The sequence below is a fragment of the Pseudomonas sp. AC252 genome (assembly GCF_979258105.1).
In genome coordinates this window covers 3,146,567-3,204,237 of record NZ_OZ409837.1, presented here as the reverse complement: position 1 = coordinate 3,204,237, position 57,671 = coordinate 3,146,567, and the positions used below count along the sequence as shown (strand labels likewise).

Annotated in this window: 47 protein-coding genes and 2 pseudogenes (2 of these 49 running past the window's edge); 17 read left to right on the top strand and 32 right to left on the bottom strand. The window is 60.0% G+C overall.

Annotation, left to right across the window (positions count from 1 at the left end):
* Positions 1–259, bottom strand: partial view of an S-formylglutathione hydrolase gene (gene fghA / locus ACZZZ4_RS14495; protein WP_415763515.1) — the beginning only. The gene continues 587 nt to the left of window position 1, outside the view; only the first 259 of its 846 coding nucleotides appear in the window; it begins with the start codon at positions 257–259; the stop codon falls past the left edge of the window.
* Between the two features lie 96 nt (positions 260–355).
* Positions 356–1,468: an S-(hydroxymethyl)glutathione dehydrogenase/class III alcohol dehydrogenase gene (locus ACZZZ4_RS14490; RefSeq protein WP_110600129.1), complete on the bottom strand. Its 1,113-nt coding sequence runs from the start codon at positions 1,466–1,468 to the stop codon at positions 356–358.
* A 116-nt stretch (positions 1,469–1,584) separates the two neighbouring features.
* On the opposite strand from ACZZZ4_RS14490, the gene ACZZZ4_RS14485 reads away from it, so the two are divergent.
* The gene (locus ACZZZ4_RS14485) at positions 1,585–2,481 is read left to right on the top strand and encodes a LysR substrate-binding domain-containing protein (RefSeq protein ID WP_463548083.1); all 897 of its coding nucleotides are present in this window, start codon (positions 1,585–1,587) and stop codon (positions 2,479–2,481) included.
* Between the two features lie 143 nt (positions 2,482–2,624).
* Here ACZZZ4_RS14485 and ispD read toward each other — a convergent pair whose 3' ends face one another.
* The 23 genes from ispD to rpsB form a co-directional block, all read right to left on the bottom strand.
* Positions 2,625–3,332 (bottom strand): 2-C-methyl-D-erythritol 4-phosphate cytidylyltransferase, encoded by a 708-nt coding sequence (ispD, locus tag ACZZZ4_RS14480; RefSeq protein WP_463548082.1) that lies wholly within the window; start codon positions 3,330–3,332, stop codon positions 2,625–2,627.
* Positions 3,329–3,607 (bottom strand): cell division protein FtsB, encoded by a 279-nt coding sequence (ftsB, locus tag ACZZZ4_RS14475; RefSeq protein WP_016771460.1) that lies wholly within the window; start codon positions 3,605–3,607, stop codon positions 3,329–3,331. The genes ispD and ftsB overlap by 4 nt, the downstream gene beginning before the upstream one ends.
* 169 nt (positions 3,608–3,776) lie before the next feature.
* Positions 3,777–5,066 (bottom strand): phosphopyruvate hydratase, encoded by a 1,290-nt coding sequence (gene eno, locus ACZZZ4_RS14470; RefSeq protein ID WP_463548081.1) that lies wholly within the window; start codon positions 5,064–5,066, stop codon positions 3,777–3,779.
* Positions 5,067–5,221: 155 nt separating this feature from the next.
* Entirely contained in the window at positions 5,222–6,067 is an 846-nt protein-coding gene (gene kdsA, locus ACZZZ4_RS14465; protein WP_007954807.1) for a 3-deoxy-8-phosphooctulonate synthase, read from the bottom strand.
* Positions 6,068–6,071: 4 nt separating this feature from the next.
* The gene (locus tag ACZZZ4_RS14460) at positions 6,072–7,703 is read right to left on the bottom strand and encodes a CTP synthase (RefSeq protein WP_129998772.1); all 1,632 of its coding nucleotides are present in this window, start codon (positions 7,701–7,703) and stop codon (positions 6,072–6,074) included.
* Positions 7,704–7,977: 274 nt separating this feature from the next.
* Positions 7,978–9,306 carry a tRNA lysidine(34) synthetase TilS gene (tilS, locus tag ACZZZ4_RS14455; protein ID WP_463548080.1) on the bottom strand — a complete coding sequence of 443 codons (1,329 nt, stop codon included), beginning with the start codon at positions 9,304–9,306 and terminating at the stop codon, positions 7,978–7,980.
* Between the two features lie 148 nt (positions 9,307–9,454).
* Complete coding sequence (locus tag ACZZZ4_RS14450; RefSeq protein ID WP_277760787.1) at positions 9,455–10,402, bottom strand: acetyl-CoA carboxylase carboxyltransferase subunit alpha; 948 nt, start codon at positions 10,400–10,402, stop codon at positions 9,455–9,457.
* A gap of 140 nt (positions 10,403–10,542) precedes the next feature.
* The gene (gene dnaE / locus ACZZZ4_RS14445) at positions 10,543–14,064 is read right to left on the bottom strand and encodes a DNA polymerase III subunit alpha (RefSeq protein ID WP_039762478.1); all 3,522 of its coding nucleotides are present in this window, start codon (positions 14,062–14,064) and stop codon (positions 10,543–10,545) included.
* 76 nt (positions 14,065–14,140) lie between these two features.
* Positions 14,141–14,767 carry a ribonuclease HII gene (gene rnhB, locus ACZZZ4_RS14440; protein ID WP_016771466.1) on the bottom strand — a complete coding sequence of 209 codons (627 nt, stop codon included), beginning with the start codon at positions 14,765–14,767 and terminating at the stop codon, positions 14,141–14,143.
* Positions 14,768–14,778: 11 nt separating this feature from the next.
* Positions 14,779–15,909 (bottom strand): lipid-A-disaccharide synthase, encoded by a 1,131-nt coding sequence (gene lpxB / locus ACZZZ4_RS14435; RefSeq protein WP_463548079.1) that lies wholly within the window; start codon positions 15,907–15,909, stop codon positions 14,779–14,781.
* Between the two features lie 2 nt (positions 15,910–15,911).
* Positions 15,912–16,688 carry an acyl-ACP--UDP-N-acetylglucosamine O-acyltransferase gene (lpxA, locus tag ACZZZ4_RS14430; RefSeq protein WP_039762472.1) on the bottom strand — a complete coding sequence of 259 codons (777 nt, stop codon included), beginning with the start codon at positions 16,686–16,688 and terminating at the stop codon, positions 15,912–15,914.
* Positions 16,685–17,125 (bottom strand): 3-hydroxyacyl-ACP dehydratase FabZ, encoded by a 441-nt coding sequence (fabZ, locus tag ACZZZ4_RS14425; protein WP_016771469.1) that lies wholly within the window; start codon positions 17,123–17,125, stop codon positions 16,685–16,687. Before fabZ ends, lpxA begins: the two co-directional genes overlap by 4 nt.
* A 105-nt stretch (positions 17,126–17,230) precedes the next feature.
* Positions 17,231–18,286 carry a UDP-3-O-(3-hydroxymyristoyl)glucosamine N-acyltransferase gene (lpxD, locus tag ACZZZ4_RS14420; protein WP_129998768.1) on the bottom strand — a complete coding sequence of 352 codons (1,056 nt, stop codon included), beginning with the start codon at positions 18,284–18,286 and terminating at the stop codon, positions 17,231–17,233.
* 3 nt (positions 18,287–18,289) lie between these two features.
* Positions 18,290–18,793, bottom strand: coding sequence for an OmpH/Skp family outer membrane protein (locus ACZZZ4_RS14415; protein WP_003222140.1), 504 nt, complete (start codon positions 18,791–18,793; stop codon positions 18,290–18,292).
* 45 nt (positions 18,794–18,838) lie between these two features.
* Complete coding sequence (gene bamA, locus ACZZZ4_RS14410; RefSeq protein WP_310406740.1) at positions 18,839–21,229, bottom strand: outer membrane protein assembly factor BamA; 2,391 nt, start codon at positions 21,227–21,229, stop codon at positions 18,839–18,841.
* Positions 21,230–21,303: 74 nt separating this feature from the next.
* Positions 21,304–22,656: a sigma E protease regulator RseP gene (rseP, locus tag ACZZZ4_RS14405; RefSeq protein WP_463548078.1), complete on the bottom strand. Its 1,353-nt coding sequence runs from the start codon at positions 22,654–22,656 to the stop codon at positions 21,304–21,306.
* A 55-nt stretch (positions 22,657–22,711) separates the two neighbouring features.
* Entirely contained in the window at positions 22,712–23,902 is a 1,191-nt protein-coding gene (gene ispC / locus ACZZZ4_RS14400) for a 1-deoxy-D-xylulose-5-phosphate reductoisomerase (RefSeq protein WP_039762466.1), read from the bottom strand.
* Entirely contained in the window at positions 23,899–24,705 is an 807-nt protein-coding gene (locus tag ACZZZ4_RS14395) for a phosphatidate cytidylyltransferase (protein ID WP_039762465.1), read from the bottom strand. The genes ispC and ACZZZ4_RS14395 overlap by 4 nt, the downstream gene beginning before the upstream one ends.
* A complete protein-coding gene (gene uppS / locus ACZZZ4_RS14390) occupies positions 24,705–25,460 on the bottom strand; it encodes a polyprenyl diphosphate synthase (RefSeq protein ID WP_463548077.1) in 756 nt (251 codons plus the stop codon). The genes ACZZZ4_RS14395 and uppS overlap by 1 nt, the downstream gene beginning before the upstream one ends.
* Before the next feature lie 14 nt (positions 25,461–25,474).
* Positions 25,475–26,032 (bottom strand): ribosome recycling factor, encoded by a 558-nt coding sequence (gene frr / locus ACZZZ4_RS14385; protein WP_007954771.1) that lies wholly within the window; start codon positions 26,030–26,032, stop codon positions 25,475–25,477.
* Positions 26,029–26,772 carry a UMP kinase gene (gene pyrH / locus ACZZZ4_RS14380; protein WP_003222124.1) on the bottom strand — a complete coding sequence of 248 codons (744 nt, stop codon included), beginning with the start codon at positions 26,770–26,772 and terminating at the stop codon, positions 26,029–26,031. Before pyrH ends, frr begins: the two co-directional genes overlap by 4 nt.
* A gap of 210 nt (positions 26,773–26,982) precedes the next feature.
* Positions 26,983–27,846: a translation elongation factor Ts gene (gene tsf / locus ACZZZ4_RS14375; RefSeq protein ID WP_016771476.1), complete on the bottom strand. Its 864-nt coding sequence runs from the start codon at positions 27,844–27,846 to the stop codon at positions 26,983–26,985.
* Positions 27,847–28,036: 190 nt separating this feature from the next.
* Positions 28,037–28,774, bottom strand: coding sequence for a 30S ribosomal protein S2 (gene rpsB / locus ACZZZ4_RS14370; protein WP_003222119.1), 738 nt, complete (start codon positions 28,772–28,774; stop codon positions 28,037–28,039).
* Positions 28,775–29,147: 373 nt separating this feature from the next.
* Between rpsB and map the strand changes: the two genes are divergently transcribed.
* The 3 genes from map to dapC all read left to right on the top strand — a co-directional run bounded on the left by map (position 29,148) and on the right by dapC (position 34,094).
* Positions 29,148–29,930, top strand: a complete 783-nt coding sequence (map, locus tag ACZZZ4_RS14365; RefSeq protein ID WP_463548076.1) for a type I methionyl aminopeptidase — start codon at positions 29,148–29,150, stop codon at positions 29,928–29,930.
* Between the two features lie 40 nt (positions 29,931–29,970).
* Positions 29,971–32,673 carry a [protein-PII] uridylyltransferase gene (locus ACZZZ4_RS14360; RefSeq protein ID WP_016771478.1) on the top strand — a complete coding sequence of 901 codons (2,703 nt, stop codon included), beginning with the start codon at positions 29,971–29,973 and terminating at the stop codon, positions 32,671–32,673.
* A gap of 221 nt (positions 32,674–32,894) precedes the next feature.
* A complete protein-coding gene (gene dapC / locus ACZZZ4_RS14355) occupies positions 32,895–34,094 on the top strand; it encodes a succinyldiaminopimelate transaminase (protein ID WP_129998762.1) in 1,200 nt (399 codons plus the stop codon).
* A gap of 44 nt (positions 34,095–34,138) precedes the next feature.
* Here dapC and ACZZZ4_RS14350 read toward each other — a convergent pair whose 3' ends face one another.
* Positions 34,139–35,770, bottom strand: coding sequence for a Na+/H+ antiporter (locus ACZZZ4_RS14350; protein ID WP_415763520.1), 1,632 nt, complete (start codon positions 35,768–35,770; stop codon positions 34,139–34,141).
* Between the two features lie 292 nt (positions 35,771–36,062).
* On the opposite strand from ACZZZ4_RS14350, the gene ACZZZ4_RS14345 reads away from it, so the two are divergent.
* The 4 genes from ACZZZ4_RS14345 to ACZZZ4_RS14330 all read left to right on the top strand — a co-directional run bounded on the left by ACZZZ4_RS14345 (position 36,063) and on the right by ACZZZ4_RS14330 (position 39,244).
* Positions 36,063–36,425 (top strand): ArsC family reductase, encoded by a 363-nt coding sequence (locus ACZZZ4_RS14345; RefSeq protein WP_130911686.1) that lies wholly within the window; start codon positions 36,063–36,065, stop codon positions 36,423–36,425.
* Between the two features lie 31 nt (positions 36,426–36,456).
* On the top strand, positions 36,457–37,491 hold the full coding sequence (gene dapD, locus ACZZZ4_RS14340) for a 2,3,4,5-tetrahydropyridine-2,6-dicarboxylate N-succinyltransferase (protein ID WP_039762452.1): 1,035 nt from the start codon (positions 36,457–36,459) through the stop codon (positions 37,489–37,491).
* A gap of 185 nt (positions 37,492–37,676) precedes the next feature.
* On the top strand, positions 37,677–38,843 hold the full coding sequence (locus ACZZZ4_RS14335) for an aminotransferase class V-fold PLP-dependent enzyme (RefSeq protein WP_463549278.1): 1,167 nt from the start codon (positions 37,677–37,679) through the stop codon (positions 38,841–38,843).
* Positions 38,840–39,244, top strand: a complete 405-nt coding sequence (locus ACZZZ4_RS14330) for a SufE family protein (protein WP_463548075.1) — start codon at positions 38,840–38,842, stop codon at positions 39,242–39,244. Before ACZZZ4_RS14335 ends, ACZZZ4_RS14330 begins: the two co-directional genes overlap by 4 nt.
* Positions 39,245–39,334: 90 nt before the next feature.
* Here the strand turns inward: ACZZZ4_RS14330 and tcdA are convergent, their stop codons facing one another.
* Positions 39,335–40,153: a tRNA cyclic N6-threonylcarbamoyladenosine(37) synthase TcdA gene (gene tcdA, locus ACZZZ4_RS14325; protein WP_039762445.1), complete on the bottom strand. Its 819-nt coding sequence runs from the start codon at positions 40,151–40,153 to the stop codon at positions 39,335–39,337.
* Positions 40,154–40,367: 214 nt separating this feature from the next.
* Here tcdA and ACZZZ4_RS14320 point away from each other — a divergent pair.
* From ACZZZ4_RS14320 to ACZZZ4_RS14305, 4 genes and pseudogenes are all read left to right on the top strand, one after another.
* A pseudogene (locus ACZZZ4_RS14320) lies at positions 40,368–42,958 on the top strand (glycosyltransferase).
* 211 nt (positions 42,959–43,169) lie between these two features.
* Positions 43,170–44,321, top strand: coding sequence for a succinyl-diaminopimelate desuccinylase (dapE, locus tag ACZZZ4_RS14315; RefSeq protein WP_463548074.1), 1,152 nt, complete (start codon positions 43,170–43,172; stop codon positions 44,319–44,321).
* Positions 44,321–45,130, top strand: coding sequence for a putative RNA methyltransferase (locus ACZZZ4_RS14310; RefSeq protein WP_463548073.1), 810 nt, complete (start codon positions 44,321–44,323; stop codon positions 45,128–45,130). The genes dapE and ACZZZ4_RS14310 overlap by 1 nt, the downstream gene beginning before the upstream one ends.
* A 75-nt stretch (positions 45,131–45,205) precedes the next feature.
* Positions 45,206–45,583, top strand: coding sequence for a hypothetical protein (locus ACZZZ4_RS14305; RefSeq protein ID WP_264364592.1), 378 nt, complete (start codon positions 45,206–45,208; stop codon positions 45,581–45,583).
* A 62-nt stretch (positions 45,584–45,645) separates the two neighbouring features.
* Here ACZZZ4_RS14305 and ACZZZ4_RS14300 read toward each other — a convergent pair whose 3' ends face one another.
* A complete protein-coding gene (locus tag ACZZZ4_RS14300) occupies positions 45,646–45,855 on the bottom strand; it encodes a cold-shock protein (RefSeq protein ID WP_007908870.1) in 210 nt (69 codons plus the stop codon).
* A gap of 237 nt (positions 45,856–46,092) precedes the next feature.
* Here ACZZZ4_RS14300 and plsB point away from each other — a divergent pair, with 237 nt between their 5' ends.
* The 3 genes from plsB to ACZZZ4_RS14285 all read left to right on the top strand — a co-directional run bounded on the left by plsB (position 46,093) and on the right by ACZZZ4_RS14285 (position 49,829).
* Entirely contained in the window at positions 46,093–48,594 is a 2,502-nt protein-coding gene (plsB, locus tag ACZZZ4_RS14295) for a glycerol-3-phosphate 1-O-acyltransferase PlsB (protein WP_039762436.1), read from the top strand.
* A 119-nt stretch (positions 48,595–48,713) separates the two neighbouring features.
* The gene (locus ACZZZ4_RS14290; RefSeq protein ID WP_463548072.1) at positions 48,714–49,112 is read left to right on the top strand and encodes a YbaY family lipoprotein; all 399 of its coding nucleotides are present in this window, start codon (positions 48,714–48,716) and stop codon (positions 49,110–49,112) included.
* A 27-nt stretch (positions 49,113–49,139) separates the two neighbouring features.
* Complete coding sequence (locus ACZZZ4_RS14285; protein WP_463548071.1) at positions 49,140–49,829, top strand: DUF4197 domain-containing protein; 690 nt, start codon at positions 49,140–49,142, stop codon at positions 49,827–49,829.
* On the opposite strand, the gene ACZZZ4_RS14280 is transcribed toward ACZZZ4_RS14285, so the two are convergent.
* The 3 genes and pseudogenes from ACZZZ4_RS14280 to ACZZZ4_RS14270 form a co-directional block, all read right to left on the bottom strand.
* Positions 49,826–50,959, bottom strand: coding sequence for a Fic family protein (locus tag ACZZZ4_RS14280; RefSeq protein ID WP_463548070.1), 1,134 nt, complete (start codon positions 50,957–50,959; stop codon positions 49,826–49,828). The genes ACZZZ4_RS14285 and ACZZZ4_RS14280 overlap by 4 nt on opposite strands.
* A 698-nt stretch (positions 50,960–51,657) precedes the next feature.
* Positions 51,658–54,724 (bottom strand): annotated as a pseudogene (locus ACZZZ4_RS14275) (efflux RND transporter permease subunit).
* A gap of 6 nt (positions 54,725–54,730) precedes the next feature.
* Positions 54,731–55,831 carry an efflux RND transporter periplasmic adaptor subunit gene (locus ACZZZ4_RS14270; RefSeq protein WP_463548069.1) on the bottom strand — a complete coding sequence of 367 codons (1,101 nt, stop codon included), beginning with the start codon at positions 55,829–55,831 and terminating at the stop codon, positions 54,731–54,733.
* Between the two features lie 94 nt (positions 55,832–55,925).
* Here ACZZZ4_RS14270 and ACZZZ4_RS14265 point away from each other — a divergent pair, with 94 nt between their 5' ends.
* Entirely contained in the window at positions 55,926–56,579 is a 654-nt protein-coding gene (locus ACZZZ4_RS14265) for a TetR/AcrR family transcriptional regulator (protein WP_324174977.1), read from the top strand.
* A 102-nt stretch (positions 56,580–56,681) separates the two neighbouring features.
* Here ACZZZ4_RS14265 and ACZZZ4_RS14260 read toward each other — a convergent pair whose 3' ends face one another.
* Complete coding sequence (locus ACZZZ4_RS14260; RefSeq protein WP_463548068.1) at positions 56,682–57,464, bottom strand: class I SAM-dependent methyltransferase; 783 nt, start codon at positions 57,462–57,464, stop codon at positions 56,682–56,684.
* 92 nt (positions 57,465–57,556) lie between these two features.
* Between ACZZZ4_RS14260 and ACZZZ4_RS14255 the strand changes: the two genes are divergently transcribed.
* A protein-coding gene (locus ACZZZ4_RS14255; RefSeq protein ID WP_415763532.1) for an energy transducer TonB crosses the window boundary here: on the top strand, positions 57,557–57,671 show its beginning. 506 nt of this gene lie beyond the right edge of the window; only the first 115 of its 621 coding nucleotides appear in the window; it begins with the start codon at positions 57,557–57,559; the stop codon falls past the right edge of the window.

Sequence of the window (57,671 nt, the reverse complement as noted above, 5' to 3'; positions counted from 1 at the left end):
GCGGGCTGGTATCCGGGGCGACAATAATCAGACCGAGCTCGGCAGCCATGCGCATCGCACCGGCCTTCTGCATGAAATTCTCATCGGTGCAGGTCAGCCCCGACAGCCAGTACAACACCGGCAGCTTGCCGCCCTGCTCCGCTTGCGGCGGCAGGTACACGGCAAAGACCATGTCGCAATCAAGCACTTCGGAACGATGGCGATAGCGCTTGTGCCAGCCACCGAAACTCTTCTGACAGGAAATGTTTTCCAGATTCAAGGGATTCTCCCTAGCTGTAAGCTGCAAGCCGCAAGCTTCAAGAAAAAGCACGAACACCTTTACTTGCAGTTTGAAGCTTGCAGCTCGGGGCTGCTGTTAGAAATGTATGACGGTGCGGATGCTCTTGCCTTCGTGCATCAGGTCGAACGCCTTGTTGATATCTTCCAGGCCCATGGTGTGGGTGATGAAGGTATCCAGCGGAATTTCGCCGCTCTGGGCCATGTCGACGTAGCTCGGCAATTCAGTACGGCCACGCACGCCGCCGAACGCCGAACCACGCCAGACGCGACCGGTAACCAACTGGAACGGACGGGTGGCGATTTCCTGACCGGCACCGGCAACGCCGATGATGACCGACTCGCCCCAGCCTTTGTGGCAGCACTCAAGCGCGGCGCGCATGAGTTGCACGTTGCCAATGCACTCGAAGGAGAAGTCGACGCCGCCGTCGGTCATGTCGACGATCACTTCCTGAATCGGACGATCGTAGTCTTTCGGGTTCACGCAATCAGTGGCACCCAGTTGTTTGGCGATTTCGAACTTGGCCGGGTTGATGTCGATGGCGATGATGCGCGCAGCCTTGGCTTTCACCGCGCCGATCACGGCCGACAAGCCAATACCACCGAGACCGAAGATGGCCACGGTGTCACCTGGCTTGACCTTGGCGGTGTTGAGCACGGCGCCGATACCGGTAGTCACTCCGCAACCGAGCAGGCAGACCTTTTCCAGCGGCGCGTCCTTGGAGATCTTCGCTACGGAAATTTCCGGCAGCACGGTGTACTCCGAGAACGTCGATGTGCCCATGTAGTGGAAAATCGTTTCGCCCTTGTAGGAAAAGCGCGAAGTGCCGTCCGGCATCAGGCCCTTGCCTTGGGTGGCGCGAATCGCCTGGCAGAGGTTGGTCTTGCCCGACTTGCAGAATTTGCACTGGCCGCATTCCGGGGTGTACAGCGGAATGACATGATCACCGACGGCAACCGAGGTCACGCCCTCACCGATCGCTTCAACGATGGCCCCGCCTTCGTGGCCGAGGATCGACGGGAAGATGCCTTCCGGGTCTGCGCCGGACAAGGTGTAGGCATCGGTATGGCACACCCCGGAAGCGACCACGCGCAGCAACACTTCACCAGCCTTCGGCATGGCGACATCGACTTCTACGATTTCCAGCGGCTTCTTGGCCTCGAAGGCAACGGCGGCGCGCGACTTGATCATGCTGACTCTCCAATGAATCCAATAAATAAAAAAGCAGACAGACAGTGTAGTTCAGCGCGCCCTGAGGAATAATCCGAGCCAAAGCAAAACATTATTGCCATACGGGGATAATCCAAGTGTCGGAAAACCGCTGGGAAGGCATCGACGAGTTCGTTGCCGTCGCCGAATGCAACCAATTCACCGCCGCTGCCGAGCGTCTTGGGATCTCGTCCTCGCACATCAGTCGACAAATCGTACGACTCGAAGAGCGTTTGCAGACGCGCCTGCTCTATCGCAGCACCCGGCGGGTGACGCTGACCGAAGCCGGGCAGACGTTTTTGCAACATTGCCAACGTTTGCAGGATGGTCGCGAAGAAGCCTTGCGCGCGGTGGGCGATCTGACCAGCGAACCGAAAGGCATGCTGCGCATGACCTGTGCGGTGGCCTATGGCGAACGGTTTATCGTGCCGCTGGTGACGCGGTTCATGGGACTGTACCCGCAGCTGCGCATTGATATAGAGCTGAGCAATCGCCAGCTGGATCTGGTGCATGAAGGGCTGGACCTGGCGATCCGTCTGGGTCGGCTACAGGATTCGCGCTTGGTCGCGACACGTCTGGCGCCCCGCAGAATGTATCTGTGCGCGTCGCCTTCCTACCTGGAACGGTACGGGCGCCCACACAGCTTGTCGGAATTGAGTCGGCACAATTGCCTGATTGGCAGTTCGGATATCTGGCAACTGGAACAGAACGGGCGGGAGTTTTCCCAGCGGGTGCAAGGAAACTGGCGCTGCAACAGTGGGCAGGCGGTGCTGGATGCGGCGCTTCAGGGTGTCGGATTGTGTCAGTTGCCGGATTATTACGTGCTTGAGCATTTGCACAGTGGCGCGCTGATTTCCTTGCTGGAGGCGCATCAGCCGCCGAATACGGCGGTGTGGGCGCTGTATCCGCAGCAGCGGCATTTGTCGCCGAAGGTGCGCAAGTTGGTGGATTTTCTTAAAGAAGGGTTGGCGGAGCGGGCGGAGTATCGAAGCTGAGTGATGGGTTGTTCGTGCGGCCGCCTTCGCGAGCAAGCTCGCTCCCACAGTGGACGTGCAGTGACTGCAAATCTGGTGTCAGGCGCAAATCAAATGTGGGAGCGAGCTTGCTCGCGAAGGCGGCGCAATGGACGCCACAGCAATCAGCGGCGGTTAGCCCACCGCTGGCGCAACCATTCCAGATCTTCCGGTCGGGTCACCTTGAGGTTATCCGCGCGCCCTTCGATCAGACGCGGCGCCAGACCGGCCCATTCCATCGCCGAAGCTTCATCGGTGATCACGGCATCCGCAACCAGGCTGTCGGCCAACGCCTGATGCAACGCGCCGAGGCGGAACATCTGCGGCGTGTAAGCCTGCCAGATCACGCTGCGATCCACGGTTTCGACCACACGCCCGTTCTTATCAACGCGTTTGAGCGTGTCGCGAGCGGGCACCGCCAACAGACCACCGACCGGGTCATCCGCCAGTTCGGCAAGCAACTTGTCGAGATCGTCGCGACTGAGATTCGGCCGGGCCGCATCGTGCACCAGCACCCAATCGTCATCGTCGGCACCTTGCGCATGCAGATGCAGCAAGGCATTGAGCACCGAAGCGGAACGCTCCGCGCCGCCATCAACCCGCTGAATGCGCGGATCGTTGACGCATGCCAGATTCGGCCAATATGGATCATCGACAGCAAGACTGACCACCAGCCCCTTGAGGCTCGGGTGATCGAGGAAACAGCCGAGGCTGTGTTCGAGAATTGTGCGCCCGCCCAGTTGCAGATATTGCTTGGGACGGTCCGCGGCCATTCGGGCACCGACGCCCGCGGCAGGAATCACGGCCCAGAAGGCCGGCAGGGAATCGATCATTGGGCCAACTGGTAAAGGGTTTCGCCGTCCTTGACCATGCCCAATTCGTGACGAGCCCGCTCTTCAACGGTCTCCATGCCTTTCTTCAGCTCGCTGACTTCAGCGTCCATCACCCGGTTGCGCTCCAGCAGGCCTTCGTTTTCGGCATGTTGCTCGGCGATCTGCTGTTTCAGCTCGGCGACCTGCGCCAGACTGCCATTGCCCACCCACAGGCGGTACTGCAGACCGGCCAGTAGCAAGAGCAAAACAAGAAACAACCAGTAAGGACTGCGCATCGAATATCAGGTATCCAGTGAAAAAAGACAGCCACGCATCATGTTGCAGCATCTGATAGCACGAAGCCTGGAAAGATCCAGGCTTGTGCTTAAGGCATCAGATTAGTGGCAAATCCATCGCTGTCACGACTTTTCCGACACAATCCGGTGTCCTTTGATCAGGTTGCGCTTAACCGCGGAACTCGGCACGGCCGTTGTACTTGGCCTTGCCGTTCAACTGCTCTTCGATACGCAGCAGTTGGTTGTACTTGGAAACGCGGTCGGAGCGGCACAGCGAACCGGTTTTGATCTGGCCAGCCGAGGTGCCCACAGCCAGGTCGGCAATGGTCGAATCTTCGGTTTCGCCGGAGCGGTGCGAGATCACGGCAGTGTAGCCCGCAGCCTTGGCCATCTGGATGGCTTCCAGGGTTTCGGTCAGGGTGCCGATCTGGTTGAACTTGATCAGGATCGAGTTGGCGATCTTTTTATCGATACCTTCTTTCAGGATCTTGGTGTTGGTCACGAACAGGTCGTCGCCCACCAGCTGAGTCTTCTCGCCGATCTTGTCGGTGAGGACTTTCCAGCCAGCCCAGTCGGACTCGTCCAGACCGTCTTCGATGGAGATGATCGGGTAACGCTCGGTCAGGCCTTTGAGGTAGTCGGCGAAACCTTCAGCAGTGAACACCTGGCCTTCGCCGGACAGGTTGTACTTGCCGTCTTCGTAGAACTCGCTCGCCGCGCAGTCCAGCGCCAGGGTGACGTCGGTGCCCAGCTTGTAACCGGCGTTGGCAACAGCCTCGGAGATCACTTTCAGCGCGTCTTCGTTGGACGCCAGGTTCGGTGCGAAACCGCCTTCGTCGCCAACGGCGGTGCTCAGGCCACGGGCCTTCAGCACGGCTTTCAGGTGATGGAAAATCTCGGTGCCCATGCGCAGACCATCCGAGAAAGACTTGGCGCCAACTGGCTGGACCATGAATTCCTGGATGTCGACGTTGTTATCGGCGTGCTCGCCACCGTTGATGATGTTCATCATCGGTACCGGCATCGAGTACACGCCCGGGGTGCCGTTGAGGTTGGCGATGTGCGCGTACAGGGGCAGGTCCTGATCCTGCGCAGCCGCCTTGGCCGCAGCCAGGGACACCGCGAGGATGGCGTTGGCGCCCAGGGTCGCTTTGTTTTCGGTACCGTCGAGCTTGATCATCGCCTGATCCAGCGCTTTCTGGTCGCTCGGGTCGGTGCCCAGCAGCAGATCGCGGATCGGACCGTTGATGTTGGCTACCGCCTTGAGCACGCCCTTGCCCAGGTAACGGCTCTTGTCGCCATCACGCAGCTCGAGCGCTTCACGCGAGCCAGTGGATGCACCGGACGGCGCGCAGGCGCTGCCGATGATGCCGTTGTCGAGAAGCACGTCCGCTTCCACGGTGGGATTGCCACGGGAGTCGAGAACTTCACGACCTTTGATGTCGACGATTTTTGCCATTGTTGTAAACACTCCAAAGTTGACGAAAACGACGCAGCTAGAGGAAATCTTTATCGTCGGCAAGCGAAGTACAGCGGGCAGACTTGCAGACGACAACGCTCACGCCCGAGGGCATGAGCGACAAATCGTGCGGTACTTTACCGGAGAATCGAGCGTTACGCGGTTTCTACCGTCGGAAAACTCTTCACCAGTTCGTCCAGAGCTTTGAGCTGGGCCAGGAATGGCTCCAGTTTGTCCAGACGCAAGGCGCAAGGGCCGTCGCATTTGGCGTTGTCCGGATCCGGATGCGCTTCGAGGAACAGACCCGCCAGCGACTGGCTCATGCCCGCCTTGGCCAGATCGGTGACCTGCGCGCGGCGACCGCCAGCGGAGTCGGAACGACCACCGGGCATTTGCAGCGAGTGGGTCACGTCGAAGAACACCGGGTATTCGAACTGCTTCATGATGCCGAAGCCGAGCATGTCGACCACGAGGTTGTTGTAGCCGAAGCTCGAACCGCGCTCGCAGAGGATCAGTTGATCGTTACCCGCTTCGACGCATTTGTTCAGGATGTGTTTCATTTCCTGAGGCGCGAGGAACTGGGCTTTCTTGATGTTGATCACGGCGTTGGTCTTGGCCATCGCCACGACCAGATCGGTCTGGCGCGACAGGAAGGCCGGCAACTGAATGATGTCGCAGACTTCAGCGACGACCGCGGCCTGATCCGGCTCGTGGACGTCGGTGATGATCGGCACGCCAAAGGCTTGCTTGATGTCCTGGAAGATGCGCATGCCCTCTTCCAGGCCGGGGCCGCGATACGAGGTCACAGAAGACCGGTTGGCCTTGTCGAAGCTGGCCTTGAACACGTATGGGATACCGAGTTTTTCGGTGACCTTCACGTACTCTTCGCAAACCTGCATGGCCATGTCACGGCTTTCCAGCACGTTCATGCCGCCGAACAGCACCATGGGTTTGTCGTTGGCAATCTCGATGTCGCCGACGCGGATGATCTTCTGTGCCATCGGGTTAAGCCTTCTTTTGATGTTGAGCCAACGCGGCTTTGACGAAACCGCTGAACAGCGGATGACCGTCGCGCGGGGTCGAGGTGAACTCTGGGTGGAACTGGCAGGCGACGAACCATGGATGATCCGGCGCTTCAACCACTTCTACCAGCGCAGCATCGGCGGAACGACCGGAGATTTTCAGGCCGGCTTCGATGATCTGCGGCAGCAGGTTATTGTTCACTTCGTAGCGGTGACGGTGACGCTCCACGATCACATCCTTGCCGTAGCAATCGTGCACTTTCGAGCCCGGCTCGAGCAGGCAATCCTGGGCGCCGAGGCGCATGGTGCCCCCCAGATCGGACGCTTCGGTACGCACTTCAACGGCGCCGGTGGCGTCTTCCCACTCGGTGATCAGGCCGACAACCGGGTGGCCGCTGGTACGATCGAACTCGGTGGAGTTGGCGTCTTTCCAGCCCAGAACGTTACGGGCGAATTCGATGACTGCCACTTGCATGCCCAGGCAGATACCGAGGTACGGAACCTTGTTTTCGCGAGCGTACTGAACGGCAGTGATCTTGCCTTCCACGCCACGCAGACCGAAGCCGCCCGGTACGAGGATCGCGTCGACACCTTCGAGCAGCGCAGTGCCCTGGTTCTCGATGTCTTCGGAATCGATGTAGCGCAGGTTGACCTTGGTGCGGTTGCTAATGCCGGCATGGCTCATCGCTTCGATCAGCGACTTGTAGGCGTCGAGCAGTTCCATGTACTTGCCGACCATGGCGATGGTCACTTCGTGTTCCGGGTTCAGCTTGGCGTCAACCACTGCGTCCCACTCGGACAGGTCGGCGCTGCCGCACTGCAGGCCGAAACGCTCGACGACGAAATCGTCCAGACCCTGCGAGTGAAGGATGCCCGGGATCTTGTAGATGGTATCGGCGTCTTCGAGGGCGATCACCGCACGCTCTTCAACGTTGGTGAATTGCGCGATCTTGCGACGCGAGGACACGTCGATCGGGTGATCGGAACGGCACACCAGCACGTCTGGCTGCAGGCCGATCGAACGCAGTTCCTTGACGGAGTGCTGGGTCGGTTTGGTCTTGGTTTCGCCAGCGGTGGCGATGTACGGGACCAGCGTCAGGTGCATCAGCATTGCGCGCTTGGCGCCGACTTCGAATCGCAGCTGACGGATGGCTTCGAGGAACGGTTGCGACTCGATGTCACCGACGGTGCCACCGATCTCGACCATCGCCACGTCAGCGTCACCAGCACCCTTGATGATGCGGCGCTTGATTTCGTCGGTGATGTGCGGGATGACCTGGATGGTTGCACCCAGATAGTCGCCACGGCGCTCTTTGCGCAGCACGTGCTCGTAGACACGGCCGGTGGTGAAGTTGTTGTTCTGGGTCATGGTCGTGCGGATGAACCGCTCGTAGTGCCCCAGATCCAGGTCGGTCTCGGCGCCGTCGTGGGTGACGAACACTTCACCGTGCTGGAACGGACTCATGGTGCCTGGATCGACGTTGATGTACGGATCCAGCTTCAGCATGGTGACCTTAAGCCCCCGCGCCTCCAGGATAGCCGCCAATGAAGCCGAGGCAATGCCTTTCCCCAATGAAGAAACAACACCGCCCGTGACGAATATGTAGCGCGTCATGAAAAACCCTAGAAGTCTGCGTTAAAGCGGAACGAGCCGCCGGGGAAAGCGAAGGAAGGCCGAAGCCCCCGATCACCTGCATTAATCACAGTGCACCTTTCGAAAAAACCGCCGCGTTGTGACAGACCGGAAGATGAAACACCGGTACGTTGCTCGCTACACATTTTTTGGAATCGCCCAGCAAAGACTGCTTGGTAATCGGCAACTCCTGCAATTCAGGCGAATCCACAGAAGTTGTATCAAGAAGGGAGCGTAGTCTACCGGAATGCTCCTTTCAGCTCAAACCTTGATCTTCGTCTGTTGGCTGCCAATGCAATGTCCAGCCTTCGTCCATCTGTCCAGCAAGACCCGACAGGTTCGCCACCGCAAGCAATTGTTCGCCACGAAACAGCAGCGGCAATCTGCCACGCACGAAGGCCGGCACCGCGCGCTCGTTGAGCAGACGCTTGAGATCACGGCTGCCGCGCTCGGCCAGTTGCATGACCTCGCCGCCCTGCCGATAGGCAATACGCAACGGCCCGGTTGGAGCATGCCCGCGAAGCATGACGCGTCCGTTATCGGGCAAACGCAGCGCTGAAGTCGTGGTCTGCCAGTCGGCGCCGATCACAGGCATGCGCAACCAATGGCCGCTGAGCCACCAGACGCGACCGGCGCTGCGGTGCAACTCGCCATCGGCCAGACGCCACATCGGTGAGGCGTCGGTGGTGGCATCGCGCAGGTTGATCCAACCCGACCAATGGTCAGCATCTGGCAGACGGGTCAACGGTTCGAGCCAGTGGCTGAGGGCATTGCGTTGACGGGCGTCAGACAACGCCGCCAAAGGCGCCAGCGCAAGCGATGGTACGCCCAGCCAAGCAAATTCATGGGTCGTTTCGGCTTGTGCGAGATCAATCTGTGCCAACTCATCGAGCAAGCCTTGCGCCTCACGCAGATGCGCAGCCGAGCGCGCCATGCTCGCCTGCGCTTGCGGCCAACGCTCGGTCAGCACCGGCATGACTTGATGGCGCAGGTAGTTGCGCGAAAACTGTCGATCCTGATTCGACGGATCTTCGATCCAGCGCAACTGATGTGCCTGTGCATAACCTTTCAGCTCGGCGCGGCTGACGTCCAGCAACGGTCGGACCAGCGTGCCCTGCCCCACCGGACGCTGGCGCGGCATCGCGCCGAGCCCGCGGACACCGGCACCACGCAACAGCCGAAACAGCAGGGTTTCCGCTTGATCGTCGCGGTGTTGGCCAGTCAACAGCACGTCATTACTCTGCGTCAGCGAACTGAACACCGCGTAACGCGCATCCCGCGCCGCCCGCTCCAGGCTCGCCCCGCCCTTCACGGTGACCCGCTCTACTTGCAAGGGAATGGCCAGCGCATCGCAAACGGCCTGGCAGTGTTGCGGCCACGCATCGGCCGCAGCCTGAAGGCCGTGGTGGATATGAATGGCGCTAAGCGCAGGAAGAGATTCGGTGTTCGCCAGAGTGGCGAGCAGATGCAGGAGGACGGTGGAATCGAGGCCACCGGAGAAGGCGATGCGCCAGTGAGCGGCAATGCGCCAAGGCTCAAGGTTCAGCAGAAGACGGGATGGCAAATCAATCGAGCGTTCACCCATCTCTTTACCCTCGCCGGAAACCAAGTGTGGGAGCGAGCTCGCTCGCGAAAGCTGATTAACATTCAACAATTTCGTCGTCTGTTATAACGCCTTCGCGAGCAAGCTCGCTCCCACAGTGTCTTGCATCGTCAGCCAAATCGGCGCTCGATTAGAGACCGTAGCTCATCAGGCGATCGTAACGGCGCTTGAGCAGCGCTTCGTTATCGAACTTCTTCAGCATCGCCAGTTGCGAGCTCAGCTCGGCGCGGATCGAAGCGGCGGCAGCAGCCGGATCACGATGGGCGCCGCCCAGTGGCTCGCTGATCACTTTGTCGACAATGCCCAGGCCTTTCAGACGCTCAGCGGTGATGCCCATCGCTTCTGCGGCATCCGGGGCCTTTTCTGCAGTTTTCCACAGAATCGAAGCGCAACCTTCCGGCGAGATCACCGCATACGTCGAATATTGCAGCATGTTCAGTTGATCGCAAACGCCGATGGCCAGTGCGCCGCCGGAACCACCTTCACCGATCACGGTGGCAATGATCGGGGTCTTCAGGCGCGCCATCACGCGCAGGTTCCAGGCAATCGCTTCGCTCTGGTTACGCTCTTCAGCGTCGATACCTGGGTAGGCACCCGGGGTGTCGATGAAGGTCAGGATCGGCATCTTGAAGCGCTCGGCCATCTCCATCAGACGGCAGGCCTTGCGGTAGCCTTCCGGACGCGGCATGCCGAAGTTGCGGCGGACTTTCTCACGCACTTCACGGCCCTTCTGGTGACCGATGATCATCACCGGCTGATCTTCCAGACGGGCGATACCGCCAACAATGGCAGCGTCATCGGAGAAATGACGGTCGCCGTGCAGTTCGTCGAACTCGGTGAAGATGTGCTCGATGTAATCGAGGGTGTACGGGCGTTTCGGGTGACGCGCCAGGCGTGCGATCTGCCAGCTGGTCAGCTTGCCGAAGATGTCTTCGGTCAGCGTCTTGCTCTTGTCCTGCAGGCGGGAGATCTCATCGCCGATATTCAGCGAATTGTCATTACCGACCAAGCGCAACTCTTCGATCTTGGCTTGCAGGTCGGCGATCGGCTGTTCGAAATCTAGAAAATTCGGGTTCATAGGCGTCCGTCTTGGGTCGTGTCCCAAGTGAGCTTGGGCCGGCCGGTTGTCTATTCGCGCCCTACCTTAAGGGAGAGGCGCGCTGAGGTCGAGATTAAAAAATTCAGGTTGCGGGCAAGCGCTATGATGGCACCTGCCGGTCAACGGTATTGGAGGAAGACGTTGTCACGCCCGAACTGGTCACGCAGGGCTTGAATCAACGCATCCGCCGGGTCGATCCGCCAGCTCTCGCCAAACTGCAGCAAGGTCTTCGCATCCGGGCTGGTGTACTCCATGGTCACCGGGCACGCGCCGCGATGACGCTTGAGCAGTTCGCCCAACCAGCGTAGCTGATCGCCTTTGAGATCCTGGGTGTGCAGCTTCAGGCGCAGGCTTTCGGCCAGATTGGTTCGCGCATCCTCCATGCTCATCACCCGCTTGACCCGCAGGCGCAGGCCGCCGGAGAAGTCGTCGTTGCTGACCTCGCCCTCGACCACCACCATGGCGTCAGTCTGCAGCAGCGACTGCGCCGAATGGAACGCATCGGCAAACAGCGACGCTTCGATCCGTCCGGAACGGTCGTCGAGGGTGATGAAACCCATCTTGTCGCCCTTCTTGTTCTTCATCACCCGCAGGGCAATGATCATCCCCGCTACGGTTTGCGTGTCACGCGCCGGCTTCAGGTCGATGATGCGCTGGCGGGCGAAACGGCGGATCTCGCCTTCGTATTCGTCGATCGGGTGACCGGTCAGGTACAGGCCCAGGGTATCTTTTTCACCCTTGAGGCGTTCCTTGAGGGTCAGTTCCTTGGCCTTGCGATGGGACGCGTAGACGTCGGCATCCTCTTCGACGAACAAGCCGCCAAACAGATCGGCGTGGCCACTGTCGTGGGTCCGTGCGGTCTGCTCGGCAGCCTTGATTGCTTCTTCCATCGCCGCCAGCAGCACGGCGCGGTTACGATCGATGTTGGCCTGATAAGCCTTTTGCTCGTCGTGGAAATACGGGCCGAGGCGATCCAGCGCACCGCTGCGAATCAGACCATCAAGGGTGCGCTTGTTGATGCGCTTGAGGTCGACCCGCGCGCAGAAGTCGAACAGATCCTTGAACGGGCCGGCCTGACGCGCTTCGGTGATCGCTTCCACCGGACCTTCACCGACGCCCTTGATCGCGCCGAGGCCGTAAACGATGCGGCCGTCGTCGTTCACCGTGAACTTGAACTCCGAAGTGTTCACGTCTGGCGCGTCGAGGCGCAACTTCATCGTCCGCACTTCTTCGATCAAGGTCACGACCTTGTCGGTGTTGTGCATATCCGCCGAGAGTACCGCGGCCATGAACGGCGCCGGGTAGTGCGCTTTCAGCCAGGCGGTCTGGTACGACACCAGACCATAAGCGGCGGAGTGGGATTTGTTAAAGCCGTAACCGGCGAATTTTTCCACCAAATCGAAAATGTTACCGGCAAGATCCGCGTCGATGCCGTTGGTCGCGCAACCCTCAATGAAACCGCCGCGCTGCTTGGCCATTTCTTCGGGCTTTTTCTTACCCATCGCTCGACGCAGCATGTCCGCACCGCCGAGGGTGTAACCGGCCATGACCTGGGCAATCTGCATCACCTGTTCCTGATACAGGATGATGCCGTAAGTCGGCGCCAGTACCGGCTTCAGGCCGTCGTACTGGTAGTCCGAATGCGGATACGCCAGCTCGGCGCGACCGTGCTTACGGTTGATGAAGTCGTCCACCATGCCCGATTGCAGCGGGCCTGGACGGAACAGGGCCACCAGTGCGATCAGGTCTTCCAGGCAGTCGGGCTTGAGCTTTTTGATCAGCTCTTTCATGCCTCGCGATTCAAGCTGGAACACCGCCGTGGTTTCAGCTTTTTGCAGCAACTGGTAGGTCGGCTTGTCGTCCAGCGGAATAAAAGCGATATCCAGCGGCGGCTCGTTGACCTTGGCGCGGTCGCGGTTGATGGTTTTCAGTGCCCAGTCGATGATCGTCAGCGTGCGCAGGCCGAGGAAGTCGAACTTCACCAGACCGGCCGCTTCAACGTCATCCTTGTCGAACTGGGTCACCAGACCGTCGCCGGCCTCGTCGCAGTAGATCGGCGAGAAGTCGGTCAGCTTGGTTGGTGCGATCACCACGCCACCGGCGTGTTTACCGACGTTACGCACCACGCCCTCGAGCTTGCGCGCCATCTCCCAGATTTCCGCCGCTTCTTCATCGACCTTGATGAAGTCACGCAGGATTTCTTCCTGCTCGTAGGCTTTTTCCAGGGTCATGCCGACTTCGAACGGAATCATCTTCGACAGACGATCCGCCAGGCCGTAGGACTTGCCCTGCACCCGCGCCACGTCACGGACCACAGCCTTGGCGGCCATGGAACCGAAGGTGATGATCTGGCTCACCGCGTTGCGCCCGTATTTCTCGGCCACGTAGTCGATCACGCGGTCACGGCCGTCCATGCAGAAGTCGACGTCGAAGTCGGGCATCGAGACCCGTTCCGGGTTGAGGAACCGTTCGAACAGCAGGTCATATTCCAGCGGGTCGAGGTCGGTGATCTTCTGTACGTAAGCCACCAGCGAACCGGCACCCGACCCACGGCCCGGACCTACCGGTACGCCGTTGTTCTTGGCCCACTGGATAAAGTCCATCACGATCAGGAAGTAACCGGGGAAGCCCATCTGGATGATGATATCCAGCTCGAAATTCAAGCGGTCGACGTAGACCTGGCGCTTGGCTTCGTAGTCTTCGGTGGTGTCCTTGGGCAGCAGCACTGCCAGGCGCTCTTCGAGACCTTCGAAAGACACCTTGCGGAAATATTCGTCGATGGTCATGCCATCAGGAATCGGGAAGTTGGGCAGGAAGTGCGTGCCCAGCTTCACTTCGATGTTGCAGCGCTTGGCGATCTCGACGGTGTTTTCGATGGCGTCGGGAATATCGCTGAACAGCTCGAGCATTTCCTCGGCGCTTTTCAGGTATTGCTGATCGCTGTAATTCTTCGAACGACGCGGATCATCGAGGGCGCGGCCTTCACCGATGCACACGCGGGTTTCGTGGGCGGCGAAGTCTTCCTGCTTGATGAAGCGCACATCGTTGGTCGCCACCAGCGGCGCGCCGAGCTTGTCGGCCAGGGCCACGGCGCCGTGCAGTTGCTCTTCATCGTTGGGGCGGTTGGTGCGCTGGATTTCCAGATAGAAACGATCCGGGAACACTGCCATCCACTCGCGCGCCAGCGCTTCGGCTTCCGCCGGGTTGCCGCCGATCATGGCCATGCCGATCTCGCCTTCTTTGGCGGCGGACAGCATGATCAAACCTTCGTTGGCCTCAGCCACCCACTCGCGCTCGACGATGACCATGCCGTTGCGCTGGCCTTCGATGAAGCCACGCGAGATCAGTTCGGTGAGATTGCGATAACCCTGAGCGTTCATCACCAGCAGGCTGAGGCGGCTGAGCGGCGCATCCGGGTCCTTGTTCGCCAGCCACAGGTCGGCGCCGCAGATCGGCTTGATCCCGGCACCCATGGCGTTTTTGTAGAACTTGACCAGGGAACACATGTTGTTCTGATCGGTGACAGCGACCGCCGGCATGTTCATGGCGGTCAGCGCCTTGACCAGCGGCTTGATCCGCACCAGCCCGTCGACCAGGGAGTATTCAGTGTGCAGGCGTAGATGAACGAATGAAGCCGGCATAGTGATCCTGTCCAGTTACATAGAGACAACGAGGCCCGGATTGTACCGGGCCTTGGTTAAAACATCAGCCTTGGGCCTAAACCTGCGTCAGGCTTTCCCGCGCCTCGTAAGCCAGGCGTACCGGGGCGAACGAGCGGCGGTGAATCGGCGTCGGGCCGAGCCGCGCCAGTGCTTCCAGATGAACGGGCGTCGGGTAGCCTTTATGCCCGCCGATGCCGTAACCCGGGTAGATCAATTCGAATGCCGCCATCTCGCGGTCACGGCTGACCTTGGCCAGAATCGACGCCGCAGCGATCGCCGGTACCTTGCCGTCACCTTGAATCACCGCCTCGGCGCGCATCGGCAAATGCGGGCAGCGGTTGCCGTCGATCATCGCCAGCTTCGGCTGAATGTGCAGACCGGCGACCGCGCGCTGCATGGCCAGCATGGTCGCGTGGAGGATATTCAGATCGTCGATTTCTTCGACTTCGGCGCGGGCGATGCACCAGCTCAGAGCCTTTTCGCAGATCTCGTCATAAAGCTTTTCGCGTTTGGCTTCAGTGAGTTTCTTCGAATCATCGAGACCGAGGATCGGCCGGTTCGGATCAAGGATCACCGCCGCCGTTACCACCGCGCCGCACAACGGGCCACGACCGACTTCATCGACACCGGCGACCAGTTCTTCGACTTCGGCGACCAGCGTGAAATCCAGGCCCATCTGCATGGTTGTCTTGCTCATTGTGGTTTGCCGATCAGGTCAAGGACCGCTTGCGCCGCCTGATTGGAAGCATCGCGTCGCAGCGTGCGGTGGATCTCGTCGAAGCCACGGGTCTGTTCCTCACCACCTTCGATCAACGGCGACAGGGTCTGCGCCAACGCCTCGACAGTCGCATCATCCTGCAACAACTCTGGCACCAGCAAGCGCTGGGCGAGCAAGTTGGGCAGCGACACGTAAGGGCTCTTGACCATACGTTTGAGAATCCAGAATGTCAGCGGCGCTAACCGATACGCCACTACCATTGGCCGCTTGTACAGCAGCGCTTCAAGGGTAGCAGTGCCGGAGGCGATCAACACGGCGTCACACGCGGCGAGGGCCAGATGCGACTGACCATCGAGCAATGTCACCGGCAGATCGCGGCCGACAAGTAGCGTTTCGAGTTGCACGCGACGTTCAGGATTGGCACAGGGAATCACAAAGCGTACGCCCGGACGCATGCCGCGCAGGCGTTCGGCAGTATCAAGGAACAGCGCGCCGAGGCGGCTGACTTCACCGCCACGGCTGCCCGGCATCAGCGCCACCAATGGTCCGTCAGGCAAACCCAGCTCGGCGCGCGCGGCAGCTCGGTCAGCCTCGAGCGGAATCGTATCGGCCAAAGTGTGACCAACGAAACGCACCGGCACGCCCTTCTCTTCGTAGAACTTCGCTTCGAACGGCAACAGGGTCAGCATCAGATCACAGCCTTCGCGGATCTTCAGCACGCGCTTTTGCCGCCACGCCCACACCGACGGGCTGACGTAATGCACGGTCTTGATCCCGGCCTGACGCAGCTTGAGTTCGATATTGAGGTTGAAATCCGGCGCATCGATGCCGATGAACACGTCCGGCTTCGCGGCGATCAGCGTGGCAATCAAGTCCTTGCGGCGCTTGAGCAACTCACGCAGGCGACCGAGAACCTCGACCAGGCCCATGACCGACAGGCGCTCCATGGGAAAGTACGAAGTCAGGCCTTCGGCCTGCATCAGCGGACCGCCGACGCCGATGAACTCGACCGCCGGGTGCTGTGCCTTGAGTGCGCGCATGAGGCCAGCGCCGAGAATGTCACCGGAAGCCTCACCCGCCACCAGCGCAATACGCAGACTGGCCATGATCAGCGGGTGATGCCGCGAGTCGACGCCTGGATCGAATCGCGGAACACGGCGACTTCGGGGAACTGCGCAGACGGCTCGGCCAGTTCGGCCAGCGCCTGCTCGACCGTCAGGCCTTGGCGGTAGACTGTCTTGTAGGCACGGCGCAAGGCGTGGATCGCGTCTTCGCTGAAACCGCGACGGCGCATGCCTTCGAAGTTCATGCTGCGCGCTTCGGCCGGGTTGCCGAATACGGTGACGAACGCCGGAACGTCCTTGCCGATCGCCGTGCCCATGCCGGAAAAGCTGTGCGCGCCGATGTGGCAGTACTGATGCACCAGGGTAAAACCGGAGAGGATCGCCCAGTCGTCAACGTGTACATGCCCGGCCAACGCAGTGTTATTGACCAGAATGCAGTGGTTGCCGATGACGCTGTCATGGCCGATGTGGGCATAGGCCATGATCAGGTTGTGATCACCCAGGGTGGTTTCCGAACGGTCCTGAACGGTGCCACGGTGGATGGTCACGCCTTCGCGGATGACGTTGTGGTCACCGATCACCAAGCGAGTTTCCTCACCTTTGTATTTCAGATCCGGGGTGTCTTCGCCTACCGAGGAAAACTGGTAGATGCGATTGTGCTTACCAATGCGGGTCGGCCCCTTGAGGATCACGTGCGGCCCGATCACGGTACCCTCGCCGATTTCCACACCTGCGCCGATGATCGACCACGGGCCGACCTCGACGCCGTCAGCCAGAATGGCGGACGGATCGATGATTGCACGAGGGTCAATCAAACTCATACTTTCTGTTCCGCACAGATGATTTCTGCCGAGCAGACCGGCTTGCCGTCCACCGAAGCCTGGCACTCGAACTTCCAGATCTTGCGCTTGCAGCTGATGAAGGTCGCTTCAAGGATCAACTGGTCGCCCGGCTTGACTGGCTGGCGGAAGCGCAGCTTGTCGGAACCGACGAAGTAATACAGGGTGCCGTCAGCCGGTTTGACGTCGAGCATCTTGAAACCGAGGATCCCGGCAGCCTGAGCCATCGCTTCGATGATCAGCACGCCCGGCATGATTGGATGCGCAGGGAAGTGACCATTGAAGAACGGTTCATTGATGCTGACATTCTTGTAGGCGCGAATTCGCTTGCCTTCAGTGTCCAGTTCCACCACCCGGTCCACCAGCAGGAACGGGTAACGGTGAGGCAGGTATTCGCGAATCTCGTTGATGTCCATCATTCAGGGGAAAGCCTATGTAAAGATTGGGAGCGCGACTGACGCGCACTCCTCTAGCAAATCAAGGAGGCAGTCTAGAGGCTGTGCACACTTGATATGGAAATGGTATCAGCCATCAGATGAAGCATTGCCGTCAGGGGTCACTTCCCCTACGCGCTTTTCCAGCTGTTTCAACCGCCGCGCGATGTCATCGAGCTGACGGATACGGGCCGCGCTTTTGCGCCATTCGGCCGCCGGTTGCATGGCTGTGCCGGAAGAATAGGCGCCCGGCTCGGTAATCGAGTGGGTCACCATGGTCATTCCGGTGAGGAAAACGTTGTCGCAGATATCAATGTGGCCGACCAGACCGACACCGCCGGCGAGCATGCAGTGCTTGCCGATTTTGGTGCTGCCGGAAATGCCGACACACGCAGCCATGGCGGTGTGATCACCGACCTGGACGTTGTGTGCGATCTGAATCTGGTTGTCGAGCTTCACGCCGTTGCCAATCACGGTATCGGCCAGGGCGCCGCGGTCGATGGCGGTGTTTACGCCAATTTCGACATCGTCGCCGATGGTCACGCCACCGATCTGGGCGATTTTCTGCCATACGCCTTTTTCGTTGGCGAAGCCGAAGCCCTCACCGCCGATCACTGCGCCGGACTGAATAACCACACGCTTGCCGATGCGCACATCGTGATACAGCGTCACGCGCGGAGCCAGCCAGCCGCCTTCACCGATCTCGCTGCGGGCGCCGACCACGCAATGCGCGCCCAGCGTCACCTGTGCAGCAACGCGCGCGCCGGCTTCGATCACCACGAACGGGCCGATGCTTGCACTCGGATCAACCACCGCATCTGCCGCGATCACCGCTGTCGGATGAATACCCGTAGCAGCCTTCGGCTTTGGATCGAACAGGTGCGAAATACGCGCGTAGGCCAGATAAGGGTCTGGCACCACCAGTGCGTTACCGGAAAAACCTTCGGCATCAGCCTCTTTGAGCAGCAACGCTGCCGCCTGCGAACCGGCCAGGTATTTTCGGTATTGGGGATTTGCCAGAAAGCTCAACTGAGCTGGGCCAGCCTCTTGCAAAGTGGCTAGCCCAGTAATTTGCGTCTCGGGGTCGCCACGCAGGGTGGCGCCGAGGTGCTCGGCCAACTGGCCGAGCCTGATAGTCACGGTCATGGGTTACTTCAGCTGATTCATGCGCTCGATAACCTGGCGCGTGATGTCGTACTGAGGTTTGACATCGATGACTGCGCCACGCTCGAACACCAGGTCAAAACCACCCTTCTTGATGACTTCTTCCACAGCGCTGTCCAGCTTCGGCTTCAGCTGCTTGAGCATTTCACGGTCAGCCACGGCCTTGGCTTCGTTCAGTTCCTTGGACTGGAACTGGAAGTCACGGGCCTTTTGCTTGAATTCCAGCTCCAGACGCTCACGCTCGCCCTGCTGCATCTTGTCGCCACCGGCCATCAGACGGTCCTGAATGCCTTTGGCGCTGCTTTCCAGGGTTTTCAGCTTGGTCAGTTGCGGACCGAACTTCTTCTCGGCATCCACGGCGTACTTCTTCGCCGCGTCGGATTCCAGCAGCGCCATCTGATAGTTCAGCACGGCAATTTTCATGTCGGCGAACGCCGGGCCTGCCACCAGTACGGAGGCCAGGAGAACCAATTGAGTCAACTTACGCACGATGCACTCCTACAAAATCCATTGTCGTTGTCTTGGGTCAGACGCTTAGAACGTCTGGCCGAGGGAGAATTGGAACACTTGAGTTTCAGCGTCATCCGGTTTTTTGACCGGCATCGCCAGGGCGAAGCTCAACGGTCCCAGTGCGGTGACCCAGGTCACGCCCACACCTACGGAGCTGGCCATGTTACTCAGGCTGATGTCGTTGCACTGAGTGCTGGACGTAGAACCCGCGCTAGCGTTGGTCGTCTTGTCGCACTTGGAATCGAATACGTTACCCACGTCCCAGAACACCGAGGTCCGCAGCGAACGCTGATCTTTCACGAACGGCAGCGGGAACAACACTTCAACGCCACCTTGAATCAACACGTTACCACCGAATGGCAGCGGATCCTGATCCGGGTCACGAAGAGTCCCCGTATTACCCGTTACATCTGCACCGCGGCTCGGTGTACTGCGCGGACCCAGCGTGCTGTCCTTGAAGCCACGTACGGAGTTGAAGCCACCCGCATAGTAGTTTTCATAGAACGGCAAGCCGTCGGTCGAACCGTAACCGTCGCCATAACCGAGTTCCGAGTGCAGGCGCAGGGTGTAGTTTTCAGTGATCGGCTGGAACAACTGACCACGGTAATCAAGTTTGAAGAACGACAGGTCGCTGCCAGGAAGCGTGGTTTCCAGGGTCAGGCTCTGGGAACGACCACGTGTCGGCAGTACACCTTTGTTCAGAGTCGACTCGGACCAGCCGGCCGAGGCCTTGAAGTTCAGGTAGTTGTCGCCTTCTTTTTCGACGAAATCGAAAATCTCGTCAACGGTGTAGCGACCGGTGTTGATCTTGTCCTGCTGGGCAGACAGGCCGAACGTCAGACGCGAAGTCTCGCTGATCGGGTAACCGACGTTCACGCCGGCACCGAGGCTGTCTACCGCATAGCTGGAAATATCGGCATCGAGTTCATCGTAATCGGTGGTGCGGTAGAACGCGTTGTAACCCAGGCTCACGCCATCGGCGGTCCAGTACGGGTCAACGTAACCGAAGTTGTAGCGGCTCTGGTATTCGCTGCGGGTCAGGCCAATGCTGACGCGGTTACCGGTACCGAGGAAGTTGTTCTGGGTGATCGAGCCACCGAGAATCAGACCGGCACTCTGGGCAAAACCAACGCTGGCAGTGATCGAACCGGAAGCCTGTTCTTCAACGGCGTAGTTGACGTCCACCTGGTCGTCGACACCTGGCACGGCCGGGGTTTCAACGTTGACTTCCTTGAAGAAGCCCAGACGCTCCAAACGGGTCTTGGACTGGTCGATCAGGTAGGTCGAAGCCCAGCCGCCTTCCATCTGACGCATCTCACGACGCAGCACTTCGTCCTCGGACTTGGTGTTGCCACGGAAGTTGATGCGGTTGACGTAGGCGCGCTTGCCCGGATCGACAGCGAAGAGGACGTCCACGGTGTGATCGTCATCGTGCGGCTGTGGCACGCCGTTGACGTTGGCGAAGGTGTAGCCCTCGTTACCCAGGCGACGGGTGATCAGCTCGGAAGTGGTGGTCATCAGCTTGCGCGAGAACACCTGGCCCTTCTGCACGAGCAACAGCGACTTTACCTGGTCTTCAGGGACTTTCAGGTCGCCGCTGAGCTTGACGTCACGAACGGTGTACTTCTCACCCTCGGTAACGTTCACGGTGATGTAGACGTGCTTCTTGTCCGGGGTAATCGACACCTGGGTCGAAGCGATGTCCATGTTGATATAGCCGCGGTCCAGATAGTAGGAACGCAGACGCTCCAGGTCACCGGAGAGTTTTTCGCGGGCATATTTGTCATCGTTCTTGAAGAACGACAGCCAGTTGGTGGTTTTCAGTTCGAACAGGTCGGTCAGGTCTTCCTCAGGAAAAACCGTGTTGCCTACCACGTTGATGTGCTGGATGGCGGCAACCGTACCTTCGTTGATCTTCACCTTCAGACCCACGCGGTTACGCGGCTGCGAGACCACTTCGGTATCGACGGTAGCCGAATAGCGACCCTGGGCGACGTACTGACGTTGCAGTTCGTTACGCACACCCTCGAGGGTGGCGCGCTGGAAGATCTCGCCTTCGGCCAGACCGGATTGCTTGAGGCCCTTCATCAGGTCTTCAGTAGAGATGGCTTTGTTGCCTTCGATCTCGATACTGGCGACCGATGGACGCTCGACCACGGTGATGACCAGAACGTTGCCTTCGCGGCCCAGCTGGATATCTTGAAAGAAACCGGTTTTGAACAACGCACGAGTGGATTCCACCAGGCGACGATCATCCGCCTGCTCGCCGACGTTCAACGGCAAGGCACCAAAGACGCTACCCGCGGAGACCCGCTGGAGGCCATTGACGCGAATATCAGAGATAGTGAAGGACTCGGCGTGAACTTCGGCGATCATCAATACGGTGAGAACCGCAGTTAGCAGCAGACGTTTCATGAAGTCCTTTCTTATTCCAACTGGCAATAAACAAACTGCCGCAAAATGCGGCAGATTCGCAATTCAGCGAAGCGTTACAGTCGACCCAGATCGTTGACCAGAGCAAGCAACATCACCCCGACCACCAAACTGATACCGATCTGTATCCCCCAACCTTGCACCCGATCCGACAAGGGGCGACCACGCACCCACTCGATCAGATAAAACAACAAATGCCCCCCATCCAGTACAGGAATGGGCAGCAAATTCAGAACGCCCAGGCTAATACTCAGATAAGCAAGGAAATTCAGGAAATCAGCGACGCCCGACTGGGCAGAAGCGCCCGCCACTTTAGCAATGGTTATCGGTCCACTCAAGTTTTTTACCGAGAGCTCGCCGAACAGCATTTTCTTCAGCGAATCCAGCGTCAGAATGCTCATGGTCCAAGTGCGCCGGGCGCCCTCGCCAATCGCGGCCAGCGGCCCATAACTGACCTCGCGGATCATTTCCGGCGGCCAGTCGATGGCTTTGACGCCAGCCCCCAGATAACCGCTTGGCGATTTGCTTTCGCCGCGCGTGGCCAGGGTCACAGGGACGTCGATTTGAGCACTGTCGCGCTCGACGCGCAGCATGATTTTGGTATCAGGACGCGTACGAACGGTATCGACCACTTGCTGCCAGTCCTCCAGCGGCTGGCCATCAAGCGCCAGCAAGCGATCGCCGGTTTTCAGCCCCGCCGCCTGGGCCGGGCCTTTCGGATCGAGCTCGGCAAGCACCGGTGGCAAGGCCGGACGCCAGGGACGGATACCCAGCGAGCGGATCGGATCCGGCTCGTCGGCACCTTTGAGCCAGTTGTCCAGTGCCAGCGTGCGCGGTGACTCGGCGGTCGAACCTTGCTCGCGCACCAGCAATTGAATGGCGCCGCTCTCACCGAGACGACGCACCAGCTGCAGATTGACCGCAGCCCAGCCCGACGTTGGCTCGCCATCGATCGAGACGATCTCCTGACCGGCGTTCAGACCAGCCTTGGCGGCAATGCTGCCTGATTCGACCGCGCCGATGACCGGGCGTACCTGCTCGCTGCCGAGCATCGCCAAGACCCAGAAGAACACTAACGCCAGAAGGAAGTTGGCAATCGGGCCGGCGGCAACAATGGCGATGCGCTGACGTACTGATTTGCGATTGAACGACTGATCGAGTTGATCAACCGGCACTTCGCCTTCGCGCTCGTCGAGCATTTTGACGTAGCCGCCCAGCGGAATCGCGGCGACCACGAACTCGGTGCCTTGCTTGTCGTGCCAGCGCAGCAGTGGCATGCCGAAGCCCACGGAGAACCGCAGAACCTTCACGCCACAGCGGCGCGCGACCCAGAAGTGGCCGAATTCGTGAAAGGTGACCAGCACACCCAGGGCGATCAGGGTGCCGGCAATCATATAGAGCGCGCTCATCTACTTTCTCCGCAATCCTGTTCAGTGTCGCGTGTCGCCGTTGCGTTACAAGAAACTATCGGCCGTGCCGACTCAACCAATGCTCGGCCAGCACTCGCGCTTTCGCGTCCGCCGTAAACACGGCGTCGAGGTCGTTCAGCGCTACCACCGGCTCCAGGTTCAAGACCTCCTCGATGATACTCGCGATTTCCAGGTAGCGAACCCGTCCGTCGAGAAACGCCGCCACGGCCACTTCATTGGCCGCGTTGAGCATCGCCGGCGCGCTATCACCGGCTTCGGCCGCCTGACGAGCCAAACGAAGGCAGGGGAAGCGGCTTTCATCGGGCGCCTCGAAATCCAGTCGCGCAATGGCAAACAGATCCAATGGCGGTACGCCGGAATCGATACGCTCCGGCCAGGCCAATGCGTTGGCAATCGGTGTGCGCATATCCGGATTACCCAACTGCGCCAGGACCGAGCCATCGACGTAATCGACCAGAGAGTGAATCACGCTTTGCGGATGAATCACCACTTCGACCTGAGCCGGTTTGGCATCGAACAACCAGCAGGCTTCGATCAACTCAAGGCCCTTGTTCATCATGCTTGCCGAATCCACGGAGATCTTACGCCCCATGGACCAGTTCGGATGCGCGCAAGCCTGTTCAGGCGAAACATCTGCCAGTTCGACCATCGGCGTCTGCCGGAAAGGACCGCCAGAGGCTGTGAGCAATATCCGCCGCACACCCACCGAGCTCAAGCCGCGCGCAAAATCCGCTGGCATGCACTGAAAAATCGCATTGTGTTCGCTGTCGATCGGCAGCAGCACCGAGCCGCTTTTGCGCACGGCCTGCATGAACAGAGCACCGGACATCACCAGCGCTTCCTTGTTGGCCAGCAGGATCTTCTTGCCCGCCTCGACCGCAGCCAGTGTCGGACGCAAACCCGCCGCACCGACAATGGCCGCCATGACCGCGTCGACTTCAGGCGCGGAGGCAACCTGACACAGGCCCTCCTCGCCTACGAGAACGCGAGTCGGCAAACCGGCTGCACGTAGGTCATCCTGCAAACCGCGCGCGGCGGTCACTTCAGGCACCACGGCAAATTGCGGCACATGGCGCACGCACAACGCGAACAACTCACTGAGGCGCGAGAAACCACTCAATGCAAAAACCTGATAACGCTCAGGATGACGGGCAATCACATCCAGAGTGCTCAGACCGATCGAACCGGTCGCACCCAACACGGTAATCTGCTGGGGACGACTCACGGTGCGGCCATCCAGAGCAATACGGCGAACACCGGAATGGCTGCGGTCAGGCTGTCGATGCGGTCCAGCACGCCACCATGGCCGGGCAGCAGATTACTGCTGTCCTTGATGCCGGACTGGCGCTTGAACATGCTTTCGGTAAGGTCACCGACCACGGAAATAAAGACGATCACTGCAGCGCCGATCAGGCCTTTGAGCAGCTCGGCCACGGTCCAGTCGCGTACCAGCCCGACGATCGCGGTAATCACCAGACTCAGCGCCAGACCACCGTAAACGCCTTCCCAGCTCTTGCCCGGACTGACGTGCGGCGCCAGCTTGCGCTTGCCGAACTTGCGCCCGGAGAAATAAGCACCGATATCCGCGCCCCAGACCAGCACCATCACCGCCATGATCAACCAGTTACCCAGCGGGTACTGTTTGATCTGCACCAGCCCCTGCCACGCAGGCAGCAGGATCAGCAGGCCAATCAGCAGCTTGGTCGCCGCAGTGGACCAGTGCGCACTCGAGCGTGGATAGGTCAGCACCAGATAAGTTGCAATCGCCCACCAGATCACCGATGCACCGAGCACCCAAGGCGCAAGGCCTGGCAGCACATACATGACGAACAGCATCAATGCGACCACAGCCGCAAAGCCGACGCGGAACGATTGCGCGGTGAAGCCGGCCAGACGCGCCCATTCCCAGGCACCGAGGCTCACCACCAGGCCAATGAACAGCGCGAAGCCGGCACCTTTGAGCAGGAAAAACCCGCACAGGGCAATCGGCAGCAGGATCAGTGCAGTGATGATTCGTTGTTTAAGCATTAAACCCGGGCTCCAGCTTCGACCTGTTCGCTCGTTTTACCGAAGCGACGCTGGCGCGAAGCGAAATCGGCCAGCGCGGTGCGCATGGCTTCGTGTTTGAAGTCCGGCCAGAACAGGTCGGAGAAGTACAGCTCGGCGTAGGCCAGCTGCCACAGCAGGAAGTTGCTGATGCGATGCTCGCCACCGGTGCGGATGCACAGGTCAGGCAACGGCAGGTCGCCGGTGGCCAGACAGGTCTGCAGCAGATCCGGGGTGATGTCCTCCGGGCGCAAGTGCCCGGCCTGGACTTCACGCGCCAGACGCTGCGCGGCCTGCGCGATATCCCACTGACCGCCATAGTTGGCGGCGATCTGCAGGACAAAGCGGTTGGCACCGACGGTCATGGCCTCGGCCTCGCGCATCGCCGCCTGAAGCTCAGGGTGGAAGCGCGAGCGATCGCCAATGATGCGCAGGCTGATGTTGTTGTCGTTGAGGCGCTTGGCCTCACGACGCAAGGCCTTGAAAAACAGATCCATCAAGGCGCTGACTTCATCGGCCGGGCGCTGCCAGTTTTCACTGGAAAAAGCGAACAGGGTCAGGACTTCGACCTTGGCCTCAGCGCACACCTCGATCACCGCCCGCACAGCATACACGCCCGCTTTATGCCCGGCGACACCCGGCATAAAGCGTTTTTTCGCCCAGCGATTATTGCCATCCATGATGATCGCGACATGGCGCGGCACCGCGGACGGCGCAGTCTGCTTGGTCTTGTCCATTTAAAGCTCGACCCTTATACGGCCATCAGGTCTTTTTCTTTCTCGTCCGTGGCCTTGGTGATCTGGGCCTCGGATTCTTTGGTCAGCTTGTCGATATCAGCGATGGCACGACGTTCTTCGTCTTCACTGATTTCCTTGTCCTTGACCAGTTTCTTCAGCTCGCCCAAGGCATCACGACGGATGTTGCGCACAGCAACGCGCGCGTCTTCCGCTGCGCTACGGGCCTGCTTGGTGAAACCTTTGCGCGTTTCCTCGGTGAGGGCCGGCATCGGGATCAGCAGCAACTCGCCCAGGTTGGTCGGGTTGAGGTTCAGCCCGGCGCTCTGGATCGCCTTGTCGACGGCAGCGAGCATGTTGCGCTCGAAGGCCACGACCTGCAGGGTGCGCGAATCTTTCACGGTGACGTTGGCAACGCCGCTCAGCGGAGTGTCAGTACCGTAGTAAGGCACCATGACGCTGCCGAGGATGCTCGGGTGAGCCTTGCCGGTACGAATCTGGCCGAACGCGTGGTTCAGAGATTCCAGGGATTTCTGCATACGCGCTTGGGCGTCTTTCTTGATTTCGTTGATCATTGTTGGCCTTCCTCGATCAAAGTCCCTTCAGCGCCGCCGTGCACAATGTTCAGCAGGGCGCCGGGCTTGTTCATGTTGAATACGCGCAGCGGCATCTTGTGATCGCGGCACAGGCAGATAGCAGTCAGATCCATTACGCCCAGCTTGCGATCCAGTACTTCATCATAAGTCAGATGATCGAACTTCTCGGCATGCGGGTCTTTGAACGGATCTGCGGTGTAGACGCCATCAACCTTGGTGGCCTTGAGCACAACGTCGGCGTCGATTTCGATTGCACGCAGGCAGGCTGCCGAATCCGTGGTGAAGAACGGATTACCGGTACCGGCCGCGAAGATCACGACGTCTTTGGAGTTCAGGTGGCGCATGGCTTTGCGGCGATCGTAGTGATCGGTCACACCGACCATGGAAATGGCCGACATGACGATGGCCGAGATATTGGCACGTTCCAGCGCATCGCGCATGGCCAGAGCGTTCATCACAGTGGCCAGCATGCCCATGTGGTCGCCTGTTACCCGATCCATACCGGCTTTGCTCAGGGCTTCACCGCGAAACAGGTTGCCACCGCCGATCACCAGACCGACCTGAACGCCGATGCCGACCAGTTGGCCGACTTCCAGTGCCATGCGATCCAGCACCTTCGGATCGATCCCGAACTCTTCCGAGCCCATCAGGGCCTCGCCGCTAAGCTTGAGTAGAATGCGTTTATAGCGAGCCTGATAACCACTGCCCTGCTGAGCCATTGCGAATCTCTCCTGCGGCGTATTTAAAAATTCTTTGCGAGCTGTTTACAGCTGGCGTTCACTCTAGCTTGGCGCTGCTGCAGCGCCATCGGAACATGGCTTTGTAAGTCAGTTCCGGGTGGAAACCAAATAAAAAATTGGTACCCCATCTGAAAAGAGGCTGCGCGCGTTAGCGGGCAGCCTCTTTCGGGCGACAGTTGAAAAACCGTCTTATTGCTTGGCGGCAGCCAGCTGGGCAGCAACTTCTTCAGCGAAGTTGTCGACCGGCTTCTCGATGCCTTCGCCTACTTTGAAGTAAGTGAAGGAAACGATTTCTGCGCCGGCTTTCTTGGCCAGCTCGCCAACCTTGACTTCAGGGTTCTTGACGAACGCCTGCTCGACCAGGCTCGCTTCTGCCAGGAACTTGCTGATACGGCCTTTGACCATGTTCTCAACAATGTTTTCTGGCTTGCCTTTGATCTTTTCTTCGTTCAGCTGCAGGAACACAGCCTTCTCGCGCTCGATCGCTTCGTCGGAGACTTGCGAAGGCAGCAGGAACTCAGGGTTGCTTGCAGCAACGTGCATAGCGATGTCTTTGGCCAGCTCGACGTCACCGCCTTTCAGGACAACAGCAACACCGATCTTGTTACCGTGCAGGTAAGTGCCGACAACGTCACCCTCTACGCGTACCAGACGACGGATGTTGACGTTCTCGCCGACTTTGGCAACCAGAGCTTCACGAGCCGATTCCTGAGCGGCGATCAGCGGAGCTGCGTCGGTCAGTTTTTCGTCGAAAGCTTTTTCTACGCTGGCAGCAACGAAGTTCTTGAAGTCGTCTTGCAGAGCCAGGAAGTCGGTCTGCGAGTTGACTTCCAGCAGCACGGCTGCCTTGTCATTCGATTTGATGGCGATTGCGCCTTCAGCGGCAACGTTGCCAGCTTTTTTCGCAGCCTTGATGGCGCCCGAAGCACGCATGTCATCAATGGCTTTTTCGATGTCGCCGTCAGCCTTTTCCAGGGCTTTCTTGCAATCCATCATGCCTTCGCCGGTACGCTCGCGCAGTTCTTTGACCAACGCTGCAGTAATTGCTGCCATTTTCAAATTCCTCTTGGATAGGTTTTCAACCATTCCACCCGATCGAACGGGCGTTCAATTCTTCCCGAACCACCCATGTTGGCTGCCGCACATGACAAATACAGACGTGGGCGCCGACAAATGGTTTTCGAGGTGGCAAAAAGGGGGCCAAGCCCCTTTTTGCTTACTGAGTCAACGCCAGGGGCGTCGATTACTCAGCTGCAGCCTGAGTTTCTTCAGCTGCGAATTCAACAGTACCGCCAGCAACATTGTTGCGACCGCGGATAACTGCGTCAGCCATCGAACCCATGTACAGCTGGATAGCGCGAATGGCGTCATCGTTGCCTGGGATGATGTAGTCAACGCCTTCCGGGCTGCTGTTGGTATCGACAACGCCGATGACCGGGATGCCCAGCTTGTTGGCTTCGGTGATCGCGATGCGCTCGTGGTCAACGTCGATCACGAACAGTGCGTCCGGCAGACCACCCATGTCCTTGATGCCGCCCAGCGAACGATCCAGCTTCTCAAGATCACGGGAACGCATCAGCGCTTCTTTCTTGGTCAGCTTGGCGAAAGTACCGTCTTCGGCTTGAACTTCAAGGTCACGCAGACGCTTGATGGAAGCACGAATGGTCTTGAAGTTGGTCAGCATGCCGCCCAACCAGCGGTGATCGACGTACGGCGAACCGCAACGTGCTGCTTCTTCAGCAACGATCTTGCCAGCGGAACGCTTGGTGCCGACGAACAGAATCTTGTTTTTGCCCTGGGCCAGACGCTCTACGAAAGTCAGAGCTTCGTTGAACATTGGCAGGGTTTTTTCAAGGTTGATGATGTGAATCTTGTTACGCGCGCCGAAAATGTACTTGCCCATTTTCGGATTCCAGTAACGGGTTTGGTGACCGAAGTGCACACCGGCCTTCAGCATATCGCGCATGTTGACTTGGGACATGATAGTTCCTTGATAAGTCGGGTTTGGCCTCCACGTATCCCAATGACCAACCAGAGGCATAAAGCCCAAGGCACCCAGGTCATCGTGTCGACACGTGTGTGGATTTAAGCTTTTCGGGGCATCCCCGGAAAGCGGCGCATTTTATACCACAGGGTGCGCAGAAACGGAACCCGGAATCTGTATTCGCACCAGGGACATGGGCGCAGCCCCCTTGGAATCGGCTCGATGCGCACCATTGTATAGATAGAAGCCGGACATGCAGGCGCGGATTTGCGCCTCCCGTCTGGTAGAATCGCGTTTTTCAGGGTCGCAAAATGTACGCTTGCCACCCAATTCGTATCCGTAAGCGCCGCCGAGCGCAGAGAGAGCCTGTATGACCGTCAACCTCAAAACACCCGAGGACATCGCTGGCATGCGTGTCGCCGGTAAACTGGCCGCCGATGTGCTGGAAATGATTGCCGAACATGTCAAACCGGGCGTGACCACTGATCAGCTCAACCAGATCTGCCATGACTACATCGTCAATGTGCAGCAGGCCATCCCTGCCCCGCTCAACTACAAAGGCTATCCGAAGTCGATCTGCACCTCGATCAACCATGTGGTCTGCCACGGCATCCCGAATGACAAGCCGCTGAAAAACGGCGACACGCTGAACATCGACGTCACGGTGATCAAGGACGGCTACCACGGCGACACCAGCCGCATGTTCCACGTCGGCGAAGTGCCGGTCTGGGCCGAGCGCCTGTCGCAAGTCACCCAGGAATGCATGTACAAGGCGATCGAGATCGTCAAACCCGGCTGCCGCCTTGGCGATATCGGTGAAGTGATCCAGAAGCACGCGGAAAAGAACGGCTTCTCGGTGGTGCGCGAGTTCTGCGGCCACGGCATCGGCAAGGTCTTCCACGAAGAACCGCAGATCCTGCACTACGGCCGCGCCGGCACTGGCATGGAACTGAAGGCTGGCATGACCTTCACCATCGAGCCGATGATCAACCAGGGCAAGGCTGACACCAAGGTTCTGGGCGACGGCTGGACCGCAATCACCAAGGACCGCAAGCTTTCGGCCCAGTGGGAACACACGCTGCTGGTGACCGACAGCGGCTACGAGATCTTCACCTTGCGCAGCGATGACACCATCCCGCGCATCTCGGCCTGAGACCCAGTACGTTCCCAGCCTACAGAAGGAAAGCCAATCGATGCCGCAGGTGGATCCCGAACTCTTCGACCGCGGCCAGTTCCAGGCTGAACTGGCCCTCAAAGCTAGCCCCATCGCGGCGTTCAAGAAGGCGATCCGCCAGGCCCGCGAGGTCCTCGACACGCGTTTTCGCAATGGCCGCGATATCCGCCGCCTCATCGAAGACCGCGCCTGGTTTGTCGACAACATCCTGCAAAAAGCCTGGGAGCAGTTCAACTGGAGCGAAGACGCCGACATCGCTCTGGTGGCAGTGGGCGGCTACGGTCGCGGCGAGCTGCACCCTTACTCCGACATTGATCTGCTGATCCTGCTCGACAGCGCTGACCATGAAGTTTTCCGCGATTCCATCGAGCGCTTTCTGACCCTGCTGTGGGACATCGGCCTGGAAGTCGGCCAGAGCGTGCGCTCGGTCGACGAATGCGCAGAAGAAGCCCGCGCCGACCTGACCGTGGTCACCAACCTGATGGAAAGCCGCACCATCTGCGGCCCCGAGCGTCTGCGTCAGCGCATGCTCGATGTCACCAGCACCGCGCACATGTGGCCGGCCAAGGAGTTCTTCCTCGCCAAGCGTGCCGAACAGAAAGCACGTCACCACAAATACAACGACACCGAATACAACCTTGAACCGAACGTCAAAGGCTCGCCCGGCGGCCTGCGCGATATTCAGACCATTCTGTGGGTCGCCCGCCGTCAGTACGGCACCCTGAACCTGCGCGCCCTCGCCGGCGAAGGGTTCCTGGTCGAAAGCGAAAACGCCCTGCTCGCCTCGTCGCAGGAATTCCTGTGGAAAGTGCGTTATGCCTTGCACATGCTCGCCGGTCGTTCCGAAGACCGCTTGCTGTTCGATCACCAGCGCACCATTGCCGGCCTGCTCGGTTTTGAAGGTGACGACGCCAAACAGGCGGTCGAAAACTTCATGCAGCAATACTTTCGTACAGTGATGAGCATCGCCCAGTTGAGCGACCTGATCATCCAGCACTTCGAGGAAGTCATCCTCGCCCCGGAAGACGAAGCGCCGCCACAACCGATTAATTCGCGCTTCCAGCTGCATGACGGCTACATCGAAGCGCGCAATGACAACGTGTTCAGGCGCACGCCGTTCGCCATGCTGGAAATTTTCGTGCTGATGGCCCAGCAGCCGGAAATCAAAGGGGTGCGCGCCGACACCATTCGTCTGCTGCGCGAACACCGGCACCTGATCGACGACAACTTCCGCAACGATATCCGCAACACCAGCCTGTTCATCGAATTGTTCAAGTGCAAGATCGGCATCCACCGCAATCTGCGGCGGATGAACCGTTACGGCATTCTCGGGCGCTATCTGCCGGAGTTCGGCTTTATCGTCGGGCAGATGCAGCACGACCTGTTCCACATTTATACCGTCGATGCGCACACGCTGAACCTGATCAAACACCTGCGCAAACTGCAGTACACCCAGGTCTCGGAGAAATTTCCGCTGGCCGCCAAGCTCATGGCCAAACTGCCCAAGCCTGAACTGATCTACATGGCCGGCCTGTACCACGACATCGGCAAGGGCCGGCACGGCGATCACTCGGAGATCGGCGCAGTCGATGCCGAAGCGTTCTGCCAGCGTCACCAGTTGCCGGTGTGGGACAGCCGCCTGATCGTCTGGCTGGTGCAGAACCACCTGGTGATGTCCACCACTGCGCAGCGCAAGGATCTGTCCGACCCACAGGTGATCCACGATTTCGCCCAGGCGGTCGGCGATGAAACCCGCCTCGACTACCTCTACGTGCTGACCGTGGCCGACATCAATGCGACTAACCCGACGCTGTGGAATTCATGGCGCGCCAGCCTGTTGCGCCAGCTCTACACCGAAACCAAACGGGCCCTGCGCCGCGGTCTGGAAAATCCGGTGGACCGCGAAGAACAGATCCGTCAGACGCAAAGCGCGGCGCTGGACATCCTCGTGCGCGGCGGTACCGACCCGGACGATGTCGAGCAGCTGTGGGCGCAATTGGGCGATGACTATTTTCTGCGTCATACCGCCGGCGATGTAGCCTGGCACAGCGATGCGATCCTGCAGCAACCGGTCGATGGCGGGCCGCTGGTGCTGATCAAGGAAACCACCCAGCGCGAGTTCGAGGGCGGCACGCAGATCTTCATTTATGCGCCGGACCAGCACGACTTCTTCGCCGTGACCGTGGCCGCGATGGACCAGCTCAACCTGAACATTCACGACGCCCGGGTCATTACCTCGAGCAGCCAGTTCACCCTCGACACCTACATCGTGCTCGACAACGAAGGCGAATCGATCGGCGACAACCCGGCGCGGATCAAGCAGATCCGCGAAGGTCTGACCGAAGCTCTGCGCAACCCGGACGATTACCCGACGATCATCCAGCGCCGCGTGCCGCGCCAGCTCAAGCATTTTGCCTTTGCGCCGCAGGTCACCATTCACAACGATGCCCAGCGTCCGGTAACCGTGCTGGAACTCACGGCCCCCGACCGGCCGGGCCTGCTGGCGCGGGTCGGGGGGATTTTCCTCGAGTTCGACCTGTCGCTGCAAAACGCCAAGATTGCGACCCTGGGCGAACGCGTGGAAGACGTGTTCTTCATCACCGACGCGCACAACCAGCCGCTGTCCGATCCGCTGCTGTGCAGCCGTTTGCAGGATGCGATCGTCGAGCAACTGAGCGTCAATCAGGAACCGGATATCAAACTTTCGCGGATCAGTATCTGAATCACCCGTTTATCCCTGTGAATGCAGCCCATGCTTTCCTCCGGTACATACAATCCCCTGTGGCGAGGGGATTTATCCCCGTTCGGCTGCGAAGCAGTCGTGAAACCTGTGTATGCGGACATTCAGTTGAACCGCAGTGAATGGTTTGGCGGCCGCTGCGCAGCCCAACGGGGATAAATCCCTCGCCACAGAAAGCTCTTGAGCATTTAAAAGAGGCCCCCATGAACAACGCTCTGAACCAGCTCCAGCCGTACCCGTTCGAAAAGCTCCGCGCCCTGCTCGGCAGCGTTACGCCGAACCCGGACAAACGCCCGATCGCCCTGTCGATCGGCGAGCCGAAACACCGTTCGCCGAGTTTTGTCGCCGAAGCGCTGGCGAATAATCTGGATCAGATGGCCGTGTACCCGACCACTCTCGGCATTCCGGCTCTGCGCGAAGCCATCGCCGGCTGGTGCGAGCGGCGCTTCGGTGTGCCGAACGGCTGGATCGATCCGGCGCGCAATGTGCTGCCGGTCAACGGCACTCGTGAAGCGCTGTTCGCCTTCACCCAGACCGTGGTCAATCGTGGCGACGATGCGCTGGTGGTCAGCCCCAACCCGTTCTATCAGATCTACGAAGGTGCGGCGTTCCTCGCCGGGGCCAAGCCGCATTACCTGCCGTGCCTGGATGAAAACGGCTTCAACCCGGACTTCGACGCAGTAGCGCCGCAGATCTGGCAGCGCTGCCAGATTCTGTTCCTGTGCTCGCCGGGCAATCCGACCGGCGCACTGATTCCGGTCGAGACCCTGAAGAAGCTGATCGCCCTGGCTGATCAGTACGACTTCGTGATTGCCGCCGACGAGTGTTACAGCGAACTGTACTTCGACGAGCAAACCCCACCGCCGGGCCTGCTCAGCGCCTGCGTCGAACTGGGTCGCAATGACTTCAAGCGCTGCGTGGTCTTCCACAGTCTGTCCAAGCGCTCCAACCTGCCGGGTCTGCGTTCAGGCTTCGTTGCCGGCGATGCCGACATCCTCAAGGGTTTCCTGCTCTATCGCACTTACCACGGCTGCGCGATGCCTGTGCAAACCCAACTGGCCAGCGTCGCCGCGTGGAATGACGAAGTGCACGTGCGCGCTAACCGTGCGCTGTATCGCGAGAAATTTGATGCAGTGTTGAACATTCTCAGCCCGGTGCTGGACGTGCAACGCCCGGATGGCAGCTTCTATCTGTGGCCGAATGTAAAAGGCGATGACGCGGCGTTCTGCCGTGATCTGTTCGAGCAGGAGCATGTGACCGTTGTGCCGGGCTCGTACCTGTCTCGCGATGTCGATGGCGTCAATCCGGGTGCGGGCCGTGTGCGCATGGCGCTGGTTGCGCCGCTGGCTGAGTGCGTTGAAGCCGCCGAACGGATTCGTGATTTCATCACCCGCCAGAAGTGATTGCGGAGCGCTTGCGGCAGCCACTGCTGCAAGCGCTCAAGCGGTTATTTGACCTGCCCCAGATTGGCCTCGCTCAAATCCAGTTCCCCGAGCACTTCTCGCAACACGTCATCACCGATCTGGTGCTGACGGCTCAGACTGTAAAGCTCAAGACGCTGCGCGCGCAGTGCTTTCAAGCGCAAACGCCGTTCAAGCAGATCCATCTGGAATGCCAGCGCCTGGGCTTCGGCGGAATCGTTGAACACATCAAGTTGATGGCGATATTCGGACATGATCCGCGCCTTGAGCTCTGCTGCCAGCGCCGCTTGAGCGGCATCCTGTGGGACCACTTCTTCGCTTTCCAGCGAGTGAATCGCCGCTTCGGCAGTCTTGCGCCAAGCGTCGCGCACTTCCTGACGACGCTTGTCGTCGGGACTTTTGTCGATGCCGCGCAGCAGCAAGGGCAGCGCGATACAGGCCGAGACCAGCGACAGCAGAATCACCCCGGCAGCAATGAAAATCAGCAAGTCGCGTTCAGGAAAAGCCTCGGCGCCGATCAGCATCGGCACCGACATCACGCCCGCCAGCGTCACCGCCCCGCGCACACCGCCCACCGTCAGCAACCAGCATGAACGCGCCGTCGGCACTTGCGTCAGCTCACCCTTGCCGCGCACTCGGCGCAGCAACACCGACAAGCGCCAGATGCTCTGCACCCAGATGAAGCGCAGCAGCACCAGCGCAACGAAAATCGCCAGTACATCGAGGCAGCGGTAGAACAGGGTCGGCCACAGCGTCGGTTCGTGGCTGACCACGGCCTTGATAATGTCTGGCAACTGCAGGCCGAGCAGCAAGAAGATCAAGCCATTGAAGGCAAATTCGAGCAGCGCCCAGACACTGCGGTTGAGCAAGCGTGTGCTGGTCTGGCGTGGCAACAGGTCGAGCCAGCTCTGCATCATCCCTGCCGCTACCGCCGAGAGAATCCCTGAAGCGCCCAAACGTTCGGCCAATACGTAAGCGGCGAACGGCAGCAGCAACATGAACACCACGTGAGTGGCCGGATCGTCCCAGCCCCGGGCGATCATCCACGCGCGCAGGCGCCCGACCAGCCAGCTCAACGCCACGCCGACCGCCAGACCACCCAGCGCCACCGCGACGAACGTCAGGCTGGCATTGGTCAGTGAGAACACGCCTGTGACCGCCGCAGCGAGGGCGAACTTGAAGGTCACCAGGCCCGAGGCGTCATTCATCAGCGCCTCGCCTTGCAGCATGTGCATCAGCGGCGTTGGCAAGCGGTTCTGCGAAATCGCCGAAACTGCGACGGCGTCGGTCGGCGACAAAACCGCTGCCAAAGCAAAGGCCACCGGCAACGGAATCGTCGGCAACAGCCAATGAATGAAATAACCGGCGCCGACTACGGTGAACAGAACAAGGCCGACGGCCAGGGTCAGGATCGGCCCGCGCAGTTGCCAGAGTGCGCGTTTGGGCATGCGCCAGCCATCGGAAAACAGCAGCGGCGGCAGGAACAGAAACAGGAACAACTCGGGATCGAGGGCGACGTGCAGGCCCAAAGTCGGCCAGGCGAGCAAGGCACCGGCGGCGATTTGCACCAGCGGCAACGGTAGCGGGATGACCCGCCCGACCAGGCGCGAGAGGCTGACCAGCATCAGCAGGATCAGGACGGTGTAAGCAGTTTGCATAAAACCAGAATCTCAGGCGATCGACAGCGTTGAACTGCCATATTAGCGCCTTAGGCTGTGGCTGACCGTTGCACATACGTCGCACGCCTGGACGCCGGACTAAATGTGGGAGCGAGCTTGCTCGCGAATGCAGTGTGTCATTCAGCACAGAAGTTGACTGACAGGCCCCGTTCGCGAGCAAGCTCGCTCCCACAGGTTTTACAGCGTTACGACAACCGTGGCCGACGAAACCGTCCGGTCATGGCATAATCCGTCACCATTTTTTCCCAGCACCTGTAAAGGGGGCGATTCCTTGGCCGTTTCAAGTAAAACGTTGCACCTTTTCGGCATCAAAGCCTGCGACACCATGAAAAAGGCGCGCACCTGGCTTGATGAACACGCTGTCAGCTATGACTTTCACGATTACAAGACCGCCGGCATTGACCGTGAGCACCTGAGCCAATGGTGCGACGAGCACGGCTGGCAAACCGTGTTGAACCGCGCCGGCACGACCTTTCGCAAACTCGACGACGAACGCAAAGCCGATCTCGACCAGTCGAAAGCCATCGAACTGATGCTCGCGCAACCCTCGATGATCAAGCGCCCGGTGCTCGATCTCGGTGACCGAACCCTGATTGGCTTCAAGCCAGATATCTACGCGGCTGCTCTGAAGTAAGCAGCCCGTCACTCTTTGTAGAGGTATTCACATGTCCAATTCCCTGTTCAGCATCGCCTTTGGTGTCGGCACCCAGAACCGTCAAGGCGCATGGCTGGAAGTTTTCTACGCACAGCCACTGCTCAATCCTTCGGCCGAACTGGTCGCGGCTGTTGCACCGATCCTCGGTTACAGCGAAGGCAACCAGGCCATCACCTTCACCACCGCCCAGGCTGCGCAACTGGCAGAAGCCGTGAAAGGCATCGACGCCGTGCAAGGCAAGCTCCTGACCCGCCTGGCCGAAAGCCACAAGCCGCTGGTCGCCACTTTGCTGGCCGAAGACGCGCAACTGACCTCCACGCCTGAGGCCTACCTCAAGCTGCATCTGCTGTCGCACCGTCTGGTCAAGCCGCACGGCGTCAGCCTCGCCGGTATCTTCCCGCTGCTGCCGAACGTGGCGTGGACCAGCCAGGGCGCGATCGACCTGAGCGAACTGGCGGAAATGCAACTCGAAGCACGCCTGCGCGGCGAGCTGCTGGAAGTGTTCTCGGTGGACAAGTTCCCGAAAATGACCGACTACGTAGTACCGGCCGGCGTGCGTATCGCTGATGCGGCACGTCTGCGTCTGGGCGCTTATGTCGGCGAAGGCACCACCGTCATGCACGAAGGTTTCATCAACTTCAACGCCGGCACCGAAGGCCCGGGCATGATCGAAGGCCGCGTTTCCGCTGGCGTCTTCGTCGGCAAGGGTTCGGACCTGGGCGGCGGTTGCTCGACCATGGGCACCCTGTCGGGCGGCGGCAACATCGTGATCAAGGTCGGCGAAGGCTGCCTGATCGGCGCCAACGCCGGTATCGGCATTCCGCTGGGCGACCGCAACACTGTGGAATCGGGCCTGTACGTGACCGCTGGCACCAAGGTTGCGCTGCTCGACGAAAACAACAATCTGGTCAAGGTGGTGAAGGCGCGTGAATTGGCCGGTCAGACTGACCTGCTGTTCCGTCGCAATTCGGAAACCGGTGCTGTGGAGTGCAAAACCCACAAATCGGCGATCGAACTGAACGAAGCGCTGCACGCTCACAACTAAGCGCCTGGACGATCGATTGTAGGGTGAGCCTGCTCGCGATAGCGGTGTATCAGTTACCGGATACGTTGACTGACACACCGTCATCGCGAGCAGGCTCACTCCTACAGGTTTGGCGTACACCCCGCCCAATTTCACAGGGCTGAACTCATGATGATCCCCTCCCCTGGCGCGCCGATTTCCCGGCCATCGCCGCTCTGCAACGGCAAGACCAGACCTATCTGGACAGCGCCGCCACCACGCAAAAACCACAAGCCCTACTTGACGCACTGACGCATTACTACGCCAACGGCGCGGCCAATGTACATCGTGCGCAACACCTGCCCGGTGCCCACGCGACACAAGCGTTCGAAGACAGTCGGCGCAAGGTTGGCCAATGGCTGAATGCCGGTGACAGCGGGCAAATCATCTTCACGCATGGTGCCACCAGCGCGCTGAATCTGCTGGCTTATGGTCTGGAGCCTCTGTTTCAGCCGGGCGATGAGATTGTCATCAGCGCTCTGGAGCATCACGCCAACCTGCTGCCGTGGCAGCAACTGGCGCAACGCCGTCAGCTGAAACTGGTGATCCTGCCGCTGGATGCCGACGGCCTGATCGACCTCGCGGCTGCCGTGCATCTGATCGGCCCGCGCACACGTTTGTTGGCGGTCAGCCAGTTGTCCAACGTGCTTGGCGCCTGGCAGCCATTGACCGCTTTGCTCGGCATGGCCAAGGCGCAGAACGCGCTCACGGTAGTCGATGGCGCGCAAGGTGTGGTGCACGGCCGGCATGATGTGCAGGCGCTGGGTTGCGACTTCTATGTGTTTTCCAGCCACAAGCTCTACGGCCCGGATGGTCTGGGCGTGCTGTTCGGGCGCAACGCTGCGCTGGAGCGATTGCAGCATTGGCAGTTCGGCGGCGAGATGGTGCTCGACGCCAACTATCAGGATTCGCGCTTCCGGCCGGCGCCTTTGGGGTTCGAGGCGGGCACACCGCCGATCGCCAGCGTCATCGGCCTCGGAGCAACCCTCGACTACTTGGCCGGTCTGGATCAGGACGCCGTATCTGCCCACGAAGCGGCACTGCACGACTATCTGCTGCACGGCCTCGCCGCACGCAATGGCATTCGCCTGCTCAGCAAGCCGCAATTGGCGCTGGCCAGTTTTGTCGTCGAAGGCGTGCACAACGCCGATCTTGCGCACTTGCTGACCGAACAAGGCATTGCCGTGCGTGCGGGGCATCACTGCGCCATGCCGCTGATGAAGAGCTTCGAACTGGCCGGCGCGATTCGCGTGTCGCTGGCGCTGTATAACGATTCGGAAGATCTGGAGCGCTTTTTCGAGGCGCTGGATCAGGCGCTGGAGATGTTGCGATGAGCCTGTCGGTGGAAGCGGCTGAGGCGCTGCAGATCTTTCAGAACGCGGCTGGCTGGGAACAGCGGGCGCGGCTGCTGATGCAGTTTGGCGATCGCTTGCCGGCGTTGGATGACACTGAAAAGTGCGAGGCCAATCGGGTGCATGGTTGTGAGAGCCAGGTGTGGCTGGTCGGTGATTTGCGCGACGGTCATTGGCAGTTCAAGGCGAGCAGCGATGCGCGGATGATTCGCGGATTGGTGGCGTTGTTGCTGTTGCGGGTCAACGGGTTGTCGGCGGCGGAGTTGCAGCAGGTGGATTTGCCGGAGTGGTTTAATCAGCTCGGCCTTTCGCGCCAGCTATCGCCGTCGCGCAGCAATGGCCTGAATGCTGTGCTCCAGCGGATGAATGAGCTGGCGCGCTAATCGCCTTCGCGAGCAGGCTCACTCCTACAATTTGAAATGAATTCCCCTGTAGGAGCGAGCCTGCTCGCGAAGAGGCCAGCAGCCCCAACATCAAGCCTGAGGTTTTACTCGGTCAGCGGGGCGCCGCACCCCCGCCACAATCTTGTCCACAGCCTTGGTCGCCGCGACCATACCAAACGTCGCCGTGACCATCATCACCGCGCCAAACCCGCCGGCGCAGTCGAGCTTCACGCCGTCGCCGACAAAACTCTTCTGCAGGCAAATGCTGCCGTCCGGTTTGGGGTAGCGCAGCTGTTCCGTGGAAAACACACACGGCACGCTGTAGTGGCGGGTCACGGTGCGGGAAAAGCCGTAGTCCCGGCGCAAGGTCGAGCGCACTTTCGAAGCCAGCGGGTCGTTAAAGGTGCGGTTCAGATCACAAACCTGAATCAGCGTCGGGTCAATCTGCCCGCCGGCGCCGCCGGTGGTAATGATCTGGATCTTGCGGCGTTTGCACCAGGCGATCAGCGCCGCTTTGGCGTTGACCGCATCGATGCAGTCGATCACGCAGTCGATGTTCGGCGTGATGTATTCGGCCATGGTGTCGCGGGTAACGAAATCAGCCACCGCGTGCACCGTGCAATCAGGGTTGATCCCGCGCAAACGCTCGGCCATCACCTCGACCTTGGGTTTGCCGACAGTGCTGTCCAGCGCATGCAACTGGCGGTTGGCATTGCTGACGCAGACGTCGTCGAGGTCGAACAGCGAAATCTCGCCCACCCCGCACCGGGCCATGGCTTCCGCCGCCCAGGAACCGACGCCACCGACGCCGACGATCGCCACATGGGCGGCGCGCAAGCGTTCCAGGCCCTCGATGCCATACAAACGGGCGATGCCTGCAAACCGCGGATCTTCTGTACTCATGACCATTACCCCAAAAACCGGCGCGCATTATAGGGCCACGCAGGGACAAGTTTTAAGCTGCAAGCGACAAGTGTAAGAACTTAAGTCAGAGACGGCTGCCCAATGTCAGGCATTTTCCCGTCAGTTGTACGACTGGTTAACTGCCGGTGTAGGATGCGCGCCCCTCGGGCATCTATCCGACCGATCCTTCGTTCCACAGCCTTTGGAACCCGAAACAGCTATGTCATCGCGTAAATTTGGACTCAACCTGGTGGTGGTGCTGGCCATCGCTGCCTTGTTCACCGGTTTCTGGGCGCTGGTCAATCGCCCGGTCACGGCGCCGAACTGGCCGCAGCAAATCTCCGGCTTCTCGTATTCGCCATTCCAGCAGGGGCAATTCCCTCAGAAGGATCAGTATCCGTCTGACGATGAAATGCGCCGTGACCTGGAAATCATGAGCAAGCTGACCGACAACATCCGGATCTATTCGGTCGACGGTTCGCTGGGAGACATCCCGAAACTGGCGGAGGAATTCGGCCTGCGTGTCACCCTCGGTATCTGGATCAGCCCGGATCAGGAACGCAACGAACGGGAAATCACCAGAGCCATCGAACTGGCCAACACCTCGCGCAGCGTCGTGCGCGTGGTGGTCGGCAACGAAGCGCTGTTTCGCGAAGAGATCACCCCTGAGGCCTTGATCGTTCTGCTGGATCGGGTGCGCGCTGCGGTCAAAGTACCGGTGACCACCTCCGAGCAATGGCACATCTGGGAGAAATATCCGCAACTGGCCAAGCACGTTGACCTGATCGCCGCCCACGTCCTGCCCTACTGGGAATTCATTCCGGTCGACAAGGCTGGCCAGTTCGTCTTCGACCGCGCCCGCGATCTGAAGAAACTGTTTCCAAAAAACCGCTGCTGCTCTCCGAGGTCGGCTGGCCGAGCAACGGTCGCATGCGCGGTGGCGCCGATGCCTCGCCGGCGGATCAGGCAATTTATCTGCGCACGCTGGTTAACAAGCTCAATCGCCAAGGCTTCAACTACTTCGTGATCGAAGCGTTCGATCAGCCGTGGAAGGCCAGCGATGAAGGTTCGGTCGGCGCCTACTGGGGCGTGTTCAATGCCGCGCGCCAGCAGAAATTCAATTTCGAAGGCCCGGTGGTGGCGATTCCGCAATGGCGCGTGCTGGCCATCGGCTCGGTTGTGCTGGCGCTGCTGTCGCTGACCCTGCTGATGATCGACGGCTCGGCGCTGCGCCAGCGCGGTCGCACGTTTCTGACCTTTATCGCGTTCCTCTGCGGTTCGGTGCTGGTGTACATCGGCTACGACTACAGCCAGCAATACAGCACGTGGTTCAGCCTCACGGTCGGATTCCTCTTGGCGCTCGGTGCGCTCGGGGTCTTCATCGTGCTGCTCACCGAGGCCCATGAACTGGCCGAAGCGGTGTGGATTCACAAGCGCCGTCGGGAATTCCTGCCAGTGCTGGGCGATTCCGATTATCGACCGAAAGTGTCGATCCACGTGCCCTGCTACAACGAGCCGCCAGAGATGGTCAAACAGACCCTCGACGCCCTCGCCGCACTCGATTATCCCGACTTCGAAGTCCTGATCATCGACAACAACACCAAGGACCCGGCGGTGTGGGAACCGGTGCGCGATTACTGCGCAACCCTCGGCCCGCGCTTCAAGTTCTTCCACGTTTCGCCGCTGGCCGGTTTCAAGGGCGGCGCGCTGAATTACCTGATTCCGCACACCGCCAAGGATGCCGAAGTCATTGCCGTGATCGACTCCGATTACTGCGTGCATCCGAACTGGCTCAAGCACATGGTGCCGCACTTCGCCGACCCGAAAATCGCCGTGGTGCAGTCGCCGCAGGATTATCGCGACCAGAACGAAAGCACTTTCAAAAAACTGTGCTACGCCGAATACAAAGGCTTCTTCCACATCGGCATGGTCACCCGCAACGACCGTGACGCGATCATTCAGCACGGCACCATGACCATGACCCGCCGTTCGGTACTGGAAAAGTTGGGCTGGGCTGACTGGTGCATCTGTGAAGACGCCGAACTGGGTCTGCGCGTGTTCGAGAAAGGCCTGTCGGCGGCGTATTACCACGACAGCTACGGCAAGGGCCTGATGCCGGATACCTTCATCGACTTCAAGAAACAGCGTTTCCGTTGGGCCTACGGCGCGATCCAAATCATCAAGCGCCACACCCGCAGCCTGCTGCGCGGCAAGGACACCGAACTGACTCGCGGTCAGCGTTATCACTTCCTCGCCGGTTGGCTGCCGTGGGTCGCTGATGGCATGAACATCTTCTTCACCGTCGGCGCGTTACTGTGGTCGGCGGCGATGATCATCGTGCCGCAACGGGTCGATCCGCCGTTGCTGATTTTCGCGATCCCGCCGCTGGCGCTGTTCGTGTTCAAGGTTGGCAAGATCATCTTCCTCTACCGTCGCGCCGTCGGTGTGAATCTGAAGGATGCGTTCTGCGCAGCACTGGCCGGCCTGGCGTTGTCGCACACCATCGCCAAAGCGGTGCTGTACGGTTTCTTCACCAGCAGCATTCCGTTTTTCCGCACGCCGAAAAACGCCGACAACCACGGTTTCTGGGTGGCGATCAGCGAGGCTCGCGAAGAGCTGTTCATTATGCTGTTACTGTGGGGCGCGGCGCTGGGGATCTTCCTGGTGCAGGGCATTCCGAGCAATGACATGCGCTTCTGGGTGACGATGCTGCTGGTGCAGTCGCTGCCGTATCTGGCGGCGCTGATCATGGCGTTCCTGTCGTCGCTGCCCAAACCTGCGGCCAAAGCTGAGCCGGTGCCGGTCGTCTAAATCCGCAACGCAGCACTAAACGGCGGCCAATGGTCGCCGTTTTGCTTTAAGATAACCGCCATTTTGCGGGCGCTCTCCTATCCCTGTGGGAGCGAGCTTGCTCGCGAAGGCTTTGTAACATTCAACCCTTATGTTGCCTGATACACCGCTTTCGCGAGCAAGCTCGCTCCCACATTGGCCCTCGCTCAAATTCATGAACCCGGAGTTTTCCATGACGGCCCACGCCGACCTATCGCCGACCCTTCAACTGGCCATCGACCTGATCCGCCGTCCTTCCGTGACCCCGGTCGACGCTGACTGCCAGAAGCAGATGATGCAGCGCCTGGGCGATGCCGGTTTTACCCTGGAGCCGATGCGCATCGAAGATGTGGATAACTTCTGGGCCACTCATGGCAACGACGACGGCCCGGTGCTGTGCTTCGCCGGCCACACCGACGTGGTGCCGACCGGTCCGGTGACCGCATGGCAGATCGATCCGTTCAACGCCATGATCGACGAACACGGCATGCTCTGCGGCCGTGGCGCGGCGGACATGAAAGGCAGCCTGGCATCGATGACCGTCGCCGCTGAACGCTTTGTTGCCGATTACCCGAACCATAAAGGCAAGGTCGCTTTCCTGATCACCAGCGACGAAGAAGGCCCGGCGCATCATGGCACCAAGGCTGTGGTCGAGCGTCTGGTCGCGCGCAACGAGCGTCTGGACTGGTGCATCGTTGGCGAGCCGTCGAGCACCACCCTGGTCGGCGATGTGGTGAAAAACGGCCGTCGCGGCTCCCTCGGTGCCAAGCTGACGGTCAAAGGGGTGCAGGGACACGTGGCCTACCCGCATCTGGCGAAGAATCCGATCCACCTCGCCGCTCCGGCGCTGGCCGAACTGGCCGCCGAGCACTGGGACCACGGCAACGACTTCTTCCCGCCGACCAGTTTCCAGATCTCTAACCTCAATTCCGGCACCGGCGCGACCAACGTGATCCCCGGTGATCTGGTGGCGGTGTTCAACTTCCGCTTCTCCACCGAATCGACCGTCGAAGGCCTGCAGAAGCGCGTTGCCGATATCCTCGACAAGCATGGCCTGGACTGGCACATCGATTGGGCGCTGTCCGGCCTGCCGTTCCTCACCGAACCGGGTGCGCTGCTCGATGCGGTGTCGTCGAGCATCAAGGACATCACCGGTCGCGAAACCAAGGCGTCGACCAGCGGCGGCACCTCCGATGGCCGTTTCATCGCGACCATGGGCACGCAGGTGGTTGAACTGGGCCCGGTCAACGCGACCATCCACCAGGTCAATGAGCGCGTGCTGGCGGCGGATCTCGACGTACTGACCGAGATCTACTACCAGACAATGATCAAGTTGCTCGCCTGATGCTTGCTTGCCCGATCTGCAGTGAACCGCTGAACGCGGTGGACAACGGCGTGGTCTGCCCCGCCGGACATCGGTTCGACCGTGCGCGTCAGGGGTACCTGAATTTGCTGCCAGTGCAGCACAAGAACAGCCGCGACCCGGGCGACAATCAGGCCATGGTCGAGGCGCGGCGTGATTTCCTCAACGCCGGGCATTACGCGCCGGTGGCCGGGCGTCTGGCTGAACTGGCGGCGAGCTATGCGCCAGAGCGCTGGGTCGACATCGGTTGTGGCGAGGGCTACTACACCGCGCAAATCGCCGAGGCTTTGCCGACCGCTGACGGCTATGCGCTGGATATCTCCCGCGAAGCGGTCAAACGCGCCTGCAAACGCAACCCGGCAATCACCTGGTTGATCGCCAGCATGGCCCGCGTGCCGTTGGCTTCGGGCAGTTGCCAGTTTCTCGCCAGCGTCTTCAGTCCGTTGGATTGGGAGGAAGCCAAGCGTCTGCTCAGCGTCGGCGGCGGGCTGATGAAAGTCGGCCCGACCCGTGGCCATCTGATGGAATTGCGCGAACGCCTGTACGACGAAGTGCGCGAGTACACCGACGACAAGCACCTGGCCCTGGTGCCGGAAGGCATGGCGCTGGCGCACAGCGAAACCCTGGAATTCAAGCTGACCCTGGACAAGCCCGAGGACCGCGCCAACCTGTTGGCGATGACGCCTCACGGCTGGCGTGCCAGTGCCGAGCGTCGTGCGGCAGTGATCGAACAGGCCGAGCCGTTCGAGACCACCGTGTCGATGCGCTACGATTATTTCGTTCTTCAATAACTTTTGGTCTCGGGCACAGGCCCGGGGCCGGCTAAATCCGCGAATGGATTTTTCAGACCCGCAGTGAGGACATCCATGCGCCAACCGGACATCGAGATTTACCTGAAAGACGCCGACGTCGACCACAAGGCCATCGCCGCCTGGCTCGGCCAAGCGCTGGGCCCGTGCAGCGACTGGGTGCAGAAAGGTCAGACGTACAAATGCAAGGCCGGCAACGTGCCGGTGACCTGGCTGCCGAAAGCCGTGGGCAAGTGGAACAGCCTGTACCTGGAAAGCGACCAGACCCCATGGGACGACGACATCGCCTGCGCCCGTGCAGCCTTCGCCGCGCTGAACGTCGAAGTGCGTTGTGCACCGGGTACGTGGGTCGAAGAAGAAGGTGAAGAGACGGCTGATCGCTGGATTCGCATCAGCGAAGACGGAGAAGAAGAAATCACCTGGAAGACCGCTTAGCGGCAGCTACAAGCTTCAAGCTTCAAGCTGAACTGCTTGCAGCTTGAGGCTTGCAGCTGCTTTTACAGACCTACAACGTCTTCCGCCTGCAATCCCTTCTCGCCAGTAATCACCGCGTATTCGACCTGCTGGCCTTCAGTCAGCGAACGATGCCCTTCGCCGCGAATCGCGCGGTAGTGCACGAACACGTCCACCCCGTCTTCGCGCTGGATAAAGCCGTAGCCTTTGGCGTCGTTGAACCACTTCACGTTGCCGGTTTCGCGTGTTGCCATCGGTTCATACTCCTTTTTATTATTGAACAGGCTTTTCGCAGGAAAGCCTTCGAGGAACGTCAGCCTGCGTCCGACGTCCATAACAGGGCACCGGCAACAGAGCGCCGAGTATATGACAGGTGAAGAAACTCTCAACAGGAGATTACTTCGGCGCTTTTTTGCCGATTTTCAGCGAATCCGTCACACTATCGACCGCCCGAGCGCCTGCTCGGTTTTATTCACTCACGCAGAAGCCGTATGACCCGTTCCCCGTTCCGCCGTCTTGTGTTTGGCACCCTGCGCCGCCTGCTGTATCTCTGGGTTCGCTCCGAGACTATCAATCAGTCGTCGTTCACTCTTAACCTCGACCGCAGTCGTCCGGTGTTCTACGTCCTGCAAAACCCATCGCTGACCGATCTGGCGGTGGTCGACACCGAATGCACCAAGGCCGGCCTGCCGCGCCCGGTGCTGGCGGTGTCGGTGGGTTCGCTGATAGAGCCGGCGGCGTTTTTCTACCTGACGCCGGACCCGGACTGGCTCGGTCGCCAAGACAAACGCGGCGCGCCGCCGACCCTCACCCGTCTGGTCAGCGCGCTGACGCAGAACGCTGCCGAAGACGCGCAAATCATTCCGGTCAGCGTGTTCTGGGGCCAGTCGCCAGACAGCGAAAACAGCCCGTGGAAACTGTTGTTCGCTGACAGCTGGGCGGTCACCGGTCGTCTGCGCCGACTGCTGAGCATCATCGTCCTCGGGCGTAAAACCCGCGTGCAGTTTTCCGCCCCCATCCACCTGCGCGAACTGATCGATCACAACAAGGGCCACGAGCGCACCGTGCGCATGGCCCAGCGCATCCTGCGCGTGCACTTCCGCAACCTGAAAGCTGCGGTGATCGGTCCGGACATTTCTCACCGGCGCAATCTGGTCAAAGGCCTGCTCAACCAGCCACTGGTCAAACAGGCGATCCTTGACGAGGCCGAGCGCGAAAAAATCTCCCCAGAAAAAGCCAAGGCCCAGGCCCTGCGCTATGGCAACGAGATCGCCTCGGACTACACCTACACCGCGATCCGTTTTCTCGAAGTGGTGCTGAGCTGGTTCTGGAACAAGATCTACGACGGCATCAAGGTCAACCACATCGAGGGCGTGCAGAATGTCGCGCAGGGTCACGAAGTGATCTACGTACCGTGCCATCGCAGCCACATCGATTACCTGCTGCTTTCCTATCTGCTGTTCCGCAATGGCCTGACCCCGCCGCACATCGCCGCCGGGATCAACCTCAACATGCCGGTAATCGGCAGCCTGCTGCGGCGTGGCGGGGCGTTCTTCATGCGCCGCACCTTCAAGGGCAATCCGCTGTACACCTCGGTGTTCAACGAATACCTGCACACCCTGTTCACCAAAGGTTTCCCGGTCGAATATTTCGTCGAGGGCGGGCGCTCGCGCACCGGGCGCATGCTGCAACCGAAGACCGGGATGCTCGCGATCACCCTGCGCAGTTTCCTGCGTTCGTCGCGGATGCCGATCGTGTTCGTGCCGGTGTACATCGGTTACGAGCGCGTGCTCGAAGGCCGCACCTACCTCGGCGAACTGCGTGGGGCGAGCAAGAAAAAAGAGTCGATTTTCGACATTTTCAAAGTGATCGGCGCGCTCAAGCAGCGTTTCGGTCAGGTCGCGGTGAACTTCGGCGAGCCGATCAAACTCGCGGAATTCCTCGACGCCGAGCAACCGGACTGGCGCCAGCAGGAGCTCGGCCCGCAGTTCAAACCGGCGTGGCTCAACGAAACCACCAACCGCCTCGGCGAAAAAGTCGCCCGGCATCTGAACGAAGCGGCGGCAATCAATCCAGTGAATCTGGTGGCGCTGGCCCTGCTGTCGACCACGCGTCTGGCCCTGGACGATCGGGCCATGGCGCGGGTGCTGGATCTGTATCTGGCATTGCTGCGCAAAGTCCCGTATTCACCGCACACGACCTTGCCGGAAGGCGATGGCCGTGCGTTGATCGAGCATGTAAAGGACATGGATCTGCTCGCCGAGCAGAACGATGCGCTGGGCAAGATTCTGTATCTGGACGAGCAGAACGCGGTCCTGATGACTTACTACCGCAACAACGTCCTGCACATTTTCGCCCTGCCCTCGTTGCTCGCGAGTTTCTTCCAGAGCACCTCGCGCATGAGCCGCGAGCAGATCCTGCGCTATACCCGCGCGCTGTATCCGTACCTGCAATCGGAGCTGTTCATCCGCTGGAGCCTGGATGAGCTCGACGCAGTGATCGATCAGTGGCTGGAAGCGTTCGTCGAGCAGGGTTTGTTGCGGTTCGAGAAAGATCTGTATCTGCGTCCGGCGCCGAGTTCGCGGCATTTCGTGCTGCTGACGTTGCTGTCGAAAAGCATCGCGCAGACCTTGCAGCGGTTCTATATGACCGTGTCCCTGCTGCTCAACAGCGGCCAGAACAGCATCAGCGCCGAAGAGCTGGAAGACCTGTGCACGGTCATGGCCCAGCGCCTGTCGATCCTCCACGGTTTGAACGCTCCAGAGTTCTTTGACAAGAGCCTGTTCCGCCACTTCATCCAGACCCTGCTCGACCTCGACGTCCTGCGCCGCGACGAAGCCGGCAAGCTCAGCTACCACGAACTGCTCGGCGAGCTGGCCGAAGGCGCGGCCAAACGCGTCCTGCCGGCGGAGATTCGCCTGTCGATCCGCCAGGTCGCGCTGCACCGCAGTGAAGATGCGGCGGATCAGGTCATGCCACAGCCTGAGGCTTGATGCCTTACCCCTGTGGGAGCGAGCCTGCTCGCGAAGACGGAATGTCAGTCGAGATTTAGTTTGACTGACCCAGCGCTTTCGCGAGCAGGCTCGCTCCCACATTGAAAGGAGATTCACCCATGAAAAAACTGCTAACCCTCGCCGCCGCCACCCTCCTCAGCGCCTGCCAATCAACCACCCCTGCCGGCAAGGCCAGCCTCGACGGCGAAGTCTTCTACCTGCAACGCATCGCCCTGCCCCCGAGCGCGACCCTGAGCGTGAGCCTGCAGGATGTGTCGCTGGCCGATGCGCCAGCCGTCGTCCTCGGCCAGCAGACAGGCCCGATCAAAGGGCAGGTGCCGCTGCCGTTTCATTTGAGCTACGATCCGGCGCAGGTCAAACCCGGCCATCGTTATTCGATCAGCGCACGCATTGAAGTCAACGGCGAGCTGATGTTCATCACCACCGAAAACCATGCCGTGCAACTCGACGGCAACGATCCGCAGCCGCTGAAAATCCGCGTCGACGCCGTTCGTTAATCCATTTTTCGCCACAAGGAAGCTGCCATGCGCCGCCCTACCCTTCGCTTCGCCGCCGCCTGCGCCGGCCTGCTGATCTCCGCCAACGCCTTGGCCTTGTCGCTCAACGACCTGTCGCAACAAGACGCCACCGGCGGCCTAAAGGACGCCCTGACCCAAAGCGCCCAGATCGCCGTGAAACAACTCGGCACCCCGGGCGGCTTCAGCAACAACCCCGAAGTGAAAATCGAACTGCCGGGCAAACTCGGCAAAGCCGCCAGCAAAATGAAAGCCTTCGGCATGGGCGCCCAGGTCGAAGAACTGGAAACCGCGATGAACAAAGCCGCCGAATCCGCAGTGACCCAGGCCCAGCCCATCCTCGTCGACGCCGTGAAGAAAATGAGCGTCGCCGACGCCAAAGGCATCCTCAGCGGCGGCAATGATTCCGCCACCCAATATCTGAACAAATCCAGCCGCGAACAGATCCGCGCGAAATTCCTGCCCATCGTCAAGCAAGCCACCGACAAGGTCGGCGTCGCGCAGAAGTACAACGCCTTTGCAGGTCAAGCTGCGGCCTTCGGCGTAGTCGATGCGAAGAGCGCGAACGTTGAGAGCTACGTTACTGAACAGGCACTCAATGGTTTGTTCGAGATGATCGGCAAACAGGAAGAGACGATACGTCAGAACCCGGCCGCTGCTGCGACGAGTCTGGCGAAGAAGGTGTTTGGTACGCTTTAGGACGTCATCACACTGGGGCGAGGCGACTCGCCCTCGAGCCATTCAGCCTTTTTCTGACGAACATTGGTGTATCCGACCACGGCTCGCAAAATAACCGCGCATTGAAACTCGATGAAATAAGTCAGATCCAGCTCATCCGCCTCGGTGTGCCGGTAGGAGCGTCCGTATTTCACCGGTGCATTGCGCAGCAGCAGACTGATCGCAATGTAGCGAAACGCCGCGAACTCATGTTTGAACATGAACCAGTAAAACAAGGCTCTCGCGACCCGCCCGTTACCGTCGCGAAATGGATGTTCATAACCCATGGCGAAATGCAGCGTCACGGCCTTGATCAGCGGATGCAGATAATTTTTGTCCAGAATCGAGGCAGCGGGCCGGTTGATCCAGGCGGACAGCCTCGCCAACCGCGCAACCAATCCTGCAGCAGGAGGTGGTCGGTGCACGGTGTTGCCTGAACCATCCTGAACAACCACCTCATCATTGGTCCGGAACAATCCGGGGGAATACTGCTCGTCATCGATCCCCTCCACACCCACTCGATGGATCTCTGCAATCAGCTCAATGCTCAGAGGTTCATAACGCTTTTCCCAAGCGAAATTCATCATTCGATCATTACCCATGACCATGCGCTCATCCGGCGTCCGCGGCTGGCGCTGATGCTTGAGCATGTCCTTGGCAACACGAGTCGTGGTCGCCGCACCCTCCAACTGGCTACTGGCGATGGCCTCGTCTTCGATCAAGTCATTGAGCAGACAACAGAAATGCGCCCGCTCGCCGATCTGACTGGTCATGTAATCCAGCGCGGCCGTACTGGCGTAACGATCCACCACAGACAAGGTTTTCTGCGCCAACGGCGTCGGCACGTATTTGCCCCACTGCACCGGCTCGCCCAACGGCAACAAATGAATGTACCGGGCCGCCCGCGCCTTTTTCACCAACGCCCAACAAAGATTCGCGTCCAACCCTCCCGACCAGCGATAGCGCAACGCCTCGAATGGCAAGTAGCGCCCCTGATCATCGAGCGGCTTGAGCAGCGCCAGATAATCCGCAAGTCGTTGCTTGTGTGGCGAGCGGGCCAACAGGCCGAAAACAGGATCCGTTCTGCCGGCTAATGGCGGTGGTTTCTTCATCGGACAGACTCAAGGACTCGGAAAACAGAACCCGGAGTACAGCATTCGACGGCCAGCGCCTCAAGATCGGAGGATTCTGAAAAAACTGTAGGAAGACAGCGCGAGTTGGCGATTTGAAATGAATTGCCTGTCAGACCGCCTTCGCGAGCAGGCTCGCTCCCACAGGAGATCGAGTACATCTGATGGCGAATGGTTGGCCGAGAGGGCGTCATCGCGAGCAGGCTCACTCCTACAATTGGATCGGGTACACCCGCGAAATCAGGTCAGCTGTCAGACCGCCTTCGCGAGCAGGCTCGCTCCCACAGAAAAGCAAGCAGCGCAGCTGCCCGCGGCGAAGCCGCACCACTCAACAATGAGCGCAAGCTCGAGTGCTCTTGATCTTGATCCACCGGCGACGTCGGAAGGCTGAGCGGAGGGATTGATCCGGGCGTGGGAGCGCAGCGACCGTCTGGCGCAGCCAGACACAGCGGAAGGAGGTGCAGCGAAGCAAACCGTAGCCGCTGCGCCAGGATCAGTCCCGGAGCGAAGGAACCCGAGCCTGCGAGGGCCGAACGCAGGAGCTAGCGTTTTTTGCTTACTTTTTTGGCGCTCGTAAAAAGTAAGTCGCCGTAAGGGCGAAACCGCCAGCAGCCGCTACCGAAGCAACGGATATTCACCCAAAACCCCAACAGCCTGGTCGGCCCGAAGGCCGCCAAGGATCAACCCTCCCGACGAACCCTGAACCAGGCCGCATACAACGCCGGCAAAAACAGCAGCGTCAGCGCCGTCGCCACAATCAACCCACCCATGATCGCCACCGCCATCGGCCCGAAAAACACACTGCGCGACAGCGGAATCATCGCCAGCACCGCCGCCAGCGCCGTCAACACAATCGGCCGGAACCGCCGCACCGTAGCCTCGATAATCGCCTGCCAGGGCTTAAGCCCAGACGCAATATCCTGCTCGATCTGATCGACCAGAATCACCGAATTGCGCATGATCATCCCGGACAGCGCGATCGTCCCGAGCATCGCCACGAACCCGAACGGCTGCCTGAACACCATCAGAAACAGGGTCACCCCGATCAAGCCCAACGGCGCCGTCAGAAACACCATCGCCGTACGCGAGAAACTGCGCAGCTGCACCATCAGCAAGGTCAGCACCACGACGATGAACATCGGCACCCCGGCGTTCACCGACTTCTGCCCGCGCTCGGAATCCTCCACCGTGCCGCCGACATCCAGCAGATAACCATCGGGCAATTCAGCGCGAATCGGGTCCAGCGTCGGCATGATCTGCTTGACCAGCGTCGCTGGCTGCTCCTTGCCATAAATGTCCGCCCGGACCGTCACGTTCGGCAGGCGGTTGCGGTGCCAGATGATGCCTTCTTCGAAGCCATATTCCAGCGTAGCAATCTGCGACAACGCCACGCTGCGACCGTTATCCGTCGGCACCGCGAGACTCGGCAATAGCGACAACTCAGTACGTTCATGCACGGTGCCGCGCAGCAGAATCTCGATCAATTCGTTGTCTTCGCGGTACTGGCTGACCGTCGAGCCGACCAGTGAACTCTGCAGGAATTTCGCCAGATTGGCCGTGCTTACGCCAAGCGCGCGAGCGCGATCCTGATCGATGTTCAGATAAACAACTTTGCTCGGCTCCTCCCAGTCCAGATGCACGTTGACCACATGCGGATTCTCGCGAACCTTCGCTGCGACTTTGCGCGCCAACGCACGGACTTCTTCAATGTGCTCGCCAGTGACGCGGAACTGCACCGGATAGCCAACCGGCGGGCCGTTTTCCAAACGAGTGACCCGCGAACGCAGGGCCGGGAACTGTTCGTTGAGGGTTTCGATCAACCAGCTGCGCAGCGCTTCACGCTCTTCAATGGTTTTCGCCAACACGACGAACTGGGCAAAACTCGCCGCCGGCAGTTGCTGATCCAGCGGCAGATAAAAGCGTGGCGAACCGGTGCCGACATAGGCCACGTAATTGTCGATGCCGGCGTGCTCCTTGAGCAGCGCTTCGAGGCGTTTGACTTCGCTGGTGGTATTGGCCAGCGAAACACCTTCGGCCAATTTCAGGTCGACCATCAACTCCAGCCGGTTCGAAGCCGGAAAGAACTGCTGCGGGACGAAGCGGAACAACATCACCGAGGCGATAAACAGGCCGACGGTGAGCACGATCACCGTCTTGCGATGGGCCACGCACCACTCCACCAGACGCCGCACGCGCTGATAGAACGGCGTGGCATACGGATCAGGCTGACCATCGCCAGTACCGTGTTTTGCCGCGTGAATTTTCGCCAGATCCGGCAGGAGTTTTTCCCCCAGATACGGCACGAACATCACCGCCGCGACCCACGACGCGAGCAAGGCAATGGTCACCACCTGGAAAATCGAGCGGGTATATTCGCCGGTGCCGGACTGCGCAGTGGCAATCGGCAGGAAACCGGCGGCGGTGATCAACGTGCCGGTGAGCATCGGGAATGCGGTGCTGGTCCAGGCATAACTCGCCGCGCGAATGCGGTCGAAGCCCTGCTCCATTTTGATCGCCATCATTTCCACGGCGATGATCGCGTCGTCCACCAGCAAACCCAGCGCGAGCACCAGCGCACCGAGGGAAATCTTGTGCAGGCCGATGCCGAGGTAATACATGCAGGCGAAGGTCATCGCCAACACCAGTGGAATGGTCAGCGCGACGACCATGCCGGTGCGCACGCCGAGGGAGAAGAAACTCACCAGCAAGACGATCGCCAGCGCCTCAACCAACACCTGAACGAACTCGCCGACGCCGGTTTTTACCGCTGCCGGCTGATCGGAAACCTTGCGCAGTTGCATGCCGGCCGGGAGGTTCTTCTGGATCCGCGAGAACTCGCCTTCCAGCGCCTTGCCCAGGACGAGAATGTCGCCGCCGTCCTTCATCGCCACGGCCAGACCGATTGCGTCGTCGCCCATGAAACGCATGCGCGGCGCCGGTGGGTCGCTGAAACCGCGACGCACATCGGCGATATCGGAGATGCGGAAGGTGCGGTCGGCGACGCGGATCGGAAAGCTCTTTATCTGATCGACTGTCTGAAAATTCCCCGAAACGCGTAACTGCAAGCGCTCGCTGCCGGTCTCGAAGAACCCCGCCGTGGACACCGCGTTCTGTTCCTCCAGCGCCTGCTGCACCGCCGCCAGCGGCAAGCCGAGGGTGGCGAGCTTGACGTTGGACAGCTCGACCCAGATTTTCTCGTCCTGCAGGCCGAGCAGTTCGACCTTGCCAACGTCCTTGACCCGCTGCAGCTGGATCTGGATGCGGTCGGCGTAATCCTTGAGCACGGCGTAGTCAAAACCATCGCCGGTGAGCGCATAGATATTGCCGAAGGTGGTGCCGAACTCATCGTTGAAGAACGGCCCCTGGATTCCCGGCGGCAAGGTTTGGCGGATGTCGCCGACCTTCTTGCGCAACTGATACCAGAGGTCGGGGATGTCCTTGGAGTGCATCGAATCGCGGGCAATGAAAGTGACCTGGGATTCACCGGGGCGGGAGAACGACATGATGCGTTCGTACTCGCCGGTTTCCATCAGCTTTTTCGATACGTTCGGTGACCTGGCGCGAGACCTCCTGCGCGGTCGCACCGGGCCAGCGGGTCTGGATGACCATCGCCTTGAAGGTGAACGGCGGGTCTTCACTCTGGCCGAGTTTGGTGTAGGACAACGCGCCGACAACGGCGAGCAAAAGCATCAGGAACAGTACGATCTGGCGATTACGCAACGCCCATTCGGAGAGGTTGAAGCGCATCGGGGCTTACTCCTTGTTCGCCAGATTGACCACACGGTTGGAGCGATCCACTGGTCGCACCTGCTGGCCGTCGAGCAATACGTGGACACCGGCAGCCACTACCCAGTCGCTGGCATTCAGGCCTTCGAGCACCGCCACGCTTTTCTCGCCGAACGGACCGACCCGCACGGGGGTTTTCTTCAACGTGTTGTTGCCATTGACCACCCAGACGTAGGTCGCGCCGTTTTCAGCGGTCAGCGCGGAAAGCGGTATCGACAACGAGACACTGTCGGCCGACTGCACGAACACCCGGGCGCTTTGCCCCAATTCGGCCGGGACTTTGCCGCTGGTGAACGAGATGCGCGCGGCAAAAGTGCGTGAACGCGGATCGGCGGACGGCGACAACTCGCGGATCTGCCCGGCGAAGCGCTGATTCTGCTGTGCCCACAACTCCACGGTCACTGGCTGACCGACCTTGAAGCGGCCAAAGCTTTGCTCCGGCAGGCTGATCAACACTTCGCGCTCACCATCGGTGGCGAGGGTGAACACGGTTTGCCCGGCAGCGACCACTTGGCCGACTTCCACCGAACGCTTGGCCACCACACCGTCCTGTGGCGCACGCAGCACCGCGTAACTGGCCTGGTTGGTCGAAACGTTGAATTCGGCTTTGATTTGTTTAAGGCGCGCTTCGCCGGAGCGGTATAGATTTTCGGCATTGTCGTAGGCCGAGCGGCTGACCATCTGCCGATCCATCAGGGTTTTGTAGCGATCGCGCTCAGCGCGCACCAGGTTCAGATTGGCCTCGGCGGCAGCAACCTGCGCGCGGGTGGCTTCCAGTTGCAGGCGCACATCCTGCGGATCGAGTTCGGCCAATGGCTGATCGGCCTTGACGCGCTGGCCTTCGTCGACCAGTCGTCGGCTGACTTTGCCGCCGATGCGGAACGCCAGATCAGGCTCATAACGGGCTCGCACCTCGCCCGGATAACTTTCCATCGCCTGCGCCGAAGGCTCGGGCTGTACCACCATGGCCGGTCGCACGGCGACTCTGGTCACCTCTTCCTGACCGCACGCCGATAACAGGAACGCCAGACTGACTGGCACGGCAAAGGACAACGCATGGCGGAACATGGTGACGGACCTTTCGCGAATGAGGCTTGGAATATTTATACTGGCGGGTATGGTATTAATAGCAAACTCACCAGTCCAGTATTAAAAGCGAAGAATGTCGAACAATCTTTCAGCTCCAAACGGTCCGGGTCGTCCCAAGGATCTGGCCAAGCGCCAGGCGATCCTGGATGCGGCAAAAACCCTGTTTCTCTGCCATGGCTACGCCAACACCAGCATGGACGCGGTGGCCAGCGAGGCCGGCGTGTCGAAGCTGACGGTCTACAGCCATTTCAACGACAAGGAGACGCTGTTCTCTGCCGCCGTCGTCGCCAAATGCGAGGAACAATTGCCACCGCTGTTCTTCGAATTGCCGGACGGCATCGCGGTGGAAAATGTATTGCTGAACATTGCCCGGGGCTTCCACCAACTGATCAATAGCGATGAATCAGTGAACCTGCACCGCCTGATCATGGCGCTGGGCAGTCAGGACCCGAAGCTGTCTCTGATTTTCTTCGAGGCCGGCCCCGAGCGCGTGGTCAACGGCATGGAAGGTCTGCTGACGAAAATCCATGCAACCGGCGCGCTGAGCATCGACCAGCCACGCAACGCCGCCGAGCATTTCTTCTGCCTGATCAAAGGCGCGGGGAATTTCCGTTTGTTGTACGGCTGCGGCGAGCCGCTGACCGGAGAGGCAGCGGAACGGCATGTGCGGGAGGTGGTGGGGTTGTTTATCAGGGCCTATGGGGGAGGAGCAGCTGCGAGCTTCTAGCTGCAAGCTGCAAGAAAAAGCAAAAGCAGTGAATTGGCTCTGGCTCTGGCTCTGGCTCTGGCTTGTAGCTTGTAGCTTGTAGCTTGTAGCTTGCAGCTGCTTCTAGGGCTTCAGCGCTTTCTTCGGATAAATGTCATACCGGCTCGATTTGCCATCCAGCGCATGGCTCGGTTTCGGCCCTTCGATGCAGGGTGCCTTGCGCGGGCGCTTGACCACCACCCGGTGCGTGGCCAGCGCCAGCGCGGCTTCAAGCAAGGCTGGGGCATCCGGATCATCGCCGACCAGCGGGCGGAACAGGCGCATTTCCTTTTTCACCAGCGCGGTTTTCTCACGATGCGGGAACATCGGGTCGAGGTAGATCACCTGCGGCGGCTCCCCTTCCCAACTGCGCATCACTTCGATGGAATTGCCCTTGAGCAACTTCATCCGCGCCACGATCGGCGCTACATCGAAATCTTCTGCCGCTCGGGCCAGGCCGTCCTCAAGCAGTGCGCCGATCAGCGGCTGACGCTCGATCAGGCTCATTTCACAACCGAGACTGGCCAGCACAAACGCGTCCTTGCCCAGGCCTGCCGTGGCATCCAGCACCCGCGGGCGCACGCCTTGGGCGATGCCGACCGCTTTAGCGATCATCTGGCCGCTGCCGCCACCATACAAACGACGATGCGCCGCGCCGCCCTCGACAAAGTCGACCCGCACCGGGCCCGGGGCATCCGGGCCGAGCTGCTGCAACTGCAAACCCTGCTCGCCGACCTGCAAGGCGAACTCGCCGTCCGTCTCGCCGAGCGGCAGGCCGAGACGTTCGGCCCAGTGCTCGGCTTGCGCTTGAAACGTCGGGGCGAGGGCCTGGACATGGATGCGGCAGGCCGCGGGTGACTCGATCATGAAAAAACGCTCAAAAAAGTTAAGGATCGACAAAAACCGCCGATAAACCATTCAACGCGCATTTTGCCAGAGCTGAGCGTCAACCGAAAAAAATGTCAGGCATTCTTCCCACATCGATTGGCTACGTTTCGCCCCATGGCGACTTCAGCCGTCATAACACTCAAGCACTGAGCGGCGTCAGTCACCTGTGGCAGGATTTCTTTGCCC

Excerpts from the sequence above, each read along its gene's own strand:
- lpxD (WP_129998768.1), bottom strand. The coding sequence starts at position 18,286 with ATGACCGTGACTATCAGGCTCGGCCAGTTGGCCGAGCACCTCGGCGCC.
- ispD (WP_463548082.1), bottom strand. The coding sequence starts at position 3,332 with ATGATCGATTCCCTGCCGGCCTTCTGGGCCGTGATTCCTGCCGCGGGC.
- ACZZZ4_RS14330 (WP_463548075.1), top strand. The coding sequence starts at position 38,840 with ATGAGCCTGTCGGTGGAAGCGGCTGAGGCGCTGCAGATCTTTCAGAAC.
- dapE (WP_463548074.1), top strand. The coding sequence starts at position 43,170 with ATGACGGCCCACGCCGACCTATCGCCGACCCTTCAACTGGCCATCGAC.
- rseP (WP_463548078.1), bottom strand. The coding sequence starts at position 22,656 with ATGAGCGCGCTCTATATGATTGCCGGCACCCTGATCGCCCTGGGTGTG.
- lpxB (WP_463548079.1), bottom strand. The coding sequence starts at position 15,909 with ATGGCCAGTCTGCGTATTGCGCTGGTGGCGGGTGAGGCTTCCGGTGAC.
- eno (WP_463548081.1), bottom strand. The coding sequence starts at position 5,066 with ATGGCAAAAATCGTCGACATCAAAGGTCGTGAAGTTCTCGACTCCCGT.
- rpsB (WP_003222119.1), bottom strand. The coding sequence starts at position 28,774 with ATGTCCCAAGTCAACATGCGCGATATGCTGAAGGCCGGTGTGCACTTC.
- dapC (WP_129998762.1), top strand. The coding sequence starts at position 32,895 with ATGAACAACGCTCTGAACCAGCTCCAGCCGTACCCGTTCGAAAAGCTC.
- tsf (WP_016771476.1), bottom strand. The coding sequence starts at position 27,846 with ATGGCAGCAATTACTGCAGCGTTGGTCAAAGAACTGCGCGAGCGTACC.
- bamA (WP_310406740.1), bottom strand. The coding sequence starts at position 21,229 with ATGAAACGTCTGCTGCTAACTGCGGTTCTCACCGTATTGATGATCGCC.
- ACZZZ4_RS14360 (WP_016771478.1), top strand. The coding sequence starts at position 29,971 with ATGCCGCAGGTGGATCCCGAACTCTTCGACCGCGGCCAGTTCCAGGCT.
- tilS (WP_463548080.1), bottom strand. The coding sequence starts at position 9,306 with ATGGGTGAACGCTCGATTGATTTGCCATCCCGTCTTCTGCTGAACCTT.
- fabZ (WP_016771469.1), bottom strand. The coding sequence starts at position 17,125 with ATGATGGACATCAACGAGATTCGCGAATACCTGCCTCACCGTTACCCG.
- ACZZZ4_RS14265 (WP_324174977.1), top strand. The coding sequence starts at position 55,926 with ATGTCGAACAATCTTTCAGCTCCAAACGGTCCGGGTCGTCCCAAGGAT.
- ACZZZ4_RS14300 (WP_007908870.1), bottom strand. The coding sequence starts at position 45,855 with ATGGCAACACGCGAAACCGGCAACGTGAAGTGGTTCAACGACGCCAAA.
- ACZZZ4_RS14350 (WP_415763520.1), bottom strand. The coding sequence starts at position 35,770 with ATGCAAACTGCTTACACCGTCCTGATCCTGCTGATGCTGGTCAGCCTC.
- ACZZZ4_RS14395 (WP_039762465.1), bottom strand. The coding sequence starts at position 24,705 with ATGCTTAAACAACGAATCATCACTGCACTGATCCTGCTGCCGATTGCC.
- ACZZZ4_RS14290 (WP_463548072.1), top strand. The coding sequence starts at position 48,714 with ATGAAAAAACTGCTAACCCTCGCCGCCGCCACCCTCCTCAGCGCCTGC.
- dnaE (WP_039762478.1), bottom strand. The coding sequence starts at position 14,064 with ATGCCGGCTTCATTCGTTCATCTACGCCTGCACACTGAATACTCCCTG.
- ACZZZ4_RS14450 (WP_277760787.1), bottom strand. The coding sequence starts at position 10,402 with ATGAACCCGAATTTTCTAGATTTCGAACAGCCGATCGCCGACCTGCAA.
- frr (WP_007954771.1), bottom strand. The coding sequence starts at position 26,032 with ATGATCAACGAAATCAAGAAAGACGCCCAAGCGCGTATGCAGAAATCC.
- ACZZZ4_RS14460 (WP_129998772.1), bottom strand. The coding sequence starts at position 7,703 with ATGACGCGCTACATATTCGTCACGGGCGGTGTTGTTTCTTCATTGGGG.
- lpxA (WP_039762472.1), bottom strand. The coding sequence starts at position 16,688 with ATGAGTTTGATTGACCCTCGTGCAATCATCGATCCGTCCGCCATTCTG.
- ACZZZ4_RS14305 (WP_264364592.1), top strand. The coding sequence starts at position 45,206 with ATGCGCCAACCGGACATCGAGATTTACCTGAAAGACGCCGACGTCGAC.
- uppS (WP_463548077.1), bottom strand. The coding sequence starts at position 25,460 with ATGGACAAGACCAAGCAGACTGCGCCGTCCGCGGTGCCGCGCCATGTC.
- ACZZZ4_RS14280 (WP_463548070.1), bottom strand. The coding sequence starts at position 50,959 with ATGAAGAAACCACCGCCATTAGCCGGCAGAACGGATCCTGTTTTCGGC.
- ACZZZ4_RS14270 (WP_463548069.1), bottom strand. The coding sequence starts at position 55,831 with ATGTTCCGCCATGCGTTGTCCTTTGCCGTGCCAGTCAGTCTGGCGTTC.
- rnhB (WP_016771466.1), bottom strand. The coding sequence starts at position 14,767 with ATGCAGATGGGCCTGGATTTCACGCTGGTCGCCGAAGTCGAAGAACTG.
- ACZZZ4_RS14285 (WP_463548071.1), top strand. The coding sequence starts at position 49,140 with ATGCGCCGCCCTACCCTTCGCTTCGCCGCCGCCTGCGCCGGCCTGCTG.
- map (WP_463548076.1), top strand. The coding sequence starts at position 29,148 with ATGACCGTCAACCTCAAAACACCCGAGGACATCGCTGGCATGCGTGTC.
- ACZZZ4_RS14490 (WP_110600129.1), bottom strand. The coding sequence starts at position 1,468 with ATGATCAAGTCGCGCGCCGCCGTTGCCTTCGAGGCCAAGAAGCCGCTG.
- dapD (WP_039762452.1), top strand. The coding sequence starts at position 36,457 with ATGTCCAATTCCCTGTTCAGCATCGCCTTTGGTGTCGGCACCCAGAAC.
- ACZZZ4_RS14260 (WP_463548068.1), bottom strand. The coding sequence starts at position 57,464 with ATGATCGAGTCACCCGCGGCCTGCCGCATCCATGTCCAGGCCCTCGCC.
- ACZZZ4_RS14310 (WP_463548073.1), top strand. The coding sequence starts at position 44,321 with ATGCTTGCTTGCCCGATCTGCAGTGAACCGCTGAACGCGGTGGACAAC.
- ftsB (WP_016771460.1), bottom strand. The coding sequence starts at position 3,607 with ATGCGCAGTCCTTACTGGTTGTTTCTTGTTTTGCTCTTGCTACTGGCC.
- pyrH (WP_003222124.1), bottom strand. The coding sequence starts at position 26,772 with ATGGCTCAGCAGGGCAGTGGTTATCAGGCTCGCTATAAACGCATTCTA.
- tcdA (WP_039762445.1), bottom strand. The coding sequence starts at position 40,153 with ATGGTCATGAGTACAGAAGATCCGCGGTTTGCAGGCATCGCCCGTTTG.
- plsB (WP_039762436.1), top strand. The coding sequence starts at position 46,093 with ATGACCCGTTCCCCGTTCCGCCGTCTTGTGTTTGGCACCCTGCGCCGC.
- kdsA (WP_007954807.1), bottom strand. The coding sequence starts at position 6,067 with ATGGCACAGAAGATCATCCGCGTCGGCGACATCGAGATTGCCAACGAC.